At 68.4% G+C, this 57,671-nt stretch carries 43 protein-coding genes (1 of these 43 running past the window's edge); 22 read left to right on the top strand and 21 right to left on the bottom strand.

Features of this window, described 5'->3' with window-relative positions:
* The 3 genes in view from U858_RS0121025 to U858_RS0121015 are tightly spaced (at most 38 nt apart) and all read left to right on the top strand, a layout consistent with a single transcriptional unit that may run on beyond the window.
* Nucleotides 1-982: the 3' portion of a sugar phosphate isomerase/epimerase gene (locus U858_RS0121025; protein ID WP_025139132.1), read on the top strand. It extends 74 nt beyond the left edge of the window; 982 of the gene's 1,056 nt are visible here — the last part of the coding sequence; its start codon lies off the left edge, out of view; the stop codon is at nucleotides 980-982.
* A 38-nt stretch (nucleotides 983-1,020) separates the two neighbouring features.
* Nucleotides 1,021-1,905: an alpha/beta fold hydrolase gene (locus U858_RS0121020; protein WP_025139131.1), complete on the top strand. Its 885-nt coding sequence runs from the start codon at nucleotides 1,021-1,023 to the stop codon at nucleotides 1,903-1,905.
* A 3-nt stretch (nucleotides 1,906-1,908) separates the two neighbouring features.
* Nucleotides 1,909-2,838, top strand: a complete 930-nt coding sequence (locus tag U858_RS0121015; protein WP_025139130.1) for an alpha/beta hydrolase — start codon at nucleotides 1,909-1,911, stop codon at nucleotides 2,836-2,838.
* 85 nt (nucleotides 2,839-2,923) lie between these two features.
* Here the strand turns inward: U858_RS0121015 and U858_RS0121010 are convergent, their stop codons facing one another.
* On the bottom strand, nucleotides 2,924-5,482 hold the full coding sequence (locus tag U858_RS0121010; RefSeq protein ID WP_025139129.1) for an autotransporter outer membrane beta-barrel domain-containing protein: 2,559 nt from the start codon (nucleotides 5,480-5,482) through the stop codon (nucleotides 2,924-2,926).
* A 79-nt stretch (nucleotides 5,483-5,561) separates the two neighbouring features.
* On the bottom strand, nucleotides 5,562-6,497 hold the full coding sequence (locus U858_RS0121005; RefSeq protein WP_025139128.1) for an AraC family transcriptional regulator: 936 nt from the start codon (nucleotides 6,495-6,497) through the stop codon (nucleotides 5,562-5,564).
* 211 nt (nucleotides 6,498-6,708) lie between these two features.
* Between U858_RS0121005 and U858_RS0121000 the strand changes: the two genes are divergently transcribed.
* From U858_RS0121000 to U858_RS0120975, 6 genes are read left to right on the top strand one after another with little or no spacing between them, the layout of a single operon-like run.
* Complete coding sequence (locus U858_RS0121000; protein ID WP_232786575.1) at nucleotides 6,709-8,808, top strand: TonB-dependent siderophore receptor; 2,100 nt, start codon at nucleotides 6,709-6,711, stop codon at nucleotides 8,806-8,808.
* A 14-nt stretch (nucleotides 8,809-8,822) separates the two neighbouring features.
* Nucleotides 8,823-10,031: an MFS transporter gene (locus U858_RS0120995; RefSeq protein WP_025139126.1), complete on the top strand. Its 1,209-nt coding sequence runs from the start codon at nucleotides 8,823-8,825 to the stop codon at nucleotides 10,029-10,031.
* Nucleotides 10,028-11,788 (top strand): ABC transporter ATP-binding protein, encoded by a 1,761-nt coding sequence (locus U858_RS0120990; RefSeq protein ID WP_051593642.1) that lies wholly within the window; start codon nucleotides 10,028-10,030, stop codon nucleotides 11,786-11,788. Before U858_RS0120995 ends, U858_RS0120990 begins: the two co-directional genes overlap by 4 nt.
* Entirely contained in the window at nucleotides 11,785-13,638 is a 1,854-nt protein-coding gene (locus U858_RS0120985) for an ABC transporter ATP-binding protein (protein WP_025139124.1), read from the top strand. The genes U858_RS0120990 and U858_RS0120985 overlap by 4 nt, the downstream gene beginning before the upstream one ends.
* A gap of 38 nt (nucleotides 13,639-13,676) precedes the next feature.
* Nucleotides 13,677-14,321 (top strand): hypothetical protein, encoded by a 645-nt coding sequence (locus U858_RS0120980; RefSeq protein WP_025139123.1) that lies wholly within the window; start codon nucleotides 13,677-13,679, stop codon nucleotides 14,319-14,321.
* Nucleotides 14,314-15,459 (top strand): hypothetical protein, encoded by a 1,146-nt coding sequence (locus U858_RS0120975; protein ID WP_232786574.1) that lies wholly within the window; start codon nucleotides 14,314-14,316, stop codon nucleotides 15,457-15,459. Before U858_RS0120980 ends, U858_RS0120975 begins: the two co-directional genes overlap by 8 nt.
* Before the next feature lie 16 nt (nucleotides 15,460-15,475).
* Here U858_RS0120975 and dmeF read toward each other — a convergent pair whose 3' ends face one another.
* The 14 genes from dmeF to U858_RS0120905 form a co-directional block, all read right to left on the bottom strand.
* Nucleotides 15,476-16,522, bottom strand: a complete 1,047-nt coding sequence (gene dmeF, locus U858_RS0120970) for a CDF family Co(II)/Ni(II) efflux transporter DmeF (protein ID WP_025139121.1) — start codon at nucleotides 16,520-16,522, stop codon at nucleotides 15,476-15,478.
* An 83-nt stretch (nucleotides 16,523-16,605) separates the two neighbouring features.
* The gene (locus tag U858_RS0120965; RefSeq protein WP_025139120.1) at nucleotides 16,606-16,878 is read right to left on the bottom strand and encodes a metal/formaldehyde-sensitive transcriptional repressor; all 273 of its coding nucleotides are present in this window, start codon (nucleotides 16,876-16,878) and stop codon (nucleotides 16,606-16,608) included.
* A 157-nt stretch (nucleotides 16,879-17,035) separates the two neighbouring features.
* Nucleotides 17,036-19,522 carry a TonB-dependent receptor gene (locus tag U858_RS0120960; protein WP_025139119.1) on the bottom strand — a complete coding sequence of 829 codons (2,487 nt, stop codon included), beginning with the start codon at nucleotides 19,520-19,522 and terminating at the stop codon, nucleotides 17,036-17,038.
* A gap of 118 nt (nucleotides 19,523-19,640) precedes the next feature.
* Nucleotides 19,641-20,657: a siderophore ABC transporter substrate-binding protein gene (locus tag U858_RS0120955; RefSeq protein WP_025139118.1), complete on the bottom strand. Its 1,017-nt coding sequence runs from the start codon at nucleotides 20,655-20,657 to the stop codon at nucleotides 19,641-19,643.
* Entirely contained in the window at nucleotides 20,654-21,430 is a 777-nt protein-coding gene (locus U858_RS0120950; protein WP_025139117.1) for an ABC transporter ATP-binding protein, read from the bottom strand. Before U858_RS0120950 ends, U858_RS0120955 begins: the two co-directional genes overlap by 4 nt.
* Complete coding sequence (locus U858_RS0120945) at nucleotides 21,427-22,371, bottom strand: iron chelate uptake ABC transporter family permease subunit (protein WP_025139116.1); 945 nt, start codon at nucleotides 22,369-22,371, stop codon at nucleotides 21,427-21,429. The genes U858_RS0120950 and U858_RS0120945 overlap by 4 nt, the downstream gene beginning before the upstream one ends.
* Complete coding sequence (locus U858_RS0120940; RefSeq protein WP_029954161.1) at nucleotides 22,368-23,297, bottom strand: ABC transporter permease; 930 nt, start codon at nucleotides 23,295-23,297, stop codon at nucleotides 22,368-22,370. Before U858_RS0120940 ends, U858_RS0120945 begins: the two co-directional genes overlap by 4 nt.
* A 32-nt stretch (nucleotides 23,298-23,329) precedes the next feature.
* Complete coding sequence (locus tag U858_RS0120935) at nucleotides 23,330-25,090, bottom strand: ABC transporter ATP-binding protein (RefSeq protein WP_025139114.1); 1,761 nt, start codon at nucleotides 25,088-25,090, stop codon at nucleotides 23,330-23,332.
* Nucleotides 25,084-26,814: an ABC transporter ATP-binding protein gene (locus U858_RS0120930; protein WP_115597001.1), complete on the bottom strand. Its 1,731-nt coding sequence runs from the start codon at nucleotides 26,812-26,814 to the stop codon at nucleotides 25,084-25,086. The genes U858_RS0120935 and U858_RS0120930 overlap by 7 nt, the downstream gene beginning before the upstream one ends.
* A gap of 224 nt (nucleotides 26,815-27,038) precedes the next feature.
* Nucleotides 27,039-28,052, bottom strand: coding sequence for a FecR domain-containing protein (locus tag U858_RS0120925; RefSeq protein WP_025139112.1), 1,014 nt, complete (start codon nucleotides 28,050-28,052; stop codon nucleotides 27,039-27,041).
* A gap of 13 nt (nucleotides 28,053-28,065) precedes the next feature.
* Nucleotides 28,066-28,578 carry a sigma-70 family RNA polymerase sigma factor gene (locus tag U858_RS0120920; protein ID WP_025139111.1) on the bottom strand — a complete coding sequence of 171 codons (513 nt, stop codon included), beginning with the start codon at nucleotides 28,576-28,578 and terminating at the stop codon, nucleotides 28,066-28,068.
* A gap of 216 nt (nucleotides 28,579-28,794) precedes the next feature.
* Nucleotides 28,795-29,376, bottom strand: a complete 582-nt coding sequence (locus tag U858_RS0120915) for a hypothetical protein (RefSeq protein WP_157838835.1) — start codon at nucleotides 29,374-29,376, stop codon at nucleotides 28,795-28,797.
* Between the two features lie 28 nt (nucleotides 29,377-29,404).
* Nucleotides 29,405-30,322 carry a hypothetical protein gene (locus U858_RS0120910; protein WP_025139109.1) on the bottom strand — a complete coding sequence of 306 codons (918 nt, stop codon included), beginning with the start codon at nucleotides 30,320-30,322 and terminating at the stop codon, nucleotides 29,405-29,407.
* Nucleotides 30,319-31,404, bottom strand: coding sequence for a hypothetical protein (locus U858_RS0120905; RefSeq protein WP_157838834.1), 1,086 nt, complete (start codon nucleotides 31,402-31,404; stop codon nucleotides 30,319-30,321). Before U858_RS0120905 ends, U858_RS0120910 begins: the two co-directional genes overlap by 4 nt.
* Before the next feature lie 160 nt (nucleotides 31,405-31,564).
* Between U858_RS0120905 and U858_RS35970 the strand changes: the two genes are divergently transcribed.
* A complete protein-coding gene (locus U858_RS35970; protein ID WP_198529749.1) occupies nucleotides 31,565-31,726 on the top strand; it encodes a hypothetical protein in 162 nt (53 codons plus the stop codon).
* 43 nt (nucleotides 31,727-31,769) lie between these two features.
* Here the strand turns inward: U858_RS35970 and U858_RS0120890 are convergent, their stop codons facing one another.
* From U858_RS0120890 to U858_RS0120875, 4 genes are all read right to left on the bottom strand, one after another.
* Entirely contained in the window at nucleotides 31,770-37,169 is a 5,400-nt protein-coding gene (locus U858_RS0120890; RefSeq protein WP_198529748.1) for an autotransporter domain-containing protein, read from the bottom strand.
* Nucleotides 37,170-37,553: 384 nt separating this feature from the next.
* Entirely contained in the window at nucleotides 37,554-38,672 is a 1,119-nt protein-coding gene (locus tag U858_RS0120885; RefSeq protein WP_025139105.1) for a siderophore-interacting protein, read from the bottom strand.
* A 5-nt stretch (nucleotides 38,673-38,677) separates the two neighbouring features.
* Nucleotides 38,678-39,790 (bottom strand): ABC transporter substrate-binding protein, encoded by a 1,113-nt coding sequence (locus tag U858_RS0120880; RefSeq protein ID WP_025139104.1) that lies wholly within the window; start codon nucleotides 39,788-39,790, stop codon nucleotides 38,678-38,680.
* A 7-nt stretch (nucleotides 39,791-39,797) separates the two neighbouring features.
* On the bottom strand, nucleotides 39,798-41,954 hold the full coding sequence (locus U858_RS0120875; RefSeq protein WP_025139103.1) for a TonB-dependent siderophore receptor: 2,157 nt from the start codon (nucleotides 41,952-41,954) through the stop codon (nucleotides 39,798-39,800).
* 210 nt (nucleotides 41,955-42,164) lie between these two features.
* Between U858_RS0120875 and U858_RS0120870 the strand changes: the two genes are divergently transcribed.
* Both U858_RS0120870 and U858_RS0120865 read left to right on the top strand, forming a co-directional pair.
* Nucleotides 42,165-42,872, top strand: coding sequence for a TetR/AcrR family transcriptional regulator (locus U858_RS0120870; protein ID WP_025139102.1), 708 nt, complete (start codon nucleotides 42,165-42,167; stop codon nucleotides 42,870-42,872).
* 155 nt (nucleotides 42,873-43,027) lie between these two features.
* Entirely contained in the window at nucleotides 43,028-43,711 is a 684-nt protein-coding gene (locus U858_RS0120865; protein ID WP_025139101.1) for a M15 family metallopeptidase, read from the top strand.
* A 28-nt stretch (nucleotides 43,712-43,739) separates the two neighbouring features.
* Here U858_RS0120865 and U858_RS0120860 read toward each other — a convergent pair whose 3' ends face one another.
* On the bottom strand, nucleotides 43,740-45,377 hold the full coding sequence (locus tag U858_RS0120860) for an ABC transporter ATP-binding protein (protein WP_025139100.1): 1,638 nt from the start codon (nucleotides 45,375-45,377) through the stop codon (nucleotides 43,740-43,742).
* A gap of 199 nt (nucleotides 45,378-45,576) precedes the next feature.
* On the opposite strand from U858_RS0120860, the gene U858_RS0120855 reads away from it, so the two are divergent.
* The 10 genes from U858_RS0120855 to U858_RS0120805 all read left to right on the top strand — a co-directional run.
* Entirely contained in the window at nucleotides 45,577-47,724 is a 2,148-nt protein-coding gene (locus U858_RS0120855) for a hydantoinase/oxoprolinase family protein (protein WP_025139099.1), read from the top strand.
* Nucleotides 47,721-49,424 (top strand): hydantoinase B/oxoprolinase family protein, encoded by a 1,704-nt coding sequence (locus tag U858_RS0120850; protein WP_025139098.1) that lies wholly within the window; start codon nucleotides 47,721-47,723, stop codon nucleotides 49,422-49,424. The genes U858_RS0120855 and U858_RS0120850 overlap by 4 nt, the downstream gene beginning before the upstream one ends.
* A gap of 61 nt (nucleotides 49,425-49,485) precedes the next feature.
* Nucleotides 49,486-51,072 (top strand): ABC transporter substrate-binding protein, encoded by a 1,587-nt coding sequence (locus tag U858_RS0120845; protein WP_025139097.1) that lies wholly within the window; start codon nucleotides 49,486-49,488, stop codon nucleotides 51,070-51,072.
* Nucleotides 51,069-52,049, top strand: a complete 981-nt coding sequence (locus tag U858_RS0120840; RefSeq protein WP_025139096.1) for an ABC transporter permease — start codon at nucleotides 51,069-51,071, stop codon at nucleotides 52,047-52,049. Before U858_RS0120845 ends, U858_RS0120840 begins: the two co-directional genes overlap by 4 nt.
* Before the next feature lie 70 nt (nucleotides 52,050-52,119).
* The gene (locus tag U858_RS0120835) at nucleotides 52,120-53,007 is read left to right on the top strand and encodes an ABC transporter permease (protein ID WP_025139095.1); all 888 of its coding nucleotides are present in this window, start codon (nucleotides 52,120-52,122) and stop codon (nucleotides 53,005-53,007) included.
* A gap of 111 nt (nucleotides 53,008-53,118) precedes the next feature.
* Nucleotides 53,119-53,445 (top strand): multidrug efflux SMR transporter, encoded by a 327-nt coding sequence (locus U858_RS0120830; RefSeq protein WP_025139094.1) that lies wholly within the window; start codon nucleotides 53,119-53,121, stop codon nucleotides 53,443-53,445.
* A gap of 152 nt (nucleotides 53,446-53,597) precedes the next feature.
* Nucleotides 53,598-53,987: a BlaI/MecI/CopY family transcriptional regulator gene (locus tag U858_RS0120825; RefSeq protein WP_025139093.1), complete on the top strand. Its 390-nt coding sequence runs from the start codon at nucleotides 53,598-53,600 to the stop codon at nucleotides 53,985-53,987.
* A complete protein-coding gene (locus tag U858_RS34345) occupies nucleotides 53,984-55,684 on the top strand; it encodes a M56 family metallopeptidase (protein WP_051593640.1) in 1,701 nt (566 codons plus the stop codon). The genes U858_RS0120825 and U858_RS34345 overlap by 4 nt, the downstream gene beginning before the upstream one ends.
* 34 nt (nucleotides 55,685-55,718) lie before the next feature.
* Complete coding sequence (gene blaOXA / locus U858_RS0120810; RefSeq protein WP_025139092.1) at nucleotides 55,719-56,549, top strand: class D beta-lactamase; 831 nt, start codon at nucleotides 55,719-55,721, stop codon at nucleotides 56,547-56,549.
* Nucleotides 56,550-56,557: 8 nt separating this feature from the next.
* Nucleotides 56,558-57,671 (top strand): acyltransferase (locus U858_RS0120805; protein ID WP_025139091.1); only part of this gene is annotated, 1,114 nt, incomplete at its 3' end.

Here is a 57,671-nt window from a genome sequence, read left to right as displayed (position 1 = left end):
AGCCGTGGCCGAATGGGCCGCCGGGCTGGGCTTCAAGGCGTTGCAGGTGCCGGCCTGGGACGAGCGTTTTTTCAATGTGGAGCTGGCCGCGACCAGCCAGGACTATTGCGACGAGATCACGGGGATGCTGGCGAGTCACGGCCTGGTGATCAGCGAACTGACGACGCATATCTTCGGTCAGTTGCTGGCGGTGCATCCGGCCTATGACGCGATGTTCGATACGTTTGCACCGGTGCAGGTGCGTGGCAATGCGCAGGCGCGCACCGAGTGGGCGCGCCGCAACCTGCTGCTGGCGGCACAGGCCTCGCGCCGGCTGGGCCTGACGGAGATGGGCACGTTCTCGGGCTCGTTCGCGTGGCCCTATCTGTTTCCGTTTCCGCAGCGCCCCGAAGGGCTGATCGAGACCGCTTTCGACGAGCTGGCGCGCCGCTGGCTGCCGGTGCTGGATGCCTGCGATGAACAAGGCGTGAATCTGTGTTTCGAGATCCATCCCAGCGAAGACCTGCACGACGGCGTGACGTTCGAGATGTTCCATGAACGCGTCGGCGGCCACGCGCGCTGCGGCATTCTGTTCGACCCCAGCCATTTCGTGCTGCAGCAGCTGAACTACCTGGATTACCTGGACATCTACAAGGACCACATCCGCATGTTCCATGTGAAGGATGCGGAATTCAATCCGACCGGACGCCAGGGCATCTACGGCGGCTATCAGTCGTGGGTGAACCGCGCCGGACGCTTTCGCTCGCTGGGCGACGGCCAGGTGGACTTCAAGGCGATCTTCTCGAAGCTGGCGCACCACGGCTATCAGGGCTGGGCGGCGCTGGAATGGGAATGCTGCCTGAAGGACCAGCAGACCGGTGCGCGTGAAGGCGCGGCCTTCATCAAGCAGCACATCATTCCGGTGACCGACAAGATCTTCGATGACTTCGCGGGCGCCGCGATCGACCAGCGCCAGATCAACACGCTGCTCGGCATTGCCTGAATTCACTCTTGAACCATAACGAATCTGGACACGCAGTCATGACCCATCCCCACGACGCCTACCTTCCCGCGGGCGCGGACTTTTCGCATCGCTATCTCATCGTCAACGGCGCGCGCGTGCATTGCGCCATCGCCGGCAGCGGCACACCCGTGCTGCTGATACCCGGCTGGCCGCAGACCTGGCTGACCTGGCGTCACGTGATGCACGCGCTGGCCGCCCAGGGCTACATGGCCATTGCCGTGGACCCGCCGGGCACCGGTGATTCGGACCACCCTTCCTGCGGCTACGACACCGGCGCCATTGCTGCCACGCTGCATCAGTTGATGACGCAGCTGGGCCACGCGCGCTACCAGGTGGTGGGGCACGACATCGGCATGTGGGTGGCCTATGCGCTGGCCAGCGATTTTCCGGGCGTCGTCTCGCGCCTGGCGCTGACCGAGGCCGTGATTCCCGGCCTGGCGCCCGAACCGACGATCTTCGCGCCGCCGGCCGACAATGTGTTCCTGTGGCATTTCATGTTCAACCGCCTGCCCGACCTGCCCGAGGCGCTGATCGCCGGCCGCGAACAGGCCTACCTGACGTATATGTTCGACAAGTGGTCGCACCGCCGCGACCGCGTGGCGGCGCAGGCGTACATCGATGCCTATGCGGCGCCGGGCGGGCTGCGCGGCGGCTTCGCGTATTACCGCGCGATTCCCGAGACGGTGCGCCAGAACACCGAGCGCGCCCGCACGCCGTTGACGATGCCGGTGCTGGCCATCGGCGCCGAGCACGCCACGCGCGATGCCCCGCTGGTGACCATGCAGCGCGCGGCCACGGACGTGCGCGGCGCCATCATCCCGGACTGCGGCCACTTCGTGACGGAAGAGTGCCCGGACGAATTCCTGGCGCACCTGCTGCCGTTCCTGTCGCGCGAGGGCTGAGCCATGCCGTTGGATCCCCGCATCAATACCTATCTGCGGCGCCTGTCGTCGGTGGCTGCGCCGCTGGAGCTGGCGGCGCGCCGCGAGGCCGCCGAGATCGGCTTGCGTGAACTGCATGGCCCGCTCGAAGCGGTGGCGGCCATCGACACCTGGACGGTGCCCGGCCACGAGGGCCATCCGATCCGCGTGCGCGCCTACACCCCTGACGGCGCGGCGCCCGATGCCGTGCTGCCGGCGTTGGTGTTCGCACACGGCGGCGGCTGGTTCCAGTGTTCGCTGGCGCTTTACGACAACCCCTGCCGCGCGCTCTCCAACGCAACGCAATGCAAGGTGCTGTCGGTGGACTACCGGCTGGCGCCGGAAAGCAAGTTCCCGATTCCACTCGAGGACTTCTATGCCGCGCTGGTCTGGGTGTCCGAGCACGCGGATCGCCTGGGCATCGATCCCGCGCGCATCGCAGTGGGCGGCGACAGCGCGGGCGGCAACCTGGCCGCGGCCGCCGCGATCATGGCGCGCGATCGCCAGGGTCCGGCCATTGCCCACCAGTTGCTGTGCTATCCGGTGGTGGACCACGACTTTTCAACAGCGTCGTACCAGGCGTACGGCCAGAATTTCTTCCTGACCGAAGAAGTGATGCGCTATTGCTGGTTCACCTATCTGGTGAACGAGGCCGACGGTGCGTCGCCCTATGCATCGCCGCTGCGCGCCGACCTGGCCGGCCTGCCGCCCGCCACGTTGCTGATCTGCGAATACGATCCGCTGCGCGATGAAGGGCAGGCCTATGCCCGCAAGCTGCGCGAGGCCGGCGTGGATGCGCGCGACCACCTGCTGCCAGGCATGGTGCATGCGTGCATCCATATGCTGGGGCTGACGCCGGACGCACGCCGGCTGTTCGATCTGGCGGGCGAGGCGTTGGCCAGGCAAGCGTGGTGAGAGTGGCACGCGTGGCGGACGCAGCGCATCCGTGCCGCCGCGCATCGCCTGGTGCAAAGCCGGGTTCGTCGGGGCCGACGCTTGCTCAGAACTGCCAGCGCACTTCGAGGCGGCCGGTATGGTCGCGGTTGGCGCTGGCGTATTGGCCCGCGTAGGCCAGGCCAATGGTCGCGCCGCGGCTGACGGCCAGGTCCGCACCCAGTTCCACCAGGGCGGCGTCGCGGCTGATCGGCGCACCGGTGACGGTGAAGGCCTGGCCCGCATCGAAGGCCAGGCGCGAGGTCGGCGTCAGGTCGCCGAACGCGTGACGCCAGCCCAGGCCGGCCGAAACGGAACCGGCCAGCGTGCCCAGCGTCACGGCCTGCTTGCCGCGCAGGCCGAGCGTGGTGGTGGTGGTGTCGTTCTTGCTCGATTCGCCGGACAGGGCCGCGCTGCCGCCGGATTCGCTGAAGCCGCGCACGCGCTGACCCGCCCAGGCGACGCCGGCATACGGTTCCAGCGTCAGGCCGTCGGTGACGCCAAACGCGTAACCCAGCTCAGTGAACACCTGCGTGGTATTGCCGCCGTAGTCTGCGGTCAGCGTCTGGTCCAGTCCGCCGCCGCCGATCTGGCGACGGGTCTGGATGTCGTGCCAGGAATACGCCGCACCGGCCATCAGGTTGAGCTTGCCTGCGCCGATCGAGAAGGCCTTGCCGCCGTAGACGATGGCGCTGTAGCTGGAAACATCGGCGCGCGAGGCCAGGTCGTCCACCGTCAGGCGCGAGTCCGTGTACCCGACCGCGCCGCCCAGGCGCCAGCCGCCGCCCACCGCGCCATCCGCGCCTGCGAACACGCCGCCGGTGTGCTGGCGCGCCGAGGCATTGCCGCCGCTGGCGCCGATGCTTTGCCAATTGCCGATCAATTGCGCCCAGGCCGGACGCGCTTGCGATGCCGGCAGGGCCGATGCCAACGGCGCGGCATCGCTTACCCCGGCGGCGGCGGTCGGCGCCCCCGCCGTGCTGCCCGCGGCCAGGTTGCCGCGCAGTTGATCCAGCGGCGTGTTGCGCACGGCGCTGGTCAGATTGTTCAGGCCGGCGGCCACGGTGGCATGCGCCTCGCCCGACAGGCCCGCGAAAAATCCTTGCGGTGCGCCCACGGGCAGACCGATGGCGGCGCCGTAGACGCTGTTCGAGGCCGGCATCGATTCGACCGCATTGGCCGCGGCGCGGGCGTTGCGCCCGGACACCAGATCGGCAAAGCGCAGCGGCGTGCCGCCAGTACCGGGGTCGACCGGCGTGACAGGGTTGACCGGGATGACCGGATCAACCGGCGTCCCCGGATCGACCGGCGGCACCACCGTGCGCGTCAGCGTCAAGGTCACCTGCTTGTCGTCGGCCGAATACGACAGCGACGGCGTCAGGTACGCCAGGTTGCTGGTCACCCCGGCAAAGCGCGAATTGACGAAGGTGCCGCCCGCGGTCAGCACCACCTGGCTGAAATGTTCGTTATAGGTGCCGGCCTGCGCCGCGACCTCGACCGTGGCGCCCGCCAGCGCCGCCTGGCCGCTGATGTCCAGCCGGTCCATCGCGGTGGGCGTGGCGCGCACGCTATAGAGGCCGGTCGTGCCAAACGTGAGATTTCCAGTGAGGGCAACCGTGGCCGTCGACCCGCCACCGATCTGCAAGCGATTGCCGCCCCCCGCGCTGAACACCACGTCGCCCAGGGTCGTGGACCCTTGCGTCAGCACCAGCGTATTGCCAGTGCCCGACAGCGAGACGGCGATGCCGCGGGTGCCGCCGCCGTCCAGCCCCGCAATGATCGTGCCCTGTTGAGTGACGATGGTGTCATTGCCGGTCACCTGCACGCCGATGCCGCCTTGGCCCAGGCCCGACGGCCCCCCCGTCCCGGCGTTGCCACCGCGGATTTCACCCAGGTTGAGCAGGCGCTGCGTGTCGCCCGCCAGCACGACGCCCGCGCCGCCATCGCCGCCGCGGTTGACCAGGATCACCGACGCGTGACTGCTGTCCTGGGTGACCACCCGACCGCCCCCGCCCCCGCCGCCGCCCCAGATCTGCCCGCTATTGACCAGCACCGCGCCAGTCCCTTGCGCCAGCACGCCCGCGCCGCCCTGGCCGCCCCGCGCGCTGGCCGGGTCCGGAATCGGATTCGGCACTGAGCCCCAGTCGATCATCCCACCGCCGCCGCCCCCGCCGCCCACGATCAACCCCTGGTTGTCCAATTGGTGCGCCGCCGCGCCGGATAGCTGCACCCCGATACCGCCGCTGCCGCCCATGGAGGTGAGTCCGAGCATGGACTGGACGATGATCAGGCCGCCGCCCCCGCCGCCCCCGCCGACGACGGACGCGAAAGGGTTCAAGCTCACGACCGGCCCCTGCATCCCAGTCTGCCCCGCGCCTCCCGACCCCAGTACATCACCGCCACTGTTACCGGGCGCGCCCCCGCTCACGCCGGTCCCGTTCTGCCCGACCTGGCCGAACGCAGCGCCCCCATCGCCCACCAGGGACGGTCCGCCAAACGCGCCGCCGCCGGACACGCCCCCTCCGCCATTGCCCCCTGCGCCCGCGGCGAAAGCGGGCGGTGCGCCATACAGCGCGGCGGTCAGGGCCAGCATCAGCGGCAAGGGACGGGTACAGAACAGGGTCATGACGGAACTCCAGCACATCGGCGATCCCGATCAGTAACATCACAACCGAAAGAGTTCCAATTTCACCGAGAGAAAAGGCCTAGCGGCCGCGTCCCGTCTTGAACGCAGACGGGTTTACCCCGAACTGCTTGCGAAACGCCGCGGCAAAGTGGCTGGCATTGCTGTAGCCCAGGTCGGCCGCGACATGCAGCACCGACAGCTTGCCCTCGGCGAGCTGCCGCTGCGCATGGTGCATGCGGGCATGCTGGAACAGGTCGTAGACGCTGCGGCCATAGTGCCGCCGGAAGGCGCGCACCAGCGTCGGCACGCTCAGGCCCGAATCGCGGGCCAGCGCATCCAGGCTGGGCGGGCGGCTCAGGTCCGCCAGCAGTTGTTCGTGCACCTGGGCCAGGCGGCGCTGGGTGGTGGAGGGCAAGGCCATGCGCGACCGGCCCAGGCCTTCCAGGAACAGGCTGACCAGCAGCAAGGCCTGGCTGCGCAGCCACAGGCCGTGGCGCGGCGGCGCGGTGCCCGGGCCCAGCCCCTGTATCAGTTGATGCGCCGCACTGTGCAGTTCGGCGCCGCGATGGCCTTGCAGGTAGCAGGCGTTGCCCAGCCCGTCCGCCAGGCCGGCATCCCGGTCCTGCACCCAGCCGTACAGCACCTCGGGCCGCACCATCACCGTCACGTTATCCAGACGACCCTGCTGGTAATAGCTGCCCCGCCGTCCCGGCCCGTAGCTGATGCTGCCCGCGCCCGCTTCCACCGCATAGGTCTGCCCGCCCTTGGCGCCATCGAAATGGCAGGCCGCCTTGCCCTGCATCTGGCTGTTGAAGCTGAAGTGGATGTGATCGCTGTCGTCTTGCAACGCGATGCGGGTGGGTTGCGCGAAACGGCTGCTCCAGCAGACCAGTTCGGCGCCTTCCTGCAGCGGCAGCCGCGTGATGCGGCACAGGCTGTCCTGGCCCAGGTGCAGCACCGACGTGTCGGCGACCACGCGGGAGATGGGGAGTAGACCGGCGTCTTGGGGGGCCATGGCAGGGATCGTCTTGCGTGGAAGGGATGGCGTGAAGGTCTTGCCTGATGAAGCGGCGCGGACGTGAGCGGATCGGGGCGAGTGATCGGATTCGGGTAGAAACACGAATAGAAATCATTATTATCCATTTGCTTCATGCCCGCAATCACGGCCCCGGCCGGCCTGCTTGCGGCGTGCCACCCCTTTACCCCGGATTCCCGAAAGGCCCCCCATGCGATTTCCGCCCCCCAACCCGCTGACCCTGGGCGCCCTCGCCCTGTCCATGGCGTTTCCGCTGCATGCGCAAAGCGACCCGTCCACCGCGGCCACCCTGGCGCCCGTTGTCGTGCATGCACGTGGCGCCGATGAAGCGCCCAAGGACCTGCCCTACAGCGTGGACGTGGTGGACGGCATCACGCTGCAAGAGCGCCGGCTGCTCAACGTGGAACAGGTGCTGCGCGCCACGCCCGGCGTAAACGTCAACTCGTCCGGCGGCGCCAACGTGTCCACCATCTACATCCGCGGCGTGGGTGCGCTGTACCCGATGAGCATGGACGACAGCTCGGTGGCGCTGAATGTGGACGGCAGCCCGCTGTCGACGCGCCAGATCGCCATCGGCACGCTGGACACGGACCAGATCGAAATCCTGAAAGGCCCCCAGGGCACGCTGTTCGGCGGCATGGGCGAAGCCGGCGCGATCAACCTGACCACCCGCCGCCCGACCCGCGAATGGGAAGGCTATGCGCGCGCCGAGGTCGGCCAGGACCGGCAGTTCCTGACCGAAGCGGCGGTGGGCGGCCCGCTGACCGACAAGCTGGCCGGCCGCTTCGCCATTCGCAGCGCGGGATCCGACCACTGGATCGAGAACGACCGCACCGGCGGCCCGCTGTCCAAGCCGCGCGACCTGGCGTTTCGCGGCAGCCTGCTGTGGGACCTGACCTCGCGCACCAGCGCGCTGGTGTCGGCCGAGCGGCACCGCCTGCGCCACTACGGCGAACAACTGGTGCTGATGCCCTACAGCAAGCCCGCGTCGGTGGACATGGACCCCGGCCTGTTCCAGGACAGCCGCAAGACCATCGAGCGCTACACGCTGCAGCTGGATCACCGCTTCGACGGCAGCCGCTTGACCGCAACCTCGGCCTATACCGATACCTACAACATCGCGCCGGTGGTCTACGACGGCAAGCTGCAAAGCGCGCTGGGCCGCGGCAGCCGCGAGTTCTGGAACGTGGACGAGGCCAAGGAACGCGTCTTCACGCAGGACCTGCGCCTGAGCTCGCTGCCGCAAAGCGACGTGTTCTGGGCCGCCGGGGTGTCGTATTCCACGTCGCGGCGTTCGTACGACACGCCGCGCAACACCTACGGCGACGCCAGCGCCAAGTTCCGCGACTTCGACACGGACCGCTATGGCGTCTATGGCGAAATGACCTACCCGCTGACCCGCCGCCTGAAACTCACCACGGGCCTGCGCCAGTCGTGGGACCGCAAGACCTACAACGCCAGGTACCACGGCGGCGGTATGGTGCAGACCGACAGCCGCAAACTGGACGACAGCTTCACCACCGGCCGCATCGGCCTGTCGTACGCCCTGACACAGCAGGCCACGCTGTACGCCACCTATGCCCGCGGCTACAACCCCGGCGGCTTCAACGACTATGCCGCGCAACCCGACGACAGCAAGCCCTACAAGGCCGCCAAGACCGATTCGTTCGAAGTGGGCTTCAAGACCGACAGCGCCGACGGCCAGTACGGCCTGAACGGCGCGGTGTACCTGAACCGCGTGCGCAACAACCACCTGCTGTCGTATGACTCGGCCACCTACGTCGTCAGCGCCCTGAACGCCGACACCGAAAGCCGCGGCGCCGAATTGCAGGCCGTGTGGCGGCCGGGCGATGGCCTGGCATTCACGGCGGGCGTGAGCTTCATCGACGCCCAGATCAAGACCGCGGTCCATGGCATCGGCGACGGTGACGTGCAGGCCGGCAACCGCGTGCCCGACGTCTCGCGCTGGAATGGCACGCTGGGCGTCACCTACCGCAAGCCGCTGCCCGCCTTCCTGGGCTTGTCGGCGCCGGTGCTGCATGCGCGCGTCGACTACCAATACGTGGGCAAGCGCGCCGCCGATCCGCAGAACCATTTCGACCTGGACAGCTACCACAAGCTGGACGCGCGCCTGGGCATCGCCAACGGCCGCGCCGAATACTACGTGTGGGGCAGCAACCTGCTGGACGAACAGTACGACCTGTATGGCTACTTCGCCCCGCCGTCGGTCGCCTACGGCGCGCCCGCGCGCGGCCGCACGCTGGGTGTCGGCGTGTCGTACACCTTCTGAACCGGAGCGCGGCCGTGACACCTATCCCTCAACCGCCGCTGGCCCCGCGCGAGTGGCGCCTGCTGGCCAGCCTGTACGGCACGCAGTGCCTGGGGCTGATGTTCTTCGTGGTGGCCATGGTGGCCATCCTGCGCGAACGCGGCGCGGGCATGGACACCATCGGCCAGGTCTATCTGCTGGGCATGGTGTGGCCGCTGAAGGTGCTGTGGGCGCCGTGGATCGACCGCTGCGCCATCGGCCGCCTGGGCCACTACCGGGGCTGGCTGCTGCTGACGCAGGGCGGCCTGGTCGCCGGGCTGATCGCCATCGGCTGCTACGACGTGCAGGACGACTTCGGCGTGGTCTATGCGCTGTGCCTGGCGAGCGCGGTGCTGTCGGCCACGCAGGACATTGCGCTGGACGGGCTGGCGTGCCGGTTGCTGCCGCCCGCCCAGCGCGGCCTGGGCAACGGTTTGCAGATCGCGGGCGGCCTGGTCGGCAACCTGGTGGGCGGCGGGCTGATGCTGATGCTGTATCCCACACTGGGCTGGCGCGGCTGCGCCTGGGTGCTGGCCGGACTGACCGCCGTGTCGCTGGCGCAACTGCTGGCCTATCGCGAACCCGAACGGCCCATCGCCAGGCGCCGCGCGTCGTATGGCCGGCTGCTGGCCTTCTGGCAGACGCCCGCCCGCAAGCGCTGGCTGGGTTTGCTGCTGGTGTATCCCGTGTCCAGCGCCACGGCGTATTCCATCCTGATGCCCGCGCTGGTCGATGCGGGCTGGACGCTTGCGCGCATCGGCCTGGTGGTCAATGTGTTCGGCTCGATAGCGGGCGTGGGCGCGGCGCTGCTGTGCGGCAAGCTGCTGGCGCGCATCGGCCGGCGCCAGGCGCTGCTGGGCGCGGCCGGGTTGCAATTGCTGGGCGTCGCGGGCATCGGCCTGCCCGCCCTGGGCGTGGACAGCCCGGTGGCGGTGGGCGCGGCGGTGGTGCTGTATTTCCTGCTGTACAACCCGGCCGCCACGGTACTGGCGACCCTGATGATGGACCAGGCGTCCCCCGACAGCCCCGCCACCGACTACACGCTGCAATACAGCCTGAGCCAGGGCTTCGTCATGGCCATGACCGCGGCCGGCGCCACCTTGTCGATCAGCCTGGGCTACGGCGGCGTGGTGCTGCTGTCGGCCGGCCTGGCCGTGCTGGCGATTGCGGCCAGCGCCTGGCTGTACCGTGGGAACGCGGCATGAAGCAGGCATCGCCCTGGGACATCCTGCGCCCCGTGCGCGGCCGCATCCGCGTAGCGATGGGCCTGTCGCTGCTGAGCGCGCTGGCCGCCACCGCCGCATTGGTGAGCGTCGCGCTGAGCCTGCACGCCTTGTGGCGCATGCCGCAGACGTTTCCCTGGCCGCCCGCCCTGCTGGCTGCCGCAGCCACGGCAGCGGCGTGCATGCTGCGCCTGGCGGCGTTCAACCAGTCGCATGACGCGGCCTTCCGGCTGGAAGTGCTGCTGCGCACCCGCCTGGCCGAACACGTGGCGCGGCTGTCGTTCGGCCGCTTGCAGGCGTTGGGGCCCAGTGCACTGGCCAAGGTGGCGCACGACGACGTCAAGGCGCTGCACGCCTTCGTGGCCGACAGCACGCCGCTGTACGCACGCGCCTACGCCATGCCGCTGCTCAGCGCGGCCGCGCTGCTGTGGCTGGATTGGCGCCTGGCGCTGGCCGCTGCCGCCATGATGCTCACAGGCCTGGGCGTGCTGGCGATTGCCATGCGCGGCCACCAGGCCATCACGCAGCGCTACCACCAGGCCCGCGAGCAGGTCAGCCAGGCCGTCGTCGAATACGTGCAGGCCATGCCAGCCGTACGCACGTTCGACACCGGCCGCAACACCTTCGGCCGCTACCAGGCCGCGCTGGAGCACTACCTGCATGTGCTCACCGCCTGGTATCGGGGATCGCGCTTTTCCGCGCGCTTTGCGTTGGCCGTGCTGAACCCAATGCCCACGCTGGCGGTGCTGCTGTGGCTGGGCGCGGCATGGATCCCCCGCGGCGCACTGGACTTCACCGCGTGGCTGGGCGCACTGCTGCTGGGCATGGGCATGGCCGAGGCGGTGTTTCCCATGATGTCGCTCGCGCAGATGGTGGACCGCGCCAAGCTCAGCATCACACGCATCCAGCAGGTGCTGGCCGAACCGCCCCTGCCCGCGCCGCGAGGTTCGCACGGCGTCCCGACGGACGCGTCCGTGGTATTCGACCACGTCACCTTCCGCTACGGCCCCGACGCCCCGCCCGCCCTCTGCGACCTGAGCTTTACCGCGCGGCCCGGCCGCGTCACCGCGCTGGTGGGGGCATCGGGCGCCGGCAAGAGTTCGGTGGCGCGGCTGATTCCCCGCTTCTGGGACGTGGGCGCCGGCAGCATCCGCGTGGGCGGAGTCGACGTGCGCGACCTGGACCGCGATGCACTGATGCAGCACATGGCGTTCGTGTTCCAGGAAAACGTGCTGTTTTCCGGCAGCATCGCCGACAACATTGCGCTGGGCCGCCCCCAGGCCAGCCCGCGCGAGATCGAAGCAGCCGCGCGCGCAGCCCAGGCCCACGACTTCATCGCGGCGCTGCCGCAGGGCTACGCCACGCCGCTGGGCGAAGGCGGCGCGGGCCTGTCCGGCGGCCAACGGCAGCGCCTGGCCATCGCGCGCGCCGTGCTGATGGACCGTCCCATTCTGGTGCTGGACGAGCCCACTGCCTATGCCGACCCCGAGACAGAACTTGCGGTCAACGCGGCGCTGACGGCCTTGATGCAGGGCCGCACGGTCATCATGGTGGCGCACCGCCTGGCCACCATCCGCCATGCCGATCAGATCCTGGTGCTGGACCAGGGCCGCCTGGCCGAAGCCGGCACGCATGACGGCTTGATGGCGGCGCGAGGCCGCTACGCCCGGCTGTGGCAGCAACACGAGCAGGCCTGTCGCTGGACGCTAGGCGCGTCGCTGCGCAAGGAGCCAGCATGAACCCGCCCCCCAAATCCACCGCCCCCTGGCGGGACACCTGCGCCCGCCTCTTGCGCAGCGCCGGCAGCCAGGCTGCGCGGCTGCGCGCCAGCCTGGTGCTGCTGCTGTTGGCCGCCGTGCTGCAAGGCCTGGCGCTGGCTTGCATCGCACCGCTGTTCCAGCGCATCGCGCAAGGCGCGTCGTTGCCCGGCTCGGCAGGCTGGCTGCTGGCCTTCACGGCCTTGGGCCTGGCCGCCACCGCGCTGCGCTGGCGCGCGCAAGGCTTTGACTACCACGGCCACATGGCCCGCGCGACCCATGAATTGCGCGTACGGCTGGGCGAACAGCTGCGCCGCATGCCGCTGTTGGCGCTGCAAGAGCGGCGCGCCGGCGAAGTGGCATCACAGTTGCTGGGCAGCGTCGATGAACAGATGAACTACGTGGTGACGGTGGTCAACCTGATCCTGTCCGCCATCGTCACGCCGGCCGTGGCGGCGCTGGCCCTGATGGCGGCGGACTGGCGGCTGGGCCTGGCGCTGCTGCTGGTGTTTCCCGCCCTGGTGCCGTTGTACCGCTGGCGCCGGCCGGCCCTGGACCGCGGCATGCGCCAGGCCGCCCAGGCCAACGAGGCGCTCAGCGCCGACCTACTGGAACACCTGCAAGGCCTGCCCGTCTGCCTGGCCACCGGCAGCGCAGGTGCCGCGCGGCAACGCCTGCTGGCGCGCGTGGCCGAGGTCGAAGCCGTGCAACGCCGCGCCCATCGCCAGGGCGCCAAGCCCACGCTGTGGATCGCGCTGGCCGTAGAAGCCGCGTTGCTGGCCCTGCTGGGCGTCGGTGCGCTGTGGGTCACGCAAGGCAGCCTGGACCCCGCCCTGCTCGCCGCCGCATTGGTGCTGGTGGTGCGCTTTGCCGAGCCGCTGGCGACCTTCGTGACGTACACCGCCATCTTCGCGCTGATCGAAGCCGCACTGGCGCGCATCGACACACTGCTGGCCGAGCCGCCGCTGCCGCAATGGCCGCGCCAGGCGCCCCCGCCCGGTCCCGCGCCCATCGAGGTCGACGCCGTCTGTTTCCAGTACCCCGGCTCGACCGCACCGGCATTGCGCGACCTGGACCTGGTCTTGCCCGCCCGTGGCCTGACCGCACTGGTGGGCCCGTCGGGTTCGGGCAAGACCACGCTGACCCGGCTGCTGATGCGCCACGCGGACCCGCAGGCGGGCGCCATCCGGATCGGTGGCGTGGACCTGCGCGCGCTGGACCCGGCCGACCACCACCGCCTGATCGCCACCGTATTCCAGGAGGTGCATCTGTTCGATGACACGGTGCTGGGCAACATCCGCATGGCGCGGCCCGACGCGGACGAGGCCGCCGTCGTTGCGGCCGCACGCGCCGCGCAATGCCTGCCTTTTATCGAACGGCTGCCGCAAGGCTGGCATACCCGCCTGGGCGAAGCGGGCGGACGCCTGTCGGGCGGCGAGCGCCAGCGCCTGTCGATCGCGCGGGCCCTGCTCAAGGATGCGCCGATCGTCATCCTGGACGAACCCACCGCCGCGCTCGACACCGAGAACGAGCGGGCGGTACAGGCCGCCATCGACCGCCTGGTGCAGGACCGCTGCGTCATCGTGATCGCGCATCGCCTGTCCACCATCGTCGCGGCCGACCGGATCCTGGTGCTGGACCAGGGTCGGCTGGTGCAGTCGGGCCGCCACGAAGGCCTGCTGGCGCAGCCCGGCCGCTATCGCGCCCTGTGGCAAGCGCAGCAAGGCGTGGCGCCGTCTTTCCCTGCGCCGTCTTTCCCTATAATCCCCGCATCCCCCGCGAGCCCGACCGCGGCGGATGCGGTTCTGATGCGACACAACACCCAGCCATAACAGCCAGACCCTCACAACGCCCACCCGGAGGCCCCGGCATGCCCTTCACGTTACCCGTGCTTGCGTGGCTCAGTGCATACCGCCAGCGCACGGCCGCCTGCCTGACCTTCATGCTGTGCAGCCTGGCCCTGGCGCCCGCGGCGCATGCCTTTGACCACGTGGCCGCGACCCAGCGCTACCAGCAGTGGGTCAAGGACTTCGAAAACGACCTGACCCAGCTGGCCGCGGTGCGCGACCCCAGCGACGCGGATATCGAACGCTTGTTCGCCAATACCGTGGTGCCGTCATCACGCGCCGTGGCCTTCGTGCGGCAACTGGCCGCGCAGCCGGGCGGGTCGGTGTCAGGCGGCATCGCCTTTCGCGGTGCCGCGCGCCTGACCATCGGTGTCTTGCGCCAGGCCGTGGTGGCCGGCGATGGCGGGCCCTACACCGACACGCCGCCCGGCAAAGCGTCGCTGACGCTGCGCGCCTGGTATCTGCATATCGACGGCGGCGGCAGGCTGGAACGGCATTTCAACGACCCTGACAGCTTCAAGCCCTATCACCTGCCGCCGGATGGCACGCTGGAACGCGATGCCTATCCGTTCCTGGTATTCGAAGACGGGCCACGATTGCGGCTGGGCGCTATTACCCGCGAATTCTGGGGCGTGGTACGTTTTCTGGATAACGCGCAACATGGCTGATCCGATGTTCGACCCGCGCTGCGCAAGCCTGCCCGCATCGCGGCCTCTCGCGACCGGACACAAGATGGCCCTGGCGCTGACTGCCGCGCTGCTGGCGCTGGCGCCGACACTGAGCTGGGCGGCCTGCCCGCCGCTCACCACGCCGTTCAACACCGACCCTGCCGCCGAAGGCCTGCGCGCCCAGCCCCTGGCGTTGCTCCTGGACGGCGAAGGCATCCTGCTGGGCCTGCGCGGTGAACGCGTGCCGGCTCGAGCGGAACTGATCTCGGTCGCCAACGACGGCGACCCCACCCCGCGCTTCTGGACCGAAGACGTGGACTGGCGCGTCTACACCCGCGCCGCCGGGCAGCCGACTACCGCCGTGCTGCAACGCGACGCCGATGGCCGCCTGTGCCGCATCGACCGCAACGAGATCGTGCGCGGCCGCCTGCTGGATGCCGGCGGCTACCGGCTGGCCTACGATGCCCAGGGGCGCCTATCCGCCTACGCCGAATTCTCGCCGGGCCACCACCTGGTGCGCCAGGCCTGCGTGGCCCGCGACACGCACGGCGCCATCCGCGCCGTGTACGCCGACCAGTGCGATGCCACGCCCACCCGCCCCGTCTATTTCGTGCGCAGCGAAGCAGGCCAATTGCTGCGCACCATCGACCTGCGCGCGGGCACGGCGGGCGCAGTGGTGCGCGACCTGAATGCGGATGGCAGCTTGCGTGCCCTGTACCGCTCGCGTCCTGATCCCGACCGGCCCGACGCGCTGCTCACCTATGCCGTGCCGCCCTCGAAGGCGGACCGCGTGCTGGTGGTGCCGGCCGGCGCCTCGCCGATCGTCACCACCGAGATCCCCGACGAGCCTTGGCGCGTGGTGCGCGTGCCGGCCGACACGCTCGACGACGACGCCTTGCCCTCGTGGGACCCCGCCGTGCAGACCGTGCTGATGCAAGGCCGCAGCAACGCGCAAGGCCAGGTGGTACTGGCCCCCGAACAGATTGCCCCCTTTCACCAGGCGCTGCGCGAAACACCCGGCCGGGTGTTCCTGTACGTGCATGACATGACCCGCTTCCTGCCGGTCACCGCGCTCGGTGACAAGACCTGGCAGGCGTGCATCGACCCATCACGGCGCGACGCCCAGGCCTGCGAGTAGAGCCTAGGTATTCGCGTCAGACCGCCTGGGTTTCGACCGTCAGGTGCGACAACCCGGTGATGTGCGCCAGCCGCGCCTTGTAGTACGCGCTGTCGCGGGGCTGGCGCGCCGCCAGCGACACGATCGCCGCGAAGTGTCCCGGCCCGACCTGCCACACATGCAGGTCGGCGATCTGGCAATCACCCGCCTGCAATGCCTGGCCGATCTGCCGGCGGATTTCACCGCCTTCGGCCGGCGCATCCAGCAGCACATTGCCCGCGTCCCGGATCAACGACCACGACCAGCGCGCGATCACCACGGCGCCGACCACGCCCATCGCCGGGTCGGCCCATTGCCAGCCGTAGCTGCGCCCGGCCAGCAGCGCGCCGATGGCGAGCACCGAGGTCAGTGCGTCGGCCAGCACGTGAACGTAGGCGGCGCGGAAGTTGTTGTCGTGGCCGGATTTGGCGTGGGCGTCTGCGTGGCCGTGGGCGTGAGGTTCGTCGTGGGTGTGCCCGTCGGCATGGGCGTGGTTGTCGTCGTGAGCATGGACGTGCTTGTCGTCATGAGCGTGCCCGTGATCATGCGAGTGCGCCTGCGCCCGCGCATGGGCATGCCCATGCCCATGATGCGCCCCATGCGACCCGCGCAGCAGCCACGCCGACACCAGGTTCACCGCCAGCCCGGCAGCCGCCACGGCAATCGCTTGATCAAAGTCGATATCCACCGGATTGGCCAGCCGCACCACGCTTTCCCAGCCGATGAACAGCGCGATCAGCGCCAGCACCACGGCGCTGGCAAACCCGGCCAGGTCGCCCAGCTTGCCGGTGCCGAACGTGAAGCGCGGGTTCCTGGCCTGCCGGCGCGCATAGCCGTAGGCCAGCGCGGTGATGAGCATCGCCCCCGCATGCGTGGACATGTGCCAGCCGTCGGCGACCAGCGCCATCGAGCCGTAGAGATTGCCGGCAATGATTTCGACGGCCATCATGGCGGCCGTCAGCGCGATCACGAACCACACCCGGCGTTCGTTGCGTTGGTGGTCCTGGCCCAGGAACAGGTGTTCGTGTGTGGGGGTGGGATGCATGGGAGGCTCCTGGTGTCCGCGCCGCACCGCATTGAAGGCGGGCGCGGCGCGCGTGGGGACGGCTGCCAGGTCAGCGGCAGCCGCTATTTCATGTAGGCCCGGATCACATCCATCATTTCCGCGGCGCCCTGCTCGCGCTCTGCCTCGGTGGCTGCATGGACGACGTGCTCGTCCAGGTGCCCCTGCATGACTTCGGCCGTCAGGCCGCTGAGCGCGCCGCGGGCGGAGGCCAGTTGGCGCAAGACTTCACCGCAGGCCGTTTCGGCCTCCAGCGCCCGCTCCAGGCCGTCCAGCTGGCCCCGGATGCGGCGCACGCGCGCAATCAGCTTTTCCTTCTGGCGGATGGTGTGTGCCATGGTCTACCTGCTCAATATAGTATGGGGGACTATATTACCGACGACCAAAAAAAACCGCAATTCCCGGGTCGTCGCCAGGGAATTGCGGGGTGGGCGGCCCTTCGGCCAGACGTTCGGGCGGCGGCACGGCCAGCCGCCGTCCCGCGCCCGGCGTCGATCAGAAGTCGACCGTGGCCGACAGCATGAAGGTGCGCGGCGCGCCCAGGCCCAGGCTGGTCCATTGCGGCGTCGCCCAGTACGACTTGTTGGTGACGTTGTTGATGGCTGCGCGCAGCACCACCGGGTGGCTGGCGACCGACGTCGCATAGCGCGCGCCCACGTCGTAGATCGTGCGGCCCGGCACCGACAGCGAGTTGTCGGCATTGACGTACTGCTTGGATGCGGTGGTGGCGTTGGCCGTCAGCGTCAGGCCGTGCACCACCGGCACGTCCCATTCCACGCCCAGCTTGCCTTGCAGCTTGGGCACGCCCGGGGCCATCTTGCCCTGGTTCACGCCGCCCGCCGTCTTGGTCATCTTGGGGTCCACGTAGGCGATACCGCCCATCAGGCGCACGCCGTCCAGCGGTGAGCCGAAGAAGCCCCACTCGACGCCCTGGTTGCGCTGGCGTCCACCGAACGAAAACATGTTGGTGACCGGATCGGTGTAGCTGCTGGGCCGGGTGATCTCGTACAGGCTGATGGTGTGCGCGAAGTCGCCCAGGTCGAACTTCAGGCCCACTTCCTTCTGCTTGGACTTGTACGGCGGAAACACCGCGCCGGCGTTGGCGGCGGTGACCGGCGCCGTGGCGCCCTGGCTCAGGCCTTCGATGTAGTTGCCGTACACCGAGATGTGCTCGGTCACCTTGACCAGCAGCGCGGCCGCGGGCGTGTTGGCGGCGGCGTCGTAACGCGCGGTGCGCTCGCCGGTCGCCACGCTGTAGGTATCGCTGATCACTTCCTGGCGGCGCAGGCCCAGCGTCAGCTGGATGCGGTCCTGCGCGAACGACAGCGTGTCGGCGATGCCGTAGCTGACCAGGCGCAGCTTGGCCTTGGAGATCTTGGGCGCGTCGAAGCGGGTGGCCGGGCCCCACTGAGGGTCGTACAGGTTGGTGACCCAGTTCTGCGACAGCACGTTGCGGCGGCCGTACTGCTCGTCCGTATGGTTGTAGTGCGTGGCGTTCATCGACCACGTATGGCCCACCGCGCCTGTCTTGAAGTTGCCGCGCACGCCGATCTCGGCGGACGAACGTTCCACGTCAAAGCCCAGGTCGGCCAGGTTGGTGCGGTAGTCGCCGGCCTCGTTGAATACCTGGATCAGGTAGGCGCCGGTCGACTTGTAGCGGGTCTGGCTGGTGCCGACGGCGGCGTACGCCGTCAGCTGATCGTTCACATCGACCTCGCCGCGCACCATCAGGCCCGTGTCGCGGGTGTCGTAGAACGCCCAGCTGGGGTTCAGCAGCGTGGTGGCCTTGGGCGGCTTGGGCACGCCCAGGCCCGGCACCAGGTTGATGCCGCGGTTCAGGCCGTCGGTGCGGTCTTCGCTGCTGTAGAAGTCGGCCGACAGGCGAGCGCGTTCGGCGCGCCAGTCCAGCGCCAGCGCGGCCAGCGAGGTCTTTTTCTGCTGGTGGTCGATGGCCGTGTTGCCGTCGCGATAGACGCCGTTGAAGCGGATGCCGAACTGCTTGGTCTCGCCAAAGCGCTGGCCCACATCGACATGGCCGCCGAACTGCGAATCCGACATGTAGCTGGTGGTCAGGCGCGCCAGCGGCTCGTCGCCCGCGCGCTTGGACACCAGGTTCACCGTGCCGCCCACCGAGCCGCCCGGCGGCATGCCGTTCAGCAGCGCGGACGGCCCCTTGAGCACCTCGATGCGCTCGAACATCTCGGGCGACGTGCGGTAGTACGGCGAAATGCCGAACAGGCCGTTCATCGTCACGTCGCTGATGCCCGAGTTGAAGCCGCGGATCGAATAGTTCTCGCTGATGATGCCGGCCATGCCGGTGCTGAACACCGTGGGATCGGTCGCCGCGATCACGTCGGTGATATCGCGGGCCTGCCGGTCTTCGATGAATTTCTCGGTGTACGCGATGGTGCTGAACGGCGTATCCATGAAGTCCTTTGCGCCCAGCATGCCCACCCGGCCGCCAGCCGCCACCTGCCCGCCCGCATACACGTCTGGCAGGCCGGCCACGCCCGACCCCTGCACCGTCACCGCGGGCAGCACGGTCGTGCCGTCCGCGCCGGTTTCCACGGGCACCAGCGTGTAGCTGCCATTGGCCGCGCGCACCGCCCGCAGGCCCTGCCCGCGCAGCAATTCGGCAAAGCCTTCGCCCACGCTGTAGGCGCCGTACAGGCCCTGGCTGCTGCGGCCGGCAAGCAGGCCGGCGCTGACCGTCATTTCCACGCCGGCCTGCGCCGCGTAGGCGTTGAGCGCCGGGCCCAGGGGGCCGGCCGGCACGTTGAACGACTGGCGCGCGGGCGCAGCCGGCTGGGCAGCTTGGGCCTGTGCGGCGGGCGCCGTCACCGCCAGGGTGGCCAGCGCCACGCCCACCAGCAACACCATCCTGACCGCGGCGGCGGTGGGGTTCAGGGCGAAGGCGGATGCGCGGGACGCGGGCGCCGGGACGGCGCGGCGGGCTTGGGGTCGAGGGCGGCGTGGCGCCATGGTCAGTTCCTTTGGATAGAGATGAGTTGCTTGCTGCTCACCCTATCTTTCGAATGAGAATGAGAAACCCTCAATCTTTTTTTCGACGAATATGTAACCCGTCTGCCGGCCGGCCTGTTCACGGTCGATAGCCCTTCATCACGTCGTCGATCACCAGCTTCAAGGACGTCACGCTGGCGCCCGCCACGTACCAGGCGTCGGCATCCACGAACACCACCCGGCCCGTCTTCCAGGCGGTGGTCTGGCGCAGCAGCGGGTTGGCAATGGCGTCTGCGGTCAGGACCGGCCGGCGTTCCATGACCGCCGTGCGGTCCACGACGTAGAGAATGTCGGGGTCGGCCTGCTGGATGAATTCGCTGGAGATCGGCTGGCCGTGCAGCCCGGCCTCGACGGCGCTGCTGGCGGGCGTGACGCCCAGTGCATCGAACACGAAGCCGTAGCGCGACTTGGGGCCGAAGGAACTGAAGGCGCCGTTGTTGTGCAGCACGATCAGGGCTTTTTCCGGACGCCCCTGGATCTCTTGCCGGGCCTCGGCCACCTTGGCGTCCAGCTCGGCGGCCTTGGCGCGCGCCACGTCTTCCTTGCCGAAGATCCTGCCCAACGTCATCAGGTGGTCTTTCACGACGCCCAGGTGGCCGTGTTCGCTGTTGCCGAAGTCCACGTCGAAATGAATCGTGGGGGCAATCTCGCTCAGTTCGCGGTAGTGGTTGGCCTGGATCGAGGTCATCAGGATCAGGTCGGGCCGGGCCGCGTGGATGCGCTCCAGGTTCGGCGAGACGATGGCGCCGATGTCCTGCACGGCGGCATCCGTCTTGTATCGGGCCAGAAAGTGCGGCACGAAGTCCTTGGGCATGGCGACGACCGGTACGCCCAGTTGATCCAGCAGGTCCACCTCGTTCATGTCCAGCGCGGCCACGCGCTGCGGACGCCGTTCGATCACGGTAGCGCCCAGCTTGTGGGTCACGGTGATGGCGGGGTAGGCCGGCGCGCTGGCCGCGCTGGTGGTGTTGGCAGGCGTTGCCGCGCCGCTCGCCGACGGCGCGGCGGCCGGCTGGCGCTCGCAGCCTTGCAACGCCGCCACGGCGCACAGCAGCACGCCGACGGCCCAGCGACGGGGTCCGATGTTCCGGTTCATTCCAGATCTCCTGAAGGATTGAAGTAGTCGCACAGCGGTCCGCGCGCGCCGTGGACGATGTCGAAGTCCAGTTCGTACAGCTCGCGCAAGCCCGCCTGCGTCACCACGTCGGCAACCGGCCCGGCGGCATGCAGCGCGCCCTGCTTGAGCGCCACCACGTGGTCCGAATAGCGGGCCGCAAAATTGATGTCGTGCACCACCAGGATCACGGTGCGGCCCTGCTCGTCGCACAGCCGCCGCAGCGCGCGCATGATGCGCACGGCGTGCTTCATGTCCAGGTTGTTCAGCGGCTCGTCCAGCAGCAGGCAATCGGTCTGCTGCGCAATGGTCATGGCCAGGAACGCCAGCTGCCGCTGCCCGCCGCTCAGTTCATCGATGTAGGCGTGCCGCAGGGATTGCAGCGACAGGAAGGCGATGGCCTCGTCGATGGCCCGGCGATCCGCCGGGGTCAGCGTGCCACGGCTGTGCGGAAAGCGTCCAAACGCGACCAGCTCGTCCACCGTCAGGCGCAGGTGAAAGCCCGGCGACTGCCGCAGCGTGGCCACGCGCCGGGCATAGTCGCCGAGGCGGATGCCGGACACCTCGCGATCATCGAGCAGGATGCTGCCCGACGTGGGTTCAAGCAGGCGCGCCATCAGCATCAACAGCGTGGTCTTGCCGGCGCCGTTGGGGCCGATCAACGACGTCAGCCGGCCCGCCGGGAACGCCGTGCTGACGCCGGCCAGCACGCGCTTGCCACCGTATTCCATCTGCACGTCTTGCACGCGGATCATGCGGGGCCTCGCGATCGGATCATCAGGAAAAGGAAATAGGCGCCGCACACCAGGTTGACCAGGATGCCGACAGTGGTGCGGTAGTTGAAGACCTGCTCGACCAGCGTCTGCGCCGCGATGAACATGCCGATCGCGATGCCGCAGCCCAGCGGCAGCGTGATCCGGTGACGCGAGGTGTTCGTCAGCGCATAGGCGATGTTGGCCACGAAGATGCCCATGAACGCGGTCGGCCCCAGCAGGCTGGTCGACACCGCCACCAGCACCGCGATCACGGCCAGCACCCGCGCCACGCAGCGGCCATGGTCCACCCCCAGCGACTGCGCCTGGTCGCGCCCCAGCGCCAGCACGTCCAGCTCCGGCAGCATGCGCCAGGCGGCCACGCAGGCCACGCCGGCCAGCAAGGCGCCTTGCAGCAACTGGCCCGGCGCCACGCGATTGAACGATGCCTGGCTGAACCCTTGCAGCACCGCGAATTCGCCCGGGCTGGTGCGCAGCTGCACGAATTGCGTGAAGGTGCTCATCACCATCGTCAGCACCAGCCCCAATAGCAGCAGGAACACCACGTCGCGGCGCGCGCCGCGGAACAGCCAGCGGTGGATGCCCCACGAATAGGCCAGCATCGCCAGCATCGATACCCAGAAATTGCCGTCCCGGCCCAGCAGCACCACGCTGCCCATGCCCAGGGCCAGCACCAGCGACGCCTGCAACAGCAGGTACACCGCTTCGTAGCCCATGATCGCCGGCGTCAGGATGCGGTTGCCGGTCAGGGTCTGGAACAGGATCGACGACGTGGCCACGCACACGCCCCCGACCAGCATCGCGGCCAGGCGCACGAGCCGCTTGGGAATCACGTAGTCGACATCCAGCCCCGAGCCTGCCAGCACGAACACCGCCGCCAGCACGGCGACGCCCAGCCACAGCAGCGTGGTCCCGCGCGTCATCGCCGGCTGCGCCATATCAACGCCAGGAACAGCAGCCCGCCGATACCGCCGGCCGTCAGGCCGATGGGCACTTCGAACGGATAGATGACCAGCCGGCCCAGGATGTCGCAGGCCAGCAGCAGCGAGGCGCCGCCCAGCGCCACCAGCGGCAGCGTGCGGCGCAGGTTGTCGCCGTACTTCAAGGCCACCAGGTTCGGCACCACCAGGCCGACGAACGGAATCGCGCCTACCGTGATGACGGTGGCCGCTACCGTCACCGCCACCAGCATCAGGCCCAGCGCAGCGGTGGCGGCGTAGTTCAGGCCCAGCGCCCGCGCCATGCCCTCGCCCATGCCCAGCACCGTCAGGCGCTGCGCGTACAGGTAGGTCAGCACGACGATGGGCAGGATCAGGTAGATGATTTCGTAGTTGCCCTGCACCACTTTCGAGAAATCGCCCATCAGCCAGCCCTGCATGCTTTGCAGGATGTTGTGGCGGTAGGCGTAGAACTCGGCCGCCGCGCTCAGCACGCCGCCATACATCAGGCCGATCACCGGCACCAGCACCGTGTTGCGAAAATGGATGCGGCGGATGATGGCCACGTACACCAGGCTGGCCGCGAAGCTGAAGGCCAGCGCAAACGCCATGCGCGTGGCCGGCCCCGCATCGGCCAGCCAGGCCAGCGATACCAGGATGCCCAGTTTGGCGGCGTCCAGCCCGCCCGACGTCGCGGGTTCCACGAACTTGTTGCGCACGATGTGCTGCAGGATCACCCCGCAGATGGCCAGGCCCACGCCGGACAGGATCAACGCCGCCAGGCGCGGCAGCCGGCTGGCGGTCAGCGTCAGCCAGGCGTCGCCGGTGCCCGACGCCAGTTGCGCCCAGGCCACCTGGCGCGCGCCCACCAGCACCGACGCGAGGCACAGCATGGCGAACAGCGCCAGCATGGCGGCGGGGCCCCAGGCCGAACGCACAGCGGTCACCGCGCCGGGCCCTGGCCGGCGATGCGCCAGCCCTTGGCGGCCTGGCGTTGCGCCAGAAAACGCGCATAGCGCCCGCCCAGCGCCAGCAACTGCGCGGGCGTGCCCTGCTCGACCACTTCGCCGTCTGCCAGCACCACGATCTGGTCGGCCGCCGCGATGGTGGACAGCTGGTGCGCAATCACGATCAGCGTGCGCTTGCCGCGCAGCCGCGCCAGCGCGCCCGCCACGGCCGCCTGGTTCTCGGCGTCCAGCGCGGCGGTGGCCTCGTCGATCAGCAGGATCGGCGCGTCCTTGAGCAGGGCGCGGGCGATCGCGATGCGCTGGCGTTCGCCGCCGGACAGGCGCGCGCCGCCCTCGCCGACCGGCGTATCCAGGCCCTGCGGCAAGCGCGCGGCAATCTCGTCCACGCCGGCTTCGCGGGCCGCCTCGCGCAGTTCGGCATCGCTGGCATCCGGCTTGCCGACGCGCAGGTTGTCGGCAATGCTGCCCTGGAACAACCACGCATCCTGGAACACCTGGCTGAGATGCCCGACCAGGTCCGCGGCGGACTGCGCACGCACATCCACACCGCCCACGCATACGCTGCCGCGATCCGCGTCGAACGCCCGCGCGATCAGCCCGAACACGGTGGACTTGCCCGAACCGGATTCGCCCACCAGCGCTGTCATGCTGCCTGACGCCACGTGCAGGTTGACGTCCGACAGCACGTCCGGGCCGGCCGCGTCGTAGCGAAAGCCCACGCCGCGCAGTGTCACCGAGGCGTCCTGCGGCTGGCGCGGCGACGCCGGCTGCGGCATGGGCGGCACCGCCAGGATGTCCGTCAAGGCGTCCAGGTGCACCCGTGCGCCGCGCAGGGCTTCGCCGTAGCCCGCCACTTCCAGCAGCGGATCGACATAGCGGCACACCAGCAGCAACGACACGATCAACGAGGCCGCCGCGCCGGGGTCCATGCCGCCCTGCATCGCCTGCAGCAACCCCAGCGCGGCGGCAATCAGCGCCGCGGCGAAAGCCGCCTGCACCATCCAGGCGTTCAACACCACCGACAGGGTCGACACGAAGATCGCACGCAGGGCCGAACGGCCTTGCCGATCGATGGCCTGGGCCATGAAGCGCGTGCCGCCCTCTGCGCCATTGAACGCCCGCAGCACCGATTGGGCCTGCGCGAATTCCACCATGCGATGGCTGGCGCGGGCGGCATCGTCATGAAACGCCTGGTCCGCACGCCGGCCCAGGCGCACCGACAGCCACAGCGCCGCTGCCACCAGCGGCAGGGCCAGCAGCGTGATGAGGCCGATCTGCCAGTGCAGCGCCAGCAAGGCCGCGACCACCACCAGGGGCGCGACCGCCCCGCTGATGACCGGCGTGAACACGTGCGCCGGCAACTGCGCCACTTCCATCATGCCGTGCGACACCACATGGCCCAGCCGAGCCGTATTGGCGGGCGTGAACCAGCTGACCGGCAGGCCGGCCACATGCGTGCCGATGCGGTGGCGCACGCCTTGCAGCACGGCATAACCCACGCCCACCCCGGCGCGCTCGACCCGGCGCCGCCAGGCCCAGGCGGCCACGGCGCCCGCGGCCAGCAGCGCCAGCCACGGCAATGCGCCGACCCAATCGCCGGCCAGCAGCCGCGTCAACACCGGCGCGACCGTCACGATGGTCAGCCCGCACAACACGCCATAGGCGACCGCCATCCAGACATAGCGGCGGCCTACGGGTGCGTCGTCGCCCAGCAGAAAGAGAAAGCGCTTCAGCATGACGGCACCGCCTGGGGTTGGTGCAGCGGCGCGGCCCGATCCGGCAGCCCATCGGGTGGCCCGTCCTGCGCCTCGGCATACCCGCCCATTTGCCACAACCGTACATAGCGCCCCTGCCGCGCCAGCAGTTCCGCGTGACTGCCCTGCTCGCACACCCGGCCTTGGTCCAGCACGATGATGCGGTCGGCATGCATGACGGTATCCAGCCGATGGGCAATCACCAGCAGCGTGCGGCCTTGTGCAAAGCGTGACAGTGCTTCCTGGATCGCCGCCTCGTTGCCAGCGTCCGCGGCCGAGGTGGCTTCGTCCAGCACCAGCACCGGCGGGTCCAGCAAGATCGCGCGCGCGATGCTGACGCGCTGCTGCTCGCCGCCCGACAGGCGCGCATCTTCGCCAACCACCGAGTCGTAGCCGCGGGGCAGCGCCAGGATGCGGTCGTGGATATTAGCAGCGCGCGCGGCCTCTTCGATCTCGTGCGGGCTGGCGTCGGGGCGGCCCAGCGCGATGTTGTCGCGCACGCTGGCATGGATCAGCCGCACCTCTTGCAGCACGAAGCCGATGCGGCGATACAACGTGGTCGATTCGATCAGCCGCAGGTCCGCGCCGCCCACGGTGATGCGGCCCTGGGCCGGATCGAAAAAGCGCAGCAACAGCCGCGCCAGCGTCGATTTTCCGGACCCCGACGCGCCCACCAGCGCCGTCACCGAGCCGGGCGCCAGGGTGAAGCTCACGTCCGACAGTACCGGCTCGCGCGCGTCGTAGGCATACGAGACCTGCTCGAAGCGCACGGCGTTGCCGTCCGGCACCTGGCGCAGCGCCGGGTCCGGCTGCGCCAGCATCGGCGTGTCCAGCAGCGCCTGCACGCGCTGCGCGGCGCCTGTCGCGTGGGCCACGCCGTGGGTGATGAAGCCCAGCAGCTGCAGCGGGGCGGCAATGCCCGGCGCCACCAGCGCGAACGGCAGGATGTCGATGGGCGCGATCCAGCCCAGGCCGACGAACAGCGTGCCAAACGCCAGCACCACGGCCAGCACGGCGGCCGGCGCGATCAACGCATTGGCGTTGGCCAGCGGCGCCACCAGGGGCCGCGTGAAGGCCAGGAAGGCGCCGGCAAAGCCGTCCACCGCCTCGTGATAACCGCGGTGCGCGCGGCCGTCGGCGCCAAAGGCTTTCACGGCGGAAATTCCGCCGACGAATTCGTTCACCGCGTTGTTCAGCCGCGTTTGCGTGGCAACGAAGGCCTGCATGTTGGCAGGGTCGATGGCTTTCTTGGCGGCGCCGAACACCAGGTGAAAGGCGGGAAACGGCAGCAGCGACACGATCGCCATGCGCCAATCCAGCGCAAACAGGAACAGCACCGAGATGGCGATGGCGCCCACCGCGCGGCCCGTGGTGGTGTAGAAATGGGCGGTCAGTTCATGCAGCGTGCCGATGTCGTCCTGCATCACCTGCTTGACCTCGCCCGATGCACGGCTGGTGAACCAGCCCAGCGGCACCTGCGCCAGGCGCCGCATCACGGCCAGGCGCAGCGCATGCGTCATGCGGTTGTCGGCCAGGTGCGCCACCAGTTCGCCCAAGCCGATCAGCACGATGCCGGCGAACAGGCTGGCCAGGCTGACGACCACCGTGCGCACGATCTCGTCCTGCGCCATGGCCAGGCCGCCCGAGGCATCCCGCGCGATATGCGCCAGCCGGACGATGCCGGCCAGCGGCACCAGCGTCAGCATGGCGCCCAGCGCCGCCAGCACGCCGGCGCAGATCAATCGGCTGCGGATGGGGGCCAGCACACGGCGCACAGGGCTGACCGGGCGGGCGGAAGATGCGGCCACGTTGCGGGACTCCTCGGGTTCGAAAAAAATGGATGGTTCTCATCCTGTCTCTCGAACGAGACCGGAAATCCCTCAATCCGGCATTGCATCAAGCTGTAACTGCGCCTTTCTCAGGGCCACCCCTATTGCGCCGGCAACACCGTCACCCAGTAGCGCGTATGGCGGCTGATCGCCACCGGCAACGCCAGCGTCAGGTTATGCAGCGCCCGGTCGGTATCGCGCAGCGGGAAGATGCCGTTCACCCGCAGGTCGCCCACGGCCGGATCGCAGGCCAGGTGCCCGCTGCGGTAACGCGCCAGCTCGGCCACCAGGTCGTCCAGCCGCATGTTGTCGGCCACCAGCATGCCGCGCGTCCAGGCGGCATCGCTGTCCGGCACGGCTTCGGGCGTCTGCACCCGGTCGGCGTTGAAGGTCGCCCCTTGGCCCGCATCGACCCGCGTGGGGCTGCTGCCCGCATAGGTCGGCCGCACTTCCACCGCGCCTTCGAACACGGCCACGCTGGACGTGGCATCGTCCTGCCGCAGTGAAAAGCGCGTGCCCAGGGCCTGCACCACGCCGTCACGGCCGCGCACCCGGAACGGCCGCGCGGCGGGTGCGGGGTCGGGCGCGGTCGTCACCAGGATCTGGCCGGCGCGCAGCACCAGCAGGCGTTCGTTGTCATCAAAGCGCACATCGATCGCCGAGGCCGACGCCAGCACCACCCGCGTGCCATCGGGCAAGGTGAGGTCGCGGATGTCGCCCGTGCCGGTGCTGTGCGCTGCGGTGGCCAGTTGCCAGGCCTGCGTGCCGCGCACCGCATACGCCACGCCGCCCACCACCACGCCCAGGCCCAGCAACTGCAGCAGCCGGCGACGGCCCTGGCGTGCGCCGGACGTCGATTCACGCAGCGCATGCCGCGCCACGTCGCGCGGCAGGCTGCGCAAGCGGCCGTCGCAATCGTTCAGCCGGTTCCAGGCCAGCTCATGCTTGGGGTGTTCGGCGCGCCAGCGCGCACAGGCCGCCCGATCGGCGTCGGACGCGTCGTCCGCACCCAGCCGCGCCAGCCATTCGGATGCGCGCAGGATCACGGCCGCATCCAGCGCTTCATCGGCGCCGTCCGGGCTGTTCAATGGGGGGGTGGGATAAGACGCGCGCATGGGCTTGGCCGCGTCAACGCGCCGCGCCGTACATCGTCTGGTAGCAGGCGGCCATGCCGGCGGCGATGTACTTCTCCACCGACGACACCGACACGCCGAGCTCGGCGGCGATGTCGCGATAGCTCATGCCATCCAGCTTGCACAGCAGCAGCGCCTTGCGCGCCTTGGGCGCCAGCTTGTTCAGCGCGGCGTCGACCTGCACCAGCGCTTCCACGGCCAGCGCGCGCGTTTCCTCGGACGGCCCGAACGGGTCGGACACGAGGGCCAGCGCTTCCAGATAGGCGGCTTCGATCTGACGGCGGCGGTACAGGTCCACCACCATGCCGTTGGCAATCTGCGTCAGGTCGCGGCGCGAATGGTCGGGCGGCGGAATGCGGCCGGTCTTGAGCAGATAGAGATAGACGTCGTGGGCCAGGTCCGCGGCATCGAACGGATTGCCCAACTTGCGGCGCAATAGCCCGCGCAACCAACCGTAGTGGTCGGCGTACAGCGTCTTGACCTGATGCTCGAACTCAGCGGTGCTCACAATGCCCTGGCGACCTCAAAGGCCAGCACGGGGACGGCTCGCCGAAAAATAAGAACAATTCTTATTCATTATCGTCAAAATCGGGCGGGTTCGCAATTTGCAGGGGCTGTCGGGGGGCTGACCACAGACCAATTTCACTGAAAATGGCGTTTTCAGCGTTTGCTGAAAACCCCCGTTCGAGTGAAATCCGAGGTCACTCAGCTGCGAGGCTGCTTGCTACTGACTGAACCGAATCGACGCCGCGAACCGATCGAACACCGGTGCCCAGCGGGCAAACTCCGCCTTGGCGCCTTCCCGCGTGGCGTGCTGCGCGCCGCACACGATCGTCCAGACCTGCGCAGGCGTCACGGCGGCAAAGTTCTTGGCGGTGATGAAAGCGCCGCCGCTGACCGGGCCTTCGGCCGACTCGTAGACGACCCATGGCGCCAGGGCCTGGCCGATCATGTCCTTGCCGGTTTTCAGCACGGTCACGACGCTGCCTTTCTTGCGCAGGTTGTCTTCCCAGTATTCCCGGGTGCTGGGGAACTGTTCCATCTTCAGGTTCAGCGCGCTTTGCGACTGGCCGGACGGCAGCTTGCGGGCGTTGAGCGAGCAGCCGTGCTGGCTGGTCGGGCCGGATTCCAGCGAGATCAGCCAGGCGCCCTGTTCTTGCTGCACCTGGTAGGTCCAGCCGTCGGGCAAGGTGAAGGCAATGCCTTGCTCGGGCAGGGAAATCTCCTGCGCGCAAGCGGACGCGGCCAGGCCGCCGAGCAGAGCAATACCGGACAGCCAATAGGTCATCTTCGCTCGAACCTTCATAAGCAACGCTCCTGAACCAAAAGGAATCTCAGGACTCTTTGGGCAAGATGCTCTGCAGGACTCTCGACTCAAGCAATCGAAGCAACTCTGTGACCCGCCCACTGACATCGCGGCACTCACGGGCGAAGGCGTCTTCGTTCTCCTTGCGATCGAAACCTCTAAAAGCCGCAGACGCGCCCGGTCCGCTCTTGCGATGCCCTTCTCCGGCTTGGTCGGTGCAGAAATTCTTGACCAATGCGGCTAATGCGTCCTGAACGGCCGTCTGATGCTTTCCCTCTCTCATCCGAGCGGCGAACTGATCAGCAGTCGCTTCAAGCTCACCCGCGTACCTGAGCACATGATCAAGATCCGCCGCATCCTTGCGCTCAGCGCGAGAATCAAAAGCCAATGCCTTCAACACGACGAAACTCACGACGTCCGCATAGCGAATGGTCTCGGTGCGGATGCCGTCTTCCAACGTCAGGGTTACGTCTTTGGCCTCGAACCAGTCCTCAACGATACCAATATGCTGAATGCGGCACGCGGATACGTCCTCGTGGGCTAGCGAAGCCAACCGCCCCGCGTCTTCCCCATCGGTATGCTGCAGAAATTCGACGACGATGTCGTAGGCGCCCACGTGGCACACCCATTGCCAGGAACTTGGATGTCCGTTGCGCATCAGACGGGAAAAACCCGCAGCACGCAATTGCTCTCGCAATGACGAATAGTTCTCTCCATCTTTGAGCAATACTTCGACGTTGAGGACGACATCGACGTCGGTCGTGCCAATGTGTGCGGGTACCTTGGGAAGATTCGTCGGCGTCAAGTATCGTGGAACCAGACCGCCCACCAGACGCAAAAGATGCTTGTGCGAGGAGAATGCAAGCATGAGGCGCACCAGGGCAATCTCACATGCGTCTGCCACGGCAGGGTTGTACGACGCCGCTTCTTTGTATTTGACGTTCATTGTTGAGCTTCCAGGCGCAGGACTTTCCTACGAAAATCCCCTGCCAACAGATCGTTGCGGCCATAGCCGTTCAGAAGGTCAAGATATTGAATAAACGGGCTAGCCTGCGGAAGCCCGCCTGCCGTTTTTTCCGGAAAGAGAAATGCGGCAGCCTGCCTCTCTACGAACACCACATTCGCGCCAATTTCGGCTGTCTCCGCCCTGAGTCCCTGCGCATAGCGGCTGGCCTCGCCTCGAGGCACCACAACTTCTACCCGATTCACCTCGGTCAGCGTATGCATCAACTGATTGGCCATTGCGGCCCCCGTGAACAACCATCCGCTCTCATCACGCAACGCCGCAGCCAGCTTTCCGACCAGGTCAGTCGAAGCGAACCAATAGCAAGGCAAACGTGTTGATACAGAGTCATTCCAGGCTTGGCCCCACAAGTCCAGAAGTTGGCCTGGCCGTTCAAGCCTGCGCTTCTTGGTTGGCCCGCCCCCCTCACTGCACACGATTTCCATAAGTTCCAGCTCTTTCAGGGTCTGGGAGACCGTGTACGGCGAGGCCATCGAATCATTGGCAATTTCGATGTTTGAAAACCACTCCGGCACTTGGGAATCACCCGCCAACGCCGCCCACCATCTGTGCAAGACAGCATGAATAACGGTCTCTCGTGATTCCGAAAACAAGTCTGCCGCCCGACGCGGCTTGCGTTTCGCAGTCCGCTCGATGTCTATGAGACGGAATCCGAAATCCAGGTACATCGTTCCACTGACTTCGAAATAGCCAATCCCCGCTTCTCTCAGAGTGCTTTTCGCCCCGGGGCTTAGATTTTCCGAGAGCAGGACCGGATACACGGGGACGTTGGACAGCTGACGCAGATCAACTTGCGCATGGCGAAATTGATCAATCGCTTGCCGGACGTCCCGAGGATAGGCTGTGCTCAGAATATGCAGAGCCAGCATCACACGACGCTTGCCGTCCCCCGCACTGACGCCAACCACTCCATCCCAACGCCGTCGCGCATCTGTAGACAGGCGAGCAAAGTCATCGAGCACAAGCTGATGGGCGTCTACGCCACGCGCGTGCAGCTGAAGCATGAAGAGAGAGAGAAGTCGAGGGTTATGAGCCATATTTGCTGAACAGCAAATTATTTATGAAATCCAATTTTTAAACAATATCATATATTTGCTGAACAGCAAATATGACAATTTTGAAAAATTTATAGACACCTAACAACGATAGAGATTACCTAGTCGTGTGCTTGGAGAACTTGGAGAACTTGGAGAACTTGGAGAACTTGGAGAACTTGGAGAACTTGGAGAACTTGGAGAACTTGGAGAACTTGGAGAACTTGGAGAACTTAGAGAACTTAGAGAACTTAGAGAACTTAGAGAACTTAGAGAGTTCCGCAGCCGATGAATAGGGGGGGCCGGACCGTGTCCGCCCCCCCCCCTGCTTTCCATCAGAACCGGTAACGCACGTCCAGCGTGCCCGAGTGCTGCTGGTTGCCTTCGCCATACTGGCCGCCGTAGCTCACGCCCACGGTGGTGCGCTTGCTGACCGCCATGTTCACGCCCAGTTCGACCAGCGCCGCATCGCGCGCGATCGGCACGCCGTTGGTGGTGAAGGAATCGCCGCCCTGCACGAACGACAGGGTGCTGGCCGGATCGACATCGCCGAAAGCGTGACGCCAGCCCAGCGTGCCGAACAACTGCCCTTGCGCCCCGGCGCTTTCGAAGGCGCTGCGTGCGTGCAGGCCGAGCGTGGTGGTGGTGACGTTGTTGCGGCCGGCATCGCCGCGCAGCGCGGCGTCGCCGCCCGACTCGGTGAAGCCCTGCGTGCGCAGGCTGCTGAAGCCGGCGCCCACGAACGGTTCCAGCGTGACGCGGTCGGTCAGCGGCATGGCGTAGCCGAGTTCGCCGAACACCTGGCTGGTGTTGCCGTCGTAGTCGGCCTTCAGCGTCTGCGGCAGGCCGGCGGCGTTCGCGTAGCGCTGGGTCTTCATGTCGTGCCAGGTGTAGGACGCGCCCAGGCTCAGATTGAGCTTGGCGCTGCCAGCGTCGAACGCCTTGCCGCCATAGACGGTCACGCTGTAGCTGTCGGCCTGCGAGCTGGACGCGCGGTCGCCGGTGCGGCTGCGGCTGTTGGCAAAGCCCAAGGCCCCGCCCAGGCGCCAGCCACCGCCGACGGCCACATCGCCGCCCACGGACACGCCGCTGTCGCTCTGCGTGGTGCTGGCCGCGTTGCCGTTGCCGCTCAGCGAGCTCCAGTTGCCAAAGACCTGCGCCCAAAGCGGCTGCGCCGACGATTGCGGCAAGGCGGCCGCGTTGCCCAGGCCCAGTTGGGCAGTGGGCACGCCAGGCAGCATGCCTGCCGCCAGGTTGGCGCGCAGGCGGTTCATCGGCACCTGCACGAAGGTGTTGGCCACCCCCTGCACCACCGACACGTTGGTCGCGTGGGCCTCGCCGGACAGGCCGTTGAAGACATCGAGCGGCTCACCGGTGGACAGGTTCAGCACGCGAAGGCGCAATGGGCTATTGGCAGGCAGGCTTTGCAGCGCATCCGCCACCGAACGCTGGTTGCCGGTGACGGCAACGTCGGCGAACTGGATCGGACGCGTACCGCCGCCGCTCTCGCCATTGCCGCCGTTGCCATTGTTGCCACCCGTGCCGCCATTGCCGTTGTCCGGCACCTGCTTGAGCTGCATCGACAGGTCCACCTGGTTCGCGCCATAGGCCAGCGACGGCGTCAGGAAGGCCAGGTTGCTGGACACATCGCCAAAGCGGCCTTGCACGCCCCCGCCCGCGGTCAGGATCGTGTAGGTGGTGGACGGCGCATAGGAGCCGTTCTGGCCCACGTGCAGCACCGAGCCGGCCAGGCTGGCGATGCCGCCGACATGGACGGCGCTGTGCTGGCCGTCGGCCGTCGCGGCCACGCGCAGCGATGAGCCCGGCTGCATGCTCAGGTTGCCCTGTACGTTCAACGTGCCAAATGGCGTGGCGGCATTGCCCGGCGCCAAGGTGGCGCCGCCGCCCAGCAACAGATGGTTCAGCGTGCCGGTGCCCGACACCGTGTTGTCCTGCGCGGTCGTGATCACCGTGCCGCCGAGCTTGCCGTCAACCTGCAGCCCGCCCGTCGACACCAATGTCGTGCCGGTGAACGCGCTGCTGTCGCCCGTCAAGGCCAGCGTGCCGGCGCCCACCTTGAAGACCGAGCCCGTGCCGGCGAATGCGCCTGCGAACGTCGAATCGGTCGCGCGGTTGAAGGTCAGGCTGCCGTTGTTGATGACGGTGCCGCCCAGCGTGCCGCTGTTGGCGCCGTCGCCCACCTGCAGCGAACCCGAGGCGATGGTGGTGATGCCGGTGAACGTGCTGTTGCCCGTCAGCACCAGCGTGCCGGAGCCTTCCTGGCGCAGGTTGCCCGAACCGGAAATCGCGCCGTCGTAGACCACGCGGTCGTTGCGCTTGAAGGCCAGCGTGCCGCCGGCCTGGATGTCGGCGTTGCCGGCGATGCTGCCCGCGGTGCCGCCATCGCCCACTTGCAGCTTGCCTGCGGCCACGGTGGTGGCGCCCAGGTAAGAGTTGGCGCCCGTCAGCACCAGCGTGCCCGCGCCCAGCTTGGCCAGGCCGCCATTGCCCGACAGCGATTGCGACACCGTGAAGGTGTTGGCGGCGTCGGCGATGTCCAGCCCGCCGCCTGCCGCGCCCAGCGAGATCGCGCGGGCCGTGTTCTGGAAGGCCGTGCCGGTCACGCGCAGCGTGCCGCCCTGGAAGTCCAGGCCGCCCAGGGCCGCGCCCAGGTTGGCGTCGGACGACACCGACAGCGTGCCCGCGGACAGTTGCGTCTGGGTGTAGGTGTTGGCGCCGTTCAGCACCAGCGTGCCCGCGCCCGTCTTGTTCAGGCCATTGCCGGCGAGGGTGTTGTCCAGTGTCGCGGTCCAGCCCGCCGACGGCGCGCTGCCGTCGCCCACGCGCACCTCGGTCAAGCCGCCGGCAGACGGCGCCACCAGATTGAGCGCGTCGCCATTCATGCGATAGCCGTCGGCGGCGAACTGCACGCCGTTGGCGCCGATGCTGCCTTGCGATGCATCCACGGTGACCGTGCCCGGCGCGCCCGCGAAGATGGCGAAGCCGTTGGTCGGCGTGAATATCGAGGTCAAGGCCGCAGTGGCGTCCGTCCAGGTGGCGCTGTTGCGGGACCAGGTGCCGGACCCGCCGCCAAACTGAGTGGGCGTGGCCAGGCCATTGGCGTTCCAGATGTTGAGGACGAGGTTGCCTGAATTGATCAGGTTGATCTGCTTCACGTCAGACCGGTACTGCACGGTCTGGCCGGCCTGCACACCGGTGATGCCGCCGTTGGTCTGCAACAGCGAGCCGGTGTAGTCGAACAGGCGATACACCCCATAGCCGAAGCCGCCGGCATCGTTGATGTTGAGCTGCGTGCCGTTCAAGGCCAGGTTGCCGTTGACCTGCACGCTGTGGCCCGCGCTGCCCGGGGCGCCGAACGTATAGTTCATCTGGCTGCCCTGCGCCAGCGTCAGGTTGCCGTTGACGGTGAAGGTGCCGCCCGTCGCGCCAGGCGCCAGGCTGGCGCCGGACTGCACATTGACGTCGCCGTTCACCTGGCCGAAGCCGCCGATCGACGCGCCGCTGGCCACCGTCACCGTGCTGTTCAGCCGCGCGCCGTTGTTCAGAGACGACCCGCCCACCCACAGGGTCCCCGCGTTCACCTGGGTCGCGCCGGTATAGGTGTTGACGCCGTTCAGCGTCAGCGAGGCGGTCGTGTCCTTGGTCAGGCCCCCTGTGCCGACAATCACGCCGTCATAGGTGCCCGCCCCCAGCGTGAGCGTGTTGGCGCCCAAGGAAACCGAGCTGCCTGCATCGCCGTTGAGCATGCCCAACGCGGTAGCGGCGCCGGCCGACATATCGAACGCGCCCCCCATTCCGACGCGCACGATGGAACCGGCCGCCAGTCTGCCGGTCGACCCCAGCGCCAGCGTGCCCGACTGGATATTGACGCCGCCCGTGAAGGTGTTGACGCCGGTCAGGGTCTGCTTGGACAGGCCGCTCTTGATCAGGCCGCCCGTGCCTGTGATCACGCCGCCAAAGCTCGATGCGACGCCGTTCTGGATATTCAACGTGTTGGCGCCGAGCGACACCGTGCCCCCCGTGCCGACCAGGCCATTGACGTACTGGGTAGCGGCGCTTGAGGAAAGGTCAAGCGCGGCGTTCGGGCTCAGGGTCACCTGCGACAATGGGCTCATCGAACCGCCCGGCGCCACCCGCAGGGTGCCTGCCTCGATGGCGGTGTTGCCAGAATGGCTGAGCGCGCCGCCAATCGTCAGGGTGCCGGTGTCTTGCTTGGTCAGGTTGCCCGTGCCGGACATCGCGCCGGCATAAGTGCCGTTGGCCGGGCTGGAAAAGATTACCGTCCCGTCATTGTCAATCGAGCCCTGCAGGCTGGTGGTATCGCCCTTGACCGTGGCGCCCGAGACGACGGTGGTGCCGCCGGAATAGTTGTTCGCGCCCGTGAGCGTGACCGTGCCGGGGCTTGCCACCGTCAAGCCGCCGGTGCCCGACAGCACGCCGGACAGCGTGAAGTCGTAGGCGCCGCCCGCGCGCAGGCCGCCCAAGCCCAACGTGAAGTAGTTGCCCACCGACACGCCTGCGCTCGTCGCGCCGACGCCGCCGCCGGACGCGACAATCGCACTGGAGCCCAGCCCGCCGCTGTTGTCCAGAAGCACCGTGCCGCCATTGAGCGTAATGTTGCTGCCCCCAGGCATCAATGCACCGCCCGACAGGCTCCAGGTACCGCCGGTGACGGTCAGGCTGTTGAAATTCAGGTACGTGCCGGCGACGACGGGGGTGTCTGCGCCGCGGTTGGCGGTATCCGCAAAAATCAGTGAATTCACGCCGCCCGCGCCGCCGTCCACCGTGCCCGGCGCCGCGAAGAGCAGGCCCGGAACATTGGCGACCGTAATGGTTCCGGTCGTCTGGCTGTCCGCGCTGATCACCGAGCCGGATTCGGCAACGAAGGTGTTTTTGCTGTTCGCCCCCAACGACACGCTGCCGTTGATCGTGCCTGCGTTAGTGAAACTGTTACCCAGGAACGGGCCAGCCGATTCAAACGCAACGCGGCCGGCAATGGTTCCGCTGCTGGTGTTTTTGAAACTGGTCACCCCGCCGCCATAGATCGCCACGGCTGCCATATCTGCGCTGGCGCGGTTGCCTTCGCTCAGCGCCTTGGCCTGAATGACGCCGTCATTGGTGACATTGTTCACGCCGCCCGTGCCGTTGTGGATGGACAGCGCCATCCCCGTCAGGCCCGCCAGCTGCGCCTGGTAGGTCGTGTCGCCCGAGCCCCGGAGCATGCCGAAGATGTTGTTGTTGACGGTATACGTGCCAAAGGCCGGCGCCGTCGCTTCCGGCACGCCCATGACCAGTCCCGACGACAGAATGTTCAGGGCGGAGCCCAATGCGAACACGTCGATGGCGCCGTTATTGGTTACCGTTACATTGTTGCTCTGCAGCCGCAGCGCCGTACCGCCAGTGCCCACCAACACGCCCAACCCGCTGTTCTGGGTCAGCGTCACATCCAGGCCGCTCGCCGCGTTGGAGTAGCTCGGCTGCAGCGGATAGGCTGACCCGGTGCACGTCACGGTGAGCCCTGCCGCCGAACACAGCGCCTGGGCGGCAGAGCCCCACCCAGCAAGCCCCAGCCCCAGGGCGACAGCCACCGCGTGCAACCGCCACCGCACCGGCGCGTACACCGCCGACGGCGCCGCGCCTCCGCGCGGCTGGGCCGCCAGTTCCGACACGGGTTGCCACATGCGCATAGCGCGGTTCCATACCAAGCGGTACACGTGATTCAAGGCCTGCTCCTCCTGAGTTGGCGGCAATCGATGCTGGGCGTGCGCGACGCGCAACGACAACGGGCGGTGACGGCAACGACGCGATCTGTTTCCGCCCGGGGCGTGACTATAACGCCCTGCAATTATTTTTTACAATTTAGGTTACAAAAAGGGCGGACGCTCACCCGGCCTGGGGCACTAAAGGCGTATGCCTGGGTGATCGGCCACCGATCCTACCGGTGAGTAACACGAGCGTCGAATCAGTTCCATGCCGGAAAAGCCTTCGGCCGATGGCGCGCTGGAGCGCGGCATCGGCCGATTTGGCTTTCTTGGTGTATCCCGGCCCGATTGCCGCCCAGGCACTCGACGGCGGCCGGCCCGGCAAGCGTGCCGCCCCTACTCCGGCAGGTACGCCTCGGCGCCGATCTCGATGATCTGTTCTTCGCTCAGCCGGCAGTGCCAGTGGGAATACAGCACCTGCTGGCCGGGCGCCAGGCCGATCTCGTGCTTCAGATAGTGGTGGATCGCCCGAAACGCCTTGTGCTCGCAGCCGCCCCAGACGAAAACGTCGCCCGGATCCGCCGGCCAGGGCAGCGCGCGCAGCGCATCCGGCAGCAGTGGGGTGGTGCCGGCGGGCGCCGGGCCGCGATGCAGCCAGTGCAGCTGGACGCCAGGCGGCCTTTGCAACGGCAGTTCTTCGGCCGCGTCGCGCACTTCGATACAGGCGTGGCCGCGGGCATCGGCCGGCAGCGTTTCCAGAATGCGGGCAATGCCCGGCAGCGCGGTTTCGTCGCCCACGAACACCCGGAACGGCGCCGGTTTCGGACCGCCCGCCGCCGGGCCCACCAGGCCCACCTGGTCGCCGGGAGCGGCGGCCTGCGCCCATCGGGTCGCCGGGCCGGCGTCCTGATGCAGCGCAAAATCGATGGTCAGCGTGCCCTGCGCCACGTCGACGGCGCGCAGGGTGTAGACCCGCGTCGCCATCTTGCCGCCGGGCCAGACCACGCGGCCGGCATCGTCCAGCATGGGCCAGATGGGCGCCGCGTCGCCCCTGGGCGCGAAGATCAGGCGGCAATGCAGTTGGTCGGCGCGGTCCAGGTGGGTCAGGTCGTCGCCCTGGAACACGATGCGGCGCAGGTGCGGCGTCAACGCTTGCACGGCGGCCACGCGCACTACCCACAGGTCCGCCAGCGGCGCCAGGCCACCGGTGTCGCCGGTCCATTCGATATGCAGCCGTTCACGCGCAGCGATGAAGCCGATGGGGCCGGCCAGAGCATGCTTCATGCGGTTCAGCGCCTGGCGGTCGCGGGTCTGTACCTGGATCAGCAGTTCGCCCGGCAGCGCCCGCAGCGTGGCCTGGCCGAAGGCGGCCGTGACCCGGTACGCATCGCCGTCCGGCGTCACCGTCATGTCGTGCGTGGCGATCGAGGCCAGGATGGGGTCGAGATAATCGGCCAGCGTCGCGAACGCGATGCGGGCCGAGGCCGTACAGGGCCGGTCTTGGTCAGGGGACAAGCGATTCACTCCACAAGAGAGACCCACAGCGGCCCGCCAAGCGGCGCGGCCAGGAAGCGCCGGTTGATCTCGGCCAGCGTGTGGGCGGGGTCCAGGTCGGCAAAGCGGTCGGGATGCAGCCACTTGGCCGCGATTTCCACGAACAGGACGTTGAGCGGCGCCATGCTGATCAGGCCGGTCCAGATGCCGTGCACCCGGCCATGGCGGGTGCTGGCCAGGTCGGCAAAGCCGGGGCGCGCCACCAGCCGGCGCAGGCCTTCACGGCCTTGGGCAGGGTCCAGGCCCGGGCCGATAGCCGGCCGCCCGCTCGACGCCCAGCCGCCGCCCGAGGCGATATACACATCATGCGGCGTGGCCAGCAGGTATTCCCGCTGCAGCTTCTGGAACCACGGCGCGGTCACGCCCGGCAAGGGCTGCCCGCCTGCCAGCGCCAGCAGTTCGCCCCACACCTGCTTGCCCGCGGCCCAGCAGCAATCGTCCACCGTGGACTGCACTTCCAGGTAGGTCGTGACCGGCGCCGCGCCGGCCAGCCGGCGCGCGACCTCGGCCAGATGCGCGTCGACAAACGCCAGGTAGGCGGCCGCGCGGTCGCGCGCGTCCAGGATTTCGCCCCACAGGCGCACATGGCGGTGCAGGGTGTCTATGGAGCCGGCCTGCGGCGCATCGGCGTTGCTGGCTACGTCGCTGAACACCACGGGAATGCCCAGGCCCGCCAGGCGGTCCACCAGGCCGCCCTGCCCCGGCGGCGCCATGAAGGCGCTGGCCACCACCAGGTCGGGCGCCAGGTTGACGATGCCTTCCAGCGAGATCGTGGTGGGCGCCTGCTTGCCCACCACGGGAATGCGGCGGCCGCGCTCGAACTGCGCCTGCAGGCCGCTGCTGTCGATGCGGTCCACGGCGGCCCAGCCCACCACGCTGGCGGCCGGGTCCGGTTGCAACAGCCCCATGGTGAAAAGGTCACGCGCTTCCAGCAGGATGATGCGACGGGGCGTGCCGGCCAGCGTGACCGTGCGGCCCGCCAGGTCGGTGATCGTGCGCGGCGGGCCGGCCACGGCCAGGCGCCCCGCGCCCAGCCCGGCCAGCAACAGCCCCCCGCAGAATTGGCGCCTGTCGATCATGCCGTCCTCACCAGCGGTAGCGCAGGCCCGCCACGATCTGGCGGCCGTTGCCGTATTGGCAGAAGTAGTCGGAACTGCAGCTGCTGTAGTAGGTCTTGTCGAACACGTTGTTCACGTTCAAGCGACCTTCCAGCCCCTTCAGGCTGGGAATGGTGGCGCCGAAGTCGTAACGCAGCGCGGCGTCGATCAACGTGTAGCCATCGGCCTTGACCTTGTTGGCGTTGTCGGCGTAGCTGCCGCCCACCACGCGCACGCCGGCGCCGGCCTTCAGCCCTTCCAGCACGCCGCTGCCGAAGCGGTAGTTGGCCCAGACCGAACCGAAGTAGTCCGGCACCGCCTGCGGCCGCTTGCCGTTGTTCTCGGCCACTGCGGCCTGCGTCACCTTGGTGTCCAGCAGCGTCAGCGCCGCGATCAGTTCCAGGTTGTTCGTGACCTGGCCGCGCGCCTCGAATTCCAGGCCCTTCGAGCGGATACGGCCTTCCTGCGTGTTGAAGCCGAAGCGGTCCGGCACCAGCGCATCGCTTTGCCGGATGTCGAACGCCGACACGGTGAACAGCGCGTCCACGCCGGTAGGCTGGTACTTCAGCCCGACCTCGTATTGCCGCGCCTTGCTCGGCACGAACGGCGCGCCGTTGGCGTCCACGCCCACGTTGGGCTCGAACGAGGTGGCATAGCTGACGTACGGCGCCAGGCCGTTGTCGAACAGGTACAACAGGCCCGCGCGGTAGCTGGTGGCCTCGCTGGATTGGTCGGTGGACGTCTTGGCCAGGCGGTTGTCGGTGTCCTGCTCGGTCCAGTCGTGGCGCACGCCCAGCGTGGCGCGGAAACCGCCGAAGCGCAGCTGGTCCTGCACGTAGGCACCGGTCTGGCGCAGCGTCTGGCCGCTGTCGATGATGGTGGTCAGCGCGCCGATGGGCACGCCGTACTGCGGGTTGGCAACGTTCAAGGACGGCGCCGGGCCCCAGTTGTAGCGCCAGTCGCTGCGCGTGTATTGGTAGTCCAGGCCGGTCAGCAGCGTGTGCTGCACGGCGCCGGTGGCGAAGTCGAACTGCGCCTGGTTGTCCATCGACACGCCTTGCACGTGTTCGATGGACCGCAGCGCCTGGCGCGCGATGATGCCGTCGGCCGTCATGGGCGCGGCCATCTGCAGCGAGCGGAAATCCACGTCCACGTCGGAATAGCGCAGGCGCGAACGCAGCGTCAGCGTCGAACTGGCGCGGTGTTCAAGCTGGTAGCCGATGCCATGTTGTTCGCGCTTGAAGGCATCGAAGTCCGGATCGCCGATGTTCAGCTTGCGGCCCAGGTCGTCCTTGTACTGCGAGGGCGCCAGGAATTTGGGATACAGCGAATTGAAATAGCCGCCGTCCGGGTCCTTCTGGTAGTAGGCCGACAGGGTGAACGTGGTGTCGCCATTCGGCTGCCAGGTGATCGACGGCGCCACGCCGACGCGGCCTTCCTTCACGCCGCTGTAGCGGCTGTCGGCGCGGCGGCCGATGGCGGCCACGCTGTATTGCAGCGTGCCGTCCGCATTCAGCGCGCCGGCCGAGCTGAAGCCGGCCTGCGCCCGGCCTTCCGACCCGCCTTCGAGCAGGATCTCGTGCGAGGCCTGGTCGGACGGCCGGCGACTGACCTGGTTCACCAGGCCGCCCGGGCTGATCTGGCCGTACAGCAGCGCCGACGGCCCCTTGAGCACGTCGATGCGGTCCAGCAGGTAGGGATCGATCGACGTCTGCGCAAAGGCCTGGCCCCGCGGCAGCTTCAGGCCATCCAGAAAACTGACGTAGTTGGTAGCGGTGCCGAACGCACCGAAGCCGCGCAGGAATACCGAGTCGTAGCGTGTGTTGCTATCGCGGTCGGACAGCACGCCGGCCGTGTAGCGCAAGGCTTCGCTCACCGTCTGCGGCGCCTGCTCGTCGAGCTGCTTGCGCGTGACGGTGCTGACCGACTGCGCCGTTTCCAGCACCGGCGTGCCGGTCTTGGTGGCCGACGTGTTGACCGGCAGCCAGACCCGGTCGCCCGTGTCGACCGGGTCGAGCGCCACGCCGCGCACCACCACCGGACTGAGTTGCTGCACCGCCTGTTCCTGCGCCTGGGCGGCCCCCGCCGCCACCAGCAAGCCCGACACCGTGCCGAGGATCACGGCTTCCCGGACATCAATCGCCATTTCAACACCTGTTGCAAATGAAAAGAAATCTCAATTGCAATCATAATCCCATAAACGGGACGACATCGTCCAGTTATTGAGTCGAAAATAATCCGCTTGACGAAGATAGAATCTGGGTGATAACGGGATTTATCCGTATGGTTATTTGCACCCCCGGCTTTCCTGCGGGACAATGCCGCCATCGACGACACCCCACCCCGGACCGACTGGATGCCCCCGAAACCCGCCCGCGCGACCTCGACCGCCGCCCCGCAGCCCCAGGCCGCGCCGCCCCGTAAAAAGGCGCAAGGCGGCCGGCCCACCAAGGAAGCGGCGGCCCAGCTGGAACGGCGCATCCTGGACGTGGCGGCAGGTCTGTTCGCCGCGCAAGGCTATGCGGCCACCTCGATGGAACAGGTGGCCGATGCCTGCCAGGCCGGCAAAGACACCATCTACCGCCGCTACGCGTCCAAGAGCGCGCTGTTCACCGCCATGATGGAACGCTTTCGCGGTGAAATCGTGGCCGAGCTGGAAGCCTGTATGGCCGCCGACGGCCCGCCCGAGGAACGGCTGCGCCGCTATGCGCGCGCCCTGCTGGGCGTGAACCTGCGGCCGCAACTGGTGGCGCTGAACCGCGTGGCGCTGGGCGAAGCGGTGCCGGCCAAGGGCGTGACGCCCACGCCCACCGCCGAAGACCCCTTCATGCGCCGCCTGGCCGGCCTGGTCGAAGCGGCGCAGGCCGCCCATGCGCTACGCGCAGGCGATGCCTTGTTCATCGCCGAACAGCTGCTGTACGCCACGTCGATCAAGCCGCTGGTGGCGACCATGCTGGGCGAGACGCGCTTTGCCGGCGCCGCCGAGCAAGAGGCGTATTTCGAGCAGGCGTGGGCGCTGTTCATGCAGGGCGCGGCGCGGCCCGCTTCCGCCCACATGCCATAACCTGCTCATTGGCGGGAATGAGGCGCAAGGCCTCCCCCTTCGCCCAAGATCACGAGCACGCGCAGAATTCGGGTCCGCGCCGGCTGCGTGTCTGTGATCTGCAGGAAAATAGGCCCGAGCCATTCACACGCGTCCAACACGACGATGATCCAGACATGAATGAATACGAACTGACCGGAAGAACCCGCACACACGTCGAGCAATTCTCAGCGCCTCGTTTCGCGGCACAGCACGAGGCAGGCGAAGCCTTTCTGGCGATGCGAGAGGATGCACGGCTGGCGGGATTCGAGCTTCATCCCTTCAGTACGTTTCGCGACTTCGGAACGCAGTTGCGTATCTGGAACCACAAGTTCATCGGCAAGAAGCCGCTATACGACATGGACGGCAAGGTTCGGGAGTTCTCGATACTCTCACCGGAGCAAGTGGTCGACCACATCCTGAACTGGTCGGCGCTGCCGGGTGGTAGCCGCCATCAATGGGGCACCGAGATCGACGTCGTCGATGGTTCGGCATTGTCATCGGGCTACGAGCCCCAACTGCTGCCGCAAGAGGTAGCGCCTGGCGGCATCTTCGAAGCATTGCATCACTGGCTGGATGAAAACATCGGCAAATATGGATTCTTCAGACCCTACAAGCGATTCCAGGGCGGCATGTATCCAGAACCCTGGCACCTGAGCTACGCCCCGCTATCGATGCCCGCGCTGCAACAAGTTTCCGTCGAAATCCTGACCGAGGCGATCCGCGAGGCGGACATGCTCGGCAAGGACATCGCGTTGCCACGCATTCAGGACATTTACCGCAATCACGTCTGCAATATCGTGCTGCCCGACGATCAATGATTGCCGTCTCGCCAGGCCCGGGAAAACCTCAAGCCGCCTGCCGCGCGGCCGCCGCATCCGGATCCCACCGGTGCCCCGGCACGGCCGCCAGCAACGCACGGGTGTAGGGATGCGCGGGGGCCGCGAAGACCTCCGCGCACGGCCCTTGTTCGACCACCTGGCCGTTCTTCATGACGGCGATGTGGTCGCACACCTGCGCGGCCACGCGCAGGTCGTGGGTGATGAAGACGATGGACAGGCCCAGTTGTTCGCGCAGGCGGGCCAGCAGGGCCAGCACCTGGGCCTGCACCGACACATCCAGCGCCGATACCGGTTCGTCGGCGATCAGCACCCGCGGCCGCATCGCCAGCGCGCGGGCCAGTCCGACACGTTGGCGCTGGCCGCCGGAAAATTCATGTGGGTAGCGGCGCAGGGCGTCCGGCGACAGGCCCACCAGTTCGAACAATTCGCGCGCCTGGGCCCAGGCCTCGCGCCGCGGCATGCCATGCACGATGGGGCCGCGCGCCACGATCTCGCCCACGCGCTGACGCGGGTTCAATGACCCATAGGGATCCTGGAACACCATCTGCACGCGCCGCGCATGCTCGCGCCGGGCGCGGCTGCCTTTGAACGTCACGGTGTCGCCGGCCAGCGTGATGGCCCCGGCATCGGGCGCCAGCAAACCCAGCAGGGTGCGCGCCAGGGTCGACTTGCCCGAACCGCTTTCACCGACGATGCCCAGCGTGCTGCCTTCGCGCAGCGCCAGCGTCACGTCGTCCAGCGCATGCGTGACGCGGCCCGGCTGGCCGAACCAGCCGCGCTTGCGATAGGTCTTGGACAGGGCCTGGGTGGTCAGGATGTTGGGTGCGTCCGCCGCCACGGCTTGTCGGCTGGCGGCGGGCGCCAGCGGCGGCACGGCGGCGATCAGCGCGCGGGTGTAGGGATGGCGCGGGCGTTCGAGCACCTCGTCGGCCGCACCGCTTTCCACCAGCACGCCGCGCTGCATGACGGCAACGCGGTCGGCAATTTCCGCCACCACCCCGAAGTCGTGCGTGATGAACAACACCGCGGTGCCGCGCCGCCGCTGCAAGTCGTGAATCAGGTGCAGGATCTGCGCCTGCGTGGTGACGTCCAGCGCCGTGGTCGGTTCATCGGCGATCAGCAGCGCGGGCTCCAGGGCCAAGGCCATGGCGATCATGGCGCGCTGGCGCTGGCCGCCGGATAACTCATGCGGGTAGGCGCCCAGCGCATGCGCCGGGTCCGGCAGGCGCACGGATTCCAGCAGTTCCAGCGTGCGGCGGCGGATCTCGGCGCCGGCCAAGCGGGTATGCGTGCGGAACACTTCCGCAATCTGGTCGCCGATGGTGCGCAAGGGGTTCAGCGCCGTCATCGGTTCCTGGAAGATCATGCCGATGCGATGGCCGCGCAGGCGCCGCAACGCGTCGGGCGGCAGGCGCAGCAGGTCCTGCCCTTGCCACAGCACCTGGCCGCCGCTGGCGCGCACGCCCTGCGGCAAGAGGCCCAGGATGGCGCCCGCGGTCAGCGACTTGCCCGACCCGCTTTCGCCGACCACGCAGACGATTTCGCCGGCGTTCACCGACAGGGACAGGTCGTGCAGCGCGTGCGGGCGGTCGGCGCCCGCCGGCAGGTCGACGGTCAGGTTCTGGATGCGGAGCAATTCGGTCATGAGACGGCGATGGTAAGACGCGGGCCGCATGCGTCTAACGACCGTTCGGCGATAAGCAAATCACCGCTCGGAATCCGCATATCGACATGCGGAAAACGTCCTTCTAGCCGGCACGCGGAGTGCTTAGGATCAGGGTTTTGCACACCGGACGCCTCCGGGCGCCTCGCGTTTCCCCTTCGCATTCTCTCCTTCCGCCCCCATGTCCCTATCCCCTTCCGAGACCGCCTCGACGGCGCCGGTTCGCGTTGCCGTCGACGTCGGCGGCACGTTTACCGACATCGTCCTTGAACAAGAACCCCGCCGCTGGTCCGCCAAGCTGCTGACCACGCCGGACGCGCCCGAGACCGCCGTGCTGCAAGGCATCGAAGAGCTGCTGGACCAGGCAGGGCTGTCCTGGCCGCAGGTCAGCCTGCTGATCCTGGGCACCACGCTGGCCACCAATGCGCTGATCGAACGCAAGGGCGCGCGCACCGCGCTGCTGACGACGGCCGGCTTTCGCGACCTGGTCGAGATCGGCCTGGAAGATCGCTTCGCGCAATACGACATCTTCCTGGACAAGCCCGAACCGCTGGTGCCGCGCCCCTGGCGCCATGGCATCACCGAACGCGTCGACGCCCAGGGCCAGGTGCTGACGCCGCTGGACGAGGCCCAGGTGGTCGCGCTGGCCGGCGAGCTGACCCGTGCCGGCGTCGAAAGCGTGGCCGTCTGCCTGCTGCACAGCTACGCCTATCCCGACCACGAACGCCGCATCCGCGCGCTGCTGCGCGAACACGCGCCGCAGCTGTGGGTGTCGCTGTCGTCCGACGTGTGCGCCGAAATCCGTGAGTATCCGCGCCTTTCCACCGTCAGCGCCAATGCCTATGTGCAGCCGCAGGTGTCCGGCTACCTGCGCCGCCTGAACGAGGCCGCTCGCCAACGCGGCCTGCGCGGCGAACCGTTCCTGATGACGTCCGGCGGCTCGATCGCCACCTTGCAGACCGGGGTCGACGAACCGGTGCGCCTGGTCGAATCCGGCCCCGCGGGCGGCGCGATCCTGGCGCAGCACATTGCCGAGCAGACCGGCGCCGCCCGCGCGCTGTCGTTCGACATGGGCGGCACCACCGCCAAGATCTGCTACATCGACGACTTCGAACCGCAAGTGAGCCGCAGCTTCGAATTCGGTCGCGTGCACCGCCACCTGAAGGGCTCCGGCCTGCCCATCCGCATCCCGGTCATCGAGATGGTCGAGATCGGCGCGGGCGGCGGCTCGATCGCGCGCGTCAATCACCTGGGCGTGGTGCAGGTCGGCCCCGACAGCGCCGGCTCGTCGCCCGGCCCGGCCGCCTACGGCAACGGCGGCGAACTGCCGACGGTGACCGATGCGCACGCCTTGATCGGCACGGTCACGCCCGACCGCTTCGCCGTGGGCAAGGTCAGCCTGCAGCCCGAACGCGCGCGCCACGCCATCGAGACCCACCTGGCCGCGGCCGCCGGCCTGGACGGCCCGCAGGCCGCGCAGGCCATCATCGACGTGGTCACCGAGAACATGGCCAACGCCGCCCGTGTGCACGCATCGGAACTGGGCAAGGCCGCCGAGGAACACACCCTGATCGCCTTTGGCGGCGCGGCGCCGCTGCATGCCGCGCGGCTGGCGCGCAAGCTGGGCATCGGCCGCGTCATCATCCCGGAATCGGCCGGCGTGGGCTCGGCGGTGGGCTTCCTGTGGGCGCCCATTGCCTACCAGGCCGTGCGCAGCTTTCATCAACGCCTGGCCACGATCGACCACGCCGCCGTGCAGCGCCTGCTGGACGAACTGACCGCGGGCGTGGACACCGTGGTGCGGCGCGCCGCGCCCGATGCGCCGCTGAGCCACAAGCGCGTGGTCTTCATGCGCTACAGCGGCCAGGGCCACGAGATCCCCGTCGACCTGCCGGACGGCCCCTTCGACGCCGCCGCCAGCCGCCAGCTGGACGCCACGTTCGCCGAACGCTATGCGCAGCTCTATGGCCGCAGCCTGCCGCACGTCGCGCCCGAAACCGTCAGCTGGTCGGTCGCCGCCCAGGCCGGCGCGCGCCGCGAACGGCCGCGCGACCACATCGCCAGCGGCCCGGCCACCGCGGCGCGCTCGTCCGGCACGCGCGCGCTGTACGACTTCGAGCAGAACCGCTGGGCCGACGTGCCCACCTATGAACGCCAGGCGCTGGACGCAGAGCAGAAGCTGAGCGGCCCCGCGCTGGTCGTCGAAGACGAGACCACCACCTTTGTGCCCGCGGGCTTCGAGGCGCGGCGCAGCCGGCTCGGCTCGCTGGTGCTGGACGACATCCAGGCGGCCTCGGCGCCGCGCGCTGGAAAGGAACACGCAGCATGAGTACGCAACAACACACGCCCCAGGAACGCATCCGCTTCCAGCTGGCCTGGAACCGCCTCTTGTCGGTGGTGGAAGAACAGGCCCAGGTCCTGATCCGCTCGGCCTTCGGCACCGCCACGCGCGAGGCCGGCGACCTGTCCGCCGGCGTCTTCCTGCCGGACGGCCGGATGATCGCGCAGGCCGTCACCGGCACGCCGGGCCACGTCAACGCCATGGCCGAGTCGGTCAAGCACTTCCTGAAAGTGTTCCCGCCCGACACGCTGAAAGACGGCGACGTGCTGCTGACCAACGACCCCTGGAAAGGCACCGGCCACCTGTTCGACATGACCATGGTGTCGCCGGTGTTCCACGACGGCGCGCTGGTGGCGCTGTTTGCCTCGACGCTGCACGTGATCGACATCGGCGGCATCGGCAGCAGCGCCGACGGGCTGGAGGTCTATCACGAAGGCCTGTTCCTGCCGATCCTGCGGTTCTTTCACCAGCACCAGGTCGACCCCGGCGTGCTGGCCATCATCCGCGCCAACGTGCGCGAACCCGAACAGGTCGAAGGCGACCTGTATGCGCTGGTGGCCTGCAACGACATCGGCGGTCGCCGCCTGAAGTCGCTACTGACGGAATTCCAGCTGGCCGACCTGGACGCGCTGGGCGGCTACATCGTCGAGCAGTCGGCCCAGGCGATGCGCCAGGCGATCTCGCAATGGCCCCAGGGCACCTGGCACAACACGCTGGTGATCGACGGCTACGACGCCCCCATCACGCTGCAAGCCAGCGTCACGGTGCAGGCCGGCAAGATCCTGGTGGACTTCGACGGCACCTCGCCCAGCGTCACGCGCGGCATCAACGTGGTCAAGGCCTACACCGACGCCTACACCTCGTTCGGCATCCGCTGCCTGATCGGCGCCGATGTGCCCAACAATGCCGGCTCGCTGTCGCTAGTGGAAGTATCCGCGCCCGAAGGCTCCATTCTGAACGCGCGCTTTCCCGCCGCGGTCACCGCCCGCCACATCATCGGGCAGATGCTGCCCGACGTGGTGTTCGGCGCCCTGCGCCAGGCACGCGCCGACCAGGTGCCCGCCGAAGGCGCCTCGTCGCTGTGGAACCTGCACCTGGTGGGCGGCGAGCCGCTGGCCGGCGCCACGCAGGCAGAGCAGCAGAGTCTCTTGGCCGGCCGGCGTTTCAATGCCACCAGCTTTTCCACCGGCGGCACCGGCGCGCGGCCCGGCAAGGACGGCCTGTCGGTCACGTCCTACCCCAGCGGCGTGCGCAACGTGTCGCTTGAAATCCTGGAAAGCGCCAACCCGCTGGTATTCGAGCAAAAGGAATACCGCCAGGATTCCGGCGGCCCGGGCACGGTACGCGGCGGCCTGGGCCAGACCATCGTGGTGCGCCACGCCGATCCGCAGGCCGGCATGATCATCGCCGCCGCCTTTGACCGCGTGGTGCATCCGGCCCGCGGCGCGCTCGGCGGCCAGGCCGGGGCCGGCGGCCGCCTGGAACTGTCGTCCGGCGCCGTGCTGCGCGCCAAGGGCCGCCAGTTGATCCCGGCCGGCGAACGCCTGGTGGTGCATACCCCCGGCGGCGGCGGGCTGGGCGATCCTGCCGGACGCCCCGACGCCCGCCTGCAACGCGACGTGCAGTACGGCCTGGTCAGCGCCGCGCAGGCCGAAGACGCCTACGGCCGCCCCGTCGCCCCCACCTGATCCCTTGAACCCCGGCCCGGCGCCCTGCGCGCCGGGCGTCCCCCCCTCTTTGCCGACGACCATGAAACCGCTCCGCCGTCCCTTCCTGAAACTGCTGTTCTCCGGCCTTCTGCTGGCCGCCGCGCCATACGCCCACGCCGAACCCGCCCGCGGCGGCACGCTGACGCTGCTGCTGCCGTCCGAACCCACCGCGCTGGTCACCGTGGGCAACGTCGCCACGCCGATTCTCAGCGTCAGCGCCAAGGTCACCGAAGGCCTGCTGAAGTACGACTACGACCTGAAGCCCGAGCCGCAGCTGGCCACCGCCTGGACCATCAGCCCCGACGGCACGGTGTACACCTTCACGCTGCGCCAGGGCGTGAAATGGCATGACGGCAAGCCGTTCACCGCGGCCGACGTGGCCTTCTCGATCGACCTGCTCAAGAAGATCCACCCGCGCGGGCGCAACACCTTCGCCAACGTCACCGCCATCGAAACGCCCGACGACCACACCGTGGTGCTGCGCCTGTCCAAGCCCGCGCCCTACCTGATCCGCGCCTTCGTCGCCACGGAAACGCCGATCATCCCCAAGCACATCTACGAAGGCACCGACCCGCTGACCAACCCGGCCACGTCCGCGCCGATCGGCACCGGTCCCTACAAGTTCAAGGAATGGGTGCGCGGCAGCCACATCGTGTATGAGCGCAACCCCGACTACTGGGACAAGCCCAAGCCCTACATCGACCGCCTGATCGTGCGCGTGGTGGCCGACCCCGCCGCCGCGGCCATCGCCTTCGAGACCGGCACGGCCGACCTGGGCTACCGCACCCCCGTGCCACTGGCCGACCTGGCGCGCCTGAAGGCCGTGCCCACGCTGCGCTTCGAGACGAAGGGCAACAGCTATTCCTACAACGTCACGCGGCTGGAATTCAACCTGGACGACCCGTTCTTCAAGGACGAGAAAGTGCGCCAGGCGGTGGCCCACGCCGTCGACCGCAACGTCATCCTGAAGGTCGTGAACTACGGCGTCGGCCAGGTGGCGTACTCGCCCATCGCGCCCGGCCTGAAGACGTACAACGACCCGGCCGTCACGCCCTACCCCTTTGACCTGAAGCGCGCCAACGCGCTGCTGGACGAAGCCGGCTACCCCAAGGGCGCCGACGGCGTGCGGTATCGCGTAACGCTGGACTACAACCCGATCGGCGCCGACGGCCCGCGCCTGGCCGACTACCTGCGCACCACGCTGGCGCGCGTCGGCATCGCCGTCACCGTCCGCGCGCAGGATGCGTCGGCCTTCATCAAGCGCGTCTACACCGACCGCGACTTCTCGTTCACCACCAACGGCGCCAGCAACCTGTTCGACCCCACCGTGGGCGTGCAGCGCCTGTACTGGTCAAAGAACTTCATCAAGGGAGTGCCCTTCTCCAACGGCACGCACTACAACAACCCCAAGGTGGATGAATTGCTGGAAGCCGCCGCCGTCGAAAACGACCCGGCCCGCCGCGTGCAGCTGTTCAAGGAATTCCAGCAGATCGTGGCCCGCGAGGTGCCCGACCTGAACCTGTACCAGCCCGAATTCATCACCATCGCCAACCAGCGCGTGCACGACCATTCGCTGACCGCCGACGGCGTGGAATCCAACCTGGCCGACGTCTACCTGCAACCATGAGCGCACGCACCCTGCGCGTCCTGGGACGCTCGCTGCTGCAGGCCGTGCCCACGGTCATCGGCGTCGTCCTGCTCAGCTTCTTCCTGCTGCAGGCCGTGCCGGGCGATGCCGCGGACGTGATCGCGGCCGAGTCCGGCTCGGCCACCGAGGCCAGCATGGCGGCGCTGCGCACGCACTTCGGGCTGGACCAGCCCGTGCTGCAGCAGCTGGGCGACTACCTGCGCAACCTGGCCACGCTGAACCTGGGGGTGTCGCCGCGCTACAACCTGCCGGTGTCGGACCTGATCTTCAGCCGGCTGGGCAACACCGTGCTGCTGATGGGCAGCGCGCTGGCCTGCGCCCTGGCCGCCGGCATCGCGCTGGGCGCGCTGATGGCCAGCTTTGCCGGCCGCTGGCTGGACCGGGCCTTGTCGCTGGCCGCGCTGCTGCTGTATTCCACGCCCGGCTTCTGGCTGGGCCTGATGGCCATCATCCTGCTGTCGGTCAAGCTGGGCTGGCTGCCGCCGGGCGGCGTCTCCACCATCGGCTCGGGCGCCACCGGATTCGCGCACGCGCTGGACGTGGCGCGCCACCTGGTGCTGCCCACGCTGGCGCTGGCCAGCTTCTATGTCGCCATCTTCGCGCGGCTCACGCGCGCCTCGATGCTGGAAGTGAACCGCCAGGACTTCGTGCGCACCGCCCACGCCAAGGGCCTGACACCGCGCGCGGTGGCGCTGCGCCATGTGCTGCGCAACGCGCTCATTCCCGTCACCACCGTGGCGGGGTTGAACGTCGGCACGCTGCTGGGCGGCGCGGTGGTGGTCGAGACCGTCTTCAGCTGGCCCGGCCTGGGCCGCCTGGCCTATGACAGCGTCATGGGTCGTGACTACGTCGTGCTGCTGGGCATCCTGGTGCTGTCGTCGCTGCTGGTCATCGTGGCCAACATCCTGGTCGACCTGCTGCAGACCGTGCTGGACCCGCGCATCCGCGCGCGCTGAACGGCGCCTGCTGCTTGGCCGAGCCACGAATGCCTGCTCAAACGACGCCGCTTCTTTCCTGAGTTCCCCCATGTCCGCTTCTATCGAATCCACGCTGGGCGCCCCGCCCGCCCGATTGCCCTGGCGCCGCCGCGGCGCACTGGGCCGCCTGCTCGCCAACCCCGCCGCCGTCGCGGGCGGCGTGCTGCTGCTGTTGATCCTGCTGGCCGCGGTGACCGCGCCGTGGGTGTTTCCGAACGACCCGCTCGACATGGTCGGCCCGCCCATCCTGTGGCCGGGCCAGGACCCCGGCTTCTGGCTGGGTACCGACACCATGGGGCGCGATGTGGCCGCCGGCCTGGCACACGGCGCGCGAGTATCGCTGGCCGTGGGTTTTACCGCCGCGCTGCTCAGCCTGGTCATCGGCATCGCGGTCGGCGCGGCCGCCGGCTATTTCGGCGGCTGGGTCGACCTGGCGCTGATGCGCATCACCGAGCTGCTGCAGACCATTCCGTCGTTCCTGCTCGTGGTGGTCATCGTCGCCATCGCCCGGCCGTCGGTGGCGGTGATCGCGCTGTCGATCGGCGTGGCGTCCTGGCCCGTGATCGCGCGGCTGGTGCGCGCCGAATTCCGCACCCTGCGCGAATCAGAATTCGTGCAGGCCGCGCGCAGCCTGGGCTACAGCCACGCCCGCATCGCGCTGCTGGAAATTCTGCCCAACGCCCTGCCGCCGGTGATCGTGACGACCTCGGTGCTGGTTGCCAACGCCATCCTGATGGAATCGGCCTTGTCGTTCATGAACATGGGCGACCCCAACGCCGTGTCGTGGGGCAGCATGATCGGCAGCGCCCGCGAAATGCTGCGCACCGCCTGGTACCTGACCGCGCTGCCGGGCGTGTCCATCATCCTGACCGTGCTGTCGCTGAACTTGCTGGGCGATGCGCTGAACGACGCCTTCAATCCCCGGCTGGCGCGGTAAAGCGCATGAACGCTGCGTTTGGCGGGCGGTCCGGGCGAATGGGCCTGGCGCCGCCCGCGCATTGCCCTCCGGTATATTTCCCCTTTTGTGCAGAGCAATAAGGGGAACGGCATGGGATGGATCTATCTGGCGCTGGCCGGCGTCGCGGAAGTCTTCTACGCGGCGGCCATGCCACGCACCGACGGCTTCACCCGCCTCGGCCCCAGCCTGTTCTGCATCTTCTTCATCGGCGTCAGCATGTACCTGCTGTCGCTGGCCACGCGCACCATTCCCGTGGGCACGGCCTACGCGGTCTGGGTCGGCATCGGCGCCGTCGGCACCGCCATCTATGGTTCGCTCTTCCTGGGCGAAGACCGCAGCTTCATGCGCGTCATGTGCTTTGTCCTGATCATCTCGGGCATCGTCGGCCTGAAGGCGCTTTCACCGGCCAAGGACTGAGCGGCGTCTGCGCGCCCCCTCCCGAACGTTTCCGTTCCCAGGCGCGCGGCAGGAGTGTGGCGAGGCCTCGGAAAATCCAAGTAGACATTTTTTTCTAGAAAAACTATTCTAGAAAAATAGTTCTATCAACGTTTCTGTCCACGTCTGCCTCGATGCCCCCCACGACTCCGCCCGCCGCCAAGCCCACCAGCGCCGAACTCGACGTGCTGCGCGCGCTGTGGGAAACCGGCCCCGCCACTGTCAAGCAGGTCCACGCCGCCATGGCCGCCCAGCGTGACGACCTGACCTATGCCAACGTGCTGCGGCAGATGCAGCTCATGCACGGCAAGGGCCTGCTGACGCGCGACGAAAGCGAGCGTTCGCATGTCTATGCGGCGGCGCAAAGTCAGGCGGCCACGCAAGGCGGCCTGGTCAAGGACCTGATCCGCCGCGCCTTCGCCGGCTCGGGCAAGGCGCTGGTGCTGGCCGCGCTGCGCGATGGCCACGTCAGCAAGAAAGACCGCGCCGAAATCGAAGCGCTGCTGCGCAAAGACAAGCCGTGAACGCGTACCTGCTCGCCACGGCCTGGGCCATCGGCGGCAGCCTGCCGGCCGTGGCCTGGAAGATCCTGTGCCTGCACGCCGCCACGGCGGGCCTGCTGGCGCTGACCCGACCTGGCGACAATCGCTTGCGTTATGCGCTGCTGTGCGCCGCCCTGTGCGCCTGCGTGGCAGTGCTGGCGGCCGATGTGGCCTCGGCCTGGCGCGCGTTGCCGGGGCCGACGGGCCAGGACCCTGCCGCGCCGGCCGCCGCCCGCTGGCCGCTGTGGCTGGCGCTGGCCTGGCTGATCGGCAGCCTTGCGGCGTTGGTGCGAGTCTTGCTGGGCATCGGCTGGCTGCGCGGCCAATTGCGCCGCAGCCAGGCCTGGGCCGACCCGGTCTGGCAGGCGCGCGCCGCCGACCTGTCGCGCCGCCTGGGCCTGGCACGCGGCGTCAGCCTGCGCGTGGCGCACCACCTGGCCACGCCCGTCACCGCCGGCTGGCTCAAGCCCGTGGTGCTGATGCCCGCCACGCTGGTGACCGGCATGCCGGCCGACCTGCTGCAAGCCCTGCTGGCGCATGAACTGGCGCACGTACGGCGCCACGATTACCTGGTGAACCTGTTGCAGCATGCCGCCCAGGCGCTGCTGTTCTTCCATCCCTCGGTGTGGTGGCTGTCGCAGCGCCTGCGCATCGAACGCGAGCGCATTGCCGACGCCATGGCCGCCTCGGTGCTGCCCAGCCCGTTGACGCTGGCCCGCGCCTTGCATGGGTTGAGCGACGCCCCCCGCCCCCCCGCGGCTGTCGCCCCTGCCGCACGCGATGGCGATCTGCTGGACCGCATCCGCCGCCTGGCCGCCCCCGCCAGCGTGCCGGCGCGGCGCATGGCCGCCGGGCCCATCCTGGCGATGACACTGGCGTTGACGGGGTTCATCGCCTGGCCCGCACTGCAAGCGGCCCGGCCCGGTCAAGCGCCCACGGCCACCGAAGCCCGCCACATCCTGGCCCAGCTACCCGGCGTTCAGGCCCTGATCGCCTCCAGCGGCGCCACGCACGTGCTGCTGCAGGACGACGCGTCCGGCGCCACCCTGCTCGGTCGCGCCGAGAACGACGCCGTGCCCATCGCGTCGCTGACCAAGCTGATGACCGCCATGGTCGTGCTGGACACCGCGCCCGACCTGGACCGCCGCATCGTGATCGACGAACAGGATGCGCAAGCCACCGCGGCATCCCCATCCGCCCTGCCGGTGGGCACCGCCACCACGCTGGACACCCTGCTCAAACTGGCGCTGATGTCTTCCGACAATCGCGCCGCCCATGCGCTGGCGCGCAGCTACCCGGGCGGTCCCACCGCGTTCCAGGCCGCCTTGCAGCGCAAGACCGCCGCGCTGCACCTGCAACACACGACGCTGCAAGAACCCACCGGCCTGTCGGGCGCCAACCGCGCCAGCGCCGTGGACATCGGCAAGATCATGGCCGCCGCGTCCGCCTATCCGCAGATCGCCCGCGACACCACCGCGCTCGCCGAGACCGTTGCCACGGCCGGCGCGTCGCTGCACTACCGCAATACCAACCCGCTGGTCGGCGCGCAGGGCTGGGACATTCGCCTGTCCAAGACCGGGGCCTCGACCGAGGCGGGCCGCTGCCTGGCCATGCGCCTGCATATCGACGACCGCGACCTGACACTGGTTCTGCTCAACGGGCGCACGCCGCGCGCCTGAGTATTGTTTTTTTTCCCTGATGACTGCATCGATCATGACCGTTCGACTCTTGCCCCACGCCCTGGGCGTCGCCTTTTCCCTGACGGCGCTGGCCGCCGCGCCCACCCAGGCGCGTGAACTCTGCACCGTGGTGGCCGACGCCGCCACGGGCAATATCGTGTTCCAGCAAGGCACGGCCGAGGCCTGCGGCGCGCGCTACACGCCGGCGTCGACCTTCAAGCTTGCCATCGCCCTGATGGGCGCAGACGCCGGCATCCTGCAAGGCCCGCACGCGCCCGTGCTGGACTACCAGCCGGGCTACCCCGACTGGGGCGGCGACGCCTGGCGCCAGCCCACCGACCCGGCGCGCTGGATCAAGTATTCCGTGGTCTGGTATTCGCAGCAAATCGCCCAGCGCCTGGGCGCGCAGCGCTTCCAGCAGTACACGTCCGCGTTCCGCTACGGCAATGAAGACGTCTCGGGCGAGCCCGGCAAGCACAACGGCACGCAAGGCGCCTGGATCATCTCGTCGCTGCGTATCTCGCCGCTGGAGCAGATTGGATTCCTGCGCCAGGTCGTCAACCGGCAACTGCCCGTCAAGCCCGCTGCCTACGAGTTGGCCGACACCCTGTTCGAAGCCGGCAGCGCCGACGGCTGGCGCATCTATGGCAAGACCGGCACCGGATCGCCCGGCAATGCCGGCGTCTACACGCCCGCCAACGCCTACGGCTGGTTCGTCGGCTGGGCCCGCAAGAATGGCCGCCAGCTAGTGTTCGCCCGCCTGATCCAGGACGAACAGGCCACCCGGCCCAACGCCGGCCTGCGGGCCCGCGACGAACTCATCAGCCAGTGGCCGGCGCTGACCGCCCCGGCGGCACAAAAGTAGCGCCCGCCATGCTGACCGATGCGCGCGATGGCGGCATCGACACGCTGCGCGGCGTGTCGATCCTGTTGGTGCTGCTGCACCACTTCAACATCGCCTATCCCTTGCAAGACACCCTGCTCGCCGGTCTGCTGGGCTGGCCGCTGCTACACGCCATCGCACGCAACGGCAACTATGGCGTGACGATGTTCTTCGTCATCTCGGGGTATCTGGTCACGCGCAACGCGCTGGACCGCTGGGGCAGCCTGGGCGCCGTGCGGCTCGCGCCCTTCTACGGGCTGCGGCTGGCGCGCATCGTGCCCACGCTGTTGCTGACGCTGGCCGTGGTGAATGCCCTGGCGCTGGCGGGCGTGGCATTGTTTGGCAACCGCCCGGACGCCGCCGTGTCGCTGTGGACGACCAACCTGGCCGCGCTGACGGGCTGGATGAACGTGCTGGTGATCCGCGAGGGGTGGCTCAACTATGCCCTGGGCGTGATGTGGTCGCTGTCGGTCGAGCTGGCCTTCTATCTGCTCTTTCCGCTGGCGTGCCTGCTGCTGCGCCGCGCGTGGATGCGCGGCGTGCTGGCGGCGGCGCTCATCATCGCCGGCCCGCTCTATCGCCTGGCGCACCAGGACGGCAGCGAGGCCTATCTGTATGGCTACCTGGCCTGTTTCGACGCCATCGCCATCGGTGGCGTTGCCGCGGTCCTTGCCCGCCGCCATCCACCCGCCTTCCTGCAACGGCGGCTCGTGCACGCAGCGGTCGGCATCGCCATGTTGCTCTTCTACCTGGCCTGGCCCATCAGCGCCAGCAATGTACTGGGCGCCAGCGCGATGGCGCTGGGCACGGCCGTGCTGCTGCTGCGTCGGCCGGCGACAGACCAGCCGCGCACCGGCTTGGCGCAGCGCCTGCTCGGACGCTGCGGCCGCGACTGCTACGAGATCTACCTGCTGCATCTGGTCGTGCTGGGCCTGCTGCGCACGGCGTGGCCGCCCGCCCTGACACCCGGCGATGCCAGACTGGCCTTGCTGTGTGCCTATCTGGCCGCCTCCGGCCTGATCGGCGCCCTCGTGGCGGGGTGCTATTCCAACCCGGCGAACCGGGCGCTGCGGCGGGTTTTCGGCGTGACGCGCGCGACCGCCG

This window comes from Achromobacter sp. DH1f, from assembly GCF_000633435.1.
In the GTDB taxonomy this organism is placed as follows: Bacteria; Pseudomonadota; Gammaproteobacteria; order Burkholderiales; family Burkholderiaceae_B; genus Achromobacter; species Achromobacter deleyi.
The sequence above is the reverse complement of the archived record's forward strand: the minus strand, read 5'-3'. Positions and strand labels throughout refer to the sequence as shown.

Coding starts and splice junctions, on each gene's coding strand:
- U858_RS0121020 (WP_025139131.1), top strand. CDS start 1,021: ATGACCCATCCCCACGACGCCTACCTTCCCGCGGGCGCGGACTTTTCG.
- U858_RS0121015 (WP_025139130.1), top strand. CDS start 1,909: ATGCCGTTGGATCCCCGCATCAATACCTATCTGCGGCGCCTGTCGTCG.
- U858_RS0121010 (WP_025139129.1), bottom strand. CDS start 5,482: ATGACCCTGTTCTGTACCCGTCCCTTGCCGCTGATGCTGGCCCTGACC.
- U858_RS0121005 (WP_025139128.1), bottom strand. CDS start 6,497: ATGGCCCCCCAAGACGCCGGTCTACTCCCCATCTCCCGCGTGGTCGCC.
- U858_RS0121000 (WP_232786575.1), top strand. CDS start 6,709: ATGCGATTTCCGCCCCCCAACCCGCTGACCCTGGGCGCCCTCGCCCTG.
- U858_RS0120990 (WP_051593642.1), top strand. CDS start 10,028: ATGAAGCAGGCATCGCCCTGGGACATCCTGCGCCCCGTGCGCGGCCGC.
- U858_RS0120985 (WP_025139124.1), top strand. CDS start 11,785: ATGAACCCGCCCCCCAAATCCACCGCCCCCTGGCGGGACACCTGCGCC.
- U858_RS0120980 (WP_025139123.1), top strand. CDS start 13,677: ATGCCCTTCACGTTACCCGTGCTTGCGTGGCTCAGTGCATACCGCCAG.
- U858_RS0120975 (WP_232786574.1), top strand. CDS start 14,314: ATGGCTGATCCGATGTTCGACCCGCGCTGCGCAAGCCTGCCCGCATCG.
- dmeF (WP_025139121.1), bottom strand. CDS start 16,522: ATGCATCCCACCCCCACACACGAACACCTGTTCCTGGGCCAGGACCAC.
- U858_RS0120965 (WP_025139120.1), bottom strand. CDS start 16,878: ATGGCACACACCATCCGCCAGAAGGAAAAGCTGATTGCGCGCGTGCGC.
- U858_RS0120960 (WP_025139119.1), bottom strand. CDS start 19,522: ATGGCGCCACGCCGCCCTCGACCCCAAGCCCGCCGCGCCGTCCCGGCG.
- U858_RS0120955 (WP_025139118.1), bottom strand. CDS start 20,657: ATGAACCGGAACATCGGACCCCGTCGCTGGGCCGTCGGCGTGCTGCTG.
- U858_RS0120950 (WP_025139117.1), bottom strand. CDS start 21,430: ATGATCCGCGTGCAAGACGTGCAGATGGAATACGGTGGCAAGCGCGTG.
- U858_RS0120945 (WP_025139116.1), bottom strand. CDS start 22,371: ATGACGCGCGGGACCACGCTGCTGTGGCTGGGCGTCGCCGTGCTGGCG.
- U858_RS0120940 (WP_029954161.1), bottom strand. CDS start 23,297: ATGCTGGCGCTGTTCGCCATGCTGTGCCTCGCGTCGGTGCTGGTGGGC.
- U858_RS0120935 (WP_025139114.1), bottom strand. CDS start 25,090: ATGCTGAAGCGCTTTCTCTTTCTGCTGGGCGACGACGCACCCGTAGGC.
- U858_RS0120930 (WP_115597001.1), bottom strand. CDS start 26,814: ATGCTGACGCTGGTGCCGCTGGCCGGCATCGTCCGGCTGGCGCATATC.
- U858_RS0120925 (WP_025139112.1), bottom strand. CDS start 28,052: ATGCGCGCGTCTTATCCCACCCCCCCATTGAACAGCCCGGACGGCGCC.
- U858_RS0120915 (WP_157838835.1), bottom strand. CDS start 29,376: ATGAAGGTTCGAGCGAAGATGACCTATTGGCTGTCCGGTATTGCTCTG.
- U858_RS0120910 (WP_025139109.1), bottom strand. CDS start 30,322: ATGAACGTCAAATACAAAGAAGCGGCGTCGTACAACCCTGCCGTGGCA.
- U858_RS0120905 (WP_157838834.1), bottom strand. CDS start 31,404: ATGCTTCAGCTGCACGCGCGTGGCGTAGACGCCCATCAGCTTGTGCTC.
- U858_RS0120880 (WP_025139104.1), bottom strand. CDS start 39,790: ATGATCGACAGGCGCCAATTCTGCGGGGGGCTGTTGCTGGCCGGGCTG.
- U858_RS0120875 (WP_025139103.1), bottom strand. CDS start 41,954: ATGGCGATTGATGTCCGGGAAGCCGTGATCCTCGGCACGGTGTCGGGC.
- U858_RS0120870 (WP_025139102.1), top strand. CDS start 42,165: ATGCCCCCGAAACCCGCCCGCGCGACCTCGACCGCCGCCCCGCAGCCC.
- U858_RS0120865 (WP_025139101.1), top strand. CDS start 43,028: ATGAATGAATACGAACTGACCGGAAGAACCCGCACACACGTCGAGCAA.
- U858_RS0120860 (WP_025139100.1), bottom strand. CDS start 45,377: ATGACCGAATTGCTCCGCATCCAGAACCTGACCGTCGACCTGCCGGCG.
- U858_RS0120855 (WP_025139099.1), top strand. CDS start 45,577: ATGTCCCTATCCCCTTCCGAGACCGCCTCGACGGCGCCGGTTCGCGTT.
- U858_RS0120850 (WP_025139098.1), top strand. CDS start 47,721: ATGAGTACGCAACAACACACGCCCCAGGAACGCATCCGCTTCCAGCTG.
- U858_RS0120845 (WP_025139097.1), top strand. CDS start 49,486: ATGAAACCGCTCCGCCGTCCCTTCCTGAAACTGCTGTTCTCCGGCCTT.
- U858_RS0120840 (WP_025139096.1), top strand. CDS start 51,069: ATGAGCGCACGCACCCTGCGCGTCCTGGGACGCTCGCTGCTGCAGGCC.
- U858_RS0120835 (WP_025139095.1), top strand. CDS start 52,120: ATGTCCGCTTCTATCGAATCCACGCTGGGCGCCCCGCCCGCCCGATTG.
- U858_RS0120830 (WP_025139094.1), top strand. CDS start 53,119: ATGGGATGGATCTATCTGGCGCTGGCCGGCGTCGCGGAAGTCTTCTAC.
- U858_RS0120825 (WP_025139093.1), top strand. CDS start 53,598: ATGCCCCCCACGACTCCGCCCGCCGCCAAGCCCACCAGCGCCGAACTC.
- blaOXA (WP_025139092.1), top strand. CDS start 55,719: ATGACCGTTCGACTCTTGCCCCACGCCCTGGGCGTCGCCTTTTCCCTG.